The 57,671-nt window shown below is 44.8% G+C and carries 51 protein-coding genes and 1 tRNA gene (1 of these 52 running past the window's edge); 32 read left to right on the top strand and 20 right to left on the bottom strand.

Features of this window, described 5'->3' with window-relative positions:
• The 3 genes from B0I27_RS14540 to B0I27_RS14530 all read right to left on the bottom strand — a co-directional run.
• Positions 1 to 792 carry the 5' portion of a TolC family protein gene (locus B0I27_RS14540; RefSeq protein ID WP_106294637.1) on the bottom strand. 573 nt of this gene lie to the left of the window's left edge, so 792 of the gene's 1,365 nt are visible here — the first part of the coding sequence; its start codon is at positions 790 to 792; the stop codon falls past the left edge of the window.
• 54 nt (positions 793 to 846) lie between these two features.
• Complete coding sequence (locus B0I27_RS14535) at positions 847 to 1,482, bottom strand: TetR/AcrR family transcriptional regulator (RefSeq protein ID WP_181276794.1); 636 nt, start codon at positions 1,480 to 1,482, stop codon at positions 847 to 849.
• 82 nt (positions 1,483 to 1,564) lie between these two features.
• A complete protein-coding gene (locus tag B0I27_RS14530) occupies positions 1,565 to 2,191 on the bottom strand; it encodes a TetR/AcrR family transcriptional regulator (RefSeq protein WP_106294776.1) in 627 nt (208 codons plus the stop codon).
• A 116-nt stretch (positions 2,192 to 2,307) separates the two neighbouring features.
• Between B0I27_RS14530 and murB the strand changes: the two genes are divergently transcribed.
• From murB to B0I27_RS14515, 3 genes are all read left to right on the top strand, one after another.
• Positions 2,308 to 3,324 carry a UDP-N-acetylmuramate dehydrogenase gene (gene murB / locus B0I27_RS14525; protein ID WP_106294633.1) on the top strand — a complete coding sequence of 339 codons (1,017 nt, stop codon included), beginning with the start codon at positions 2,308 to 2,310 and terminating at the stop codon, positions 3,322 to 3,324.
• A gap of 129 nt (positions 3,325 to 3,453) precedes the next feature.
• Positions 3,454 to 3,993, top strand: coding sequence for a sigma-70 family RNA polymerase sigma factor (locus B0I27_RS14520; RefSeq protein ID WP_106294631.1), 540 nt, complete (start codon positions 3,454 to 3,456; stop codon positions 3,991 to 3,993).
• A gap of 179 nt (positions 3,994 to 4,172) precedes the next feature.
• A complete protein-coding gene (locus tag B0I27_RS14515) occupies positions 4,173 to 5,144 on the top strand; it encodes a polyprenyl synthetase family protein (protein WP_106294629.1) in 972 nt (323 codons plus the stop codon).
• Positions 5,145 to 5,147: 3 nt separating this feature from the next.
• On the opposite strand, the gene B0I27_RS14510 is transcribed toward B0I27_RS14515, so the two are convergent.
• Genes B0I27_RS14510 through recJ form a run of 3 tightly spaced genes read right to left on the bottom strand, consistent with a single transcriptional unit; the run spans position 5,148 to position 9,125 of the window.
• The gene (locus B0I27_RS14510; protein WP_106294627.1) at positions 5,148 to 6,665 is read right to left on the bottom strand and encodes a GH3 auxin-responsive promoter family protein; all 1,518 of its coding nucleotides are present in this window, start codon (positions 6,663 to 6,665) and stop codon (positions 5,148 to 5,150) included.
• Positions 6,662 to 7,414, bottom strand: coding sequence for an LPS export ABC transporter ATP-binding protein (gene lptB / locus B0I27_RS14505; protein WP_106294625.1), 753 nt, complete (start codon positions 7,412 to 7,414; stop codon positions 6,662 to 6,664). Before lptB ends, B0I27_RS14510 begins: the two co-directional genes overlap by 4 nt.
• 1 nt (position 7,415) lies before the next feature.
• Entirely contained in the window at positions 7,416 to 9,125 is a 1,710-nt protein-coding gene (gene recJ / locus B0I27_RS14500; RefSeq protein WP_106294623.1) for a single-stranded-DNA-specific exonuclease RecJ, read from the bottom strand.
• Positions 9,126 to 9,310: 185 nt separating this feature from the next.
• Here recJ and B0I27_RS14495 point away from each other — a divergent pair, with 185 nt between their 5' ends.
• On the top strand, positions 9,311 to 10,081 hold the full coding sequence (locus tag B0I27_RS14495) for an MBL fold metallo-hydrolase (RefSeq protein ID WP_106294621.1): 771 nt from the start codon (positions 9,311 to 9,313) through the stop codon (positions 10,079 to 10,081).
• Between the two features lie 21 nt (positions 10,082 to 10,102).
• Here B0I27_RS14495 and B0I27_RS14490 read toward each other — a convergent pair whose 3' ends face one another.
• The 3 genes from B0I27_RS14490 to B0I27_RS14480 all read right to left on the bottom strand — a co-directional run bounded on the left by B0I27_RS14490 (position 10,103) and on the right by B0I27_RS14480 (position 13,004).
• Complete coding sequence (locus B0I27_RS14490) at positions 10,103 to 10,741, bottom strand: NYN domain-containing protein (RefSeq protein ID WP_106294619.1); 639 nt, start codon at positions 10,739 to 10,741, stop codon at positions 10,103 to 10,105.
• A 304-nt stretch (positions 10,742 to 11,045) separates the two neighbouring features.
• Positions 11,046 to 11,639 carry a YceI family protein gene (locus B0I27_RS14485; RefSeq protein ID WP_342751879.1) on the bottom strand — a complete coding sequence of 198 codons (594 nt, stop codon included), beginning with the start codon at positions 11,637 to 11,639 and terminating at the stop codon, positions 11,046 to 11,048.
• Between the two features lie 120 nt (positions 11,640 to 11,759).
• Complete coding sequence (locus B0I27_RS14480) at positions 11,760 to 13,004, bottom strand: aspartyl protease family protein (protein WP_106294617.1); 1,245 nt, start codon at positions 13,002 to 13,004, stop codon at positions 11,760 to 11,762.
• 117 nt (positions 13,005 to 13,121) lie between these two features.
• Here B0I27_RS14480 and treF point away from each other — a divergent pair, with 117 nt between their 5' ends.
• Complete coding sequence (gene treF, locus B0I27_RS14475; protein ID WP_106294615.1) at positions 13,122 to 14,714, top strand: alpha,alpha-trehalase TreF; 1,593 nt, start codon at positions 13,122 to 13,124, stop codon at positions 14,712 to 14,714.
• 339 nt (positions 14,715 to 15,053) lie between these two features.
• On the opposite strand, the gene B0I27_RS14470 is transcribed toward treF, so the two are convergent.
• The gene (locus B0I27_RS14470; RefSeq protein WP_219905028.1) at positions 15,054 to 15,407 is read right to left on the bottom strand and encodes a phosphoribosylpyrophosphate synthetase; all 354 of its coding nucleotides are present in this window, start codon (positions 15,405 to 15,407) and stop codon (positions 15,054 to 15,056) included.
• Between the two features lie 107 nt (positions 15,408 to 15,514).
• Here B0I27_RS14470 and ric point away from each other — a divergent pair, with 107 nt between their 5' ends.
• From ric to B0I27_RS14445, 5 genes are all read left to right on the top strand, one after another.
• Positions 15,515 to 16,468 carry an iron-sulfur cluster repair di-iron protein gene (gene ric, locus B0I27_RS14465; RefSeq protein WP_106294613.1) on the top strand — a complete coding sequence of 318 codons (954 nt, stop codon included), beginning with the start codon at positions 15,515 to 15,517 and terminating at the stop codon, positions 16,466 to 16,468.
• A gap of 15 nt (positions 16,469 to 16,483) precedes the next feature.
• Positions 16,484 to 17,848: an NAD(P)/FAD-dependent oxidoreductase gene (locus B0I27_RS14460; protein WP_106294611.1), complete on the top strand. Its 1,365-nt coding sequence runs from the start codon at positions 16,484 to 16,486 to the stop codon at positions 17,846 to 17,848.
• Between the two features lie 20 nt (positions 17,849 to 17,868).
• The gene (locus B0I27_RS14455; RefSeq protein ID WP_106294609.1) at positions 17,869 to 18,156 is read left to right on the top strand and encodes a cupin domain-containing protein; all 288 of its coding nucleotides are present in this window, start codon (positions 17,869 to 17,871) and stop codon (positions 18,154 to 18,156) included.
• An 11-nt stretch (positions 18,157 to 18,167) separates the two neighbouring features.
• Positions 18,168 to 18,629: a hypothetical protein gene (locus B0I27_RS14450; RefSeq protein WP_106294607.1), complete on the top strand. Its 462-nt coding sequence runs from the start codon at positions 18,168 to 18,170 to the stop codon at positions 18,627 to 18,629.
• 129 nt (positions 18,630 to 18,758) lie between these two features.
• Positions 18,759 to 19,187 carry an RrF2 family transcriptional regulator gene (locus tag B0I27_RS14445; RefSeq protein WP_106294605.1) on the top strand — a complete coding sequence of 143 codons (429 nt, stop codon included), beginning with the start codon at positions 18,759 to 18,761 and terminating at the stop codon, positions 19,185 to 19,187.
• Between the two features lie 64 nt (positions 19,188 to 19,251).
• Here the strand turns inward: B0I27_RS14445 and pruA are convergent, their stop codons facing one another.
• Positions 19,252 to 20,883: an L-glutamate gamma-semialdehyde dehydrogenase gene (pruA, locus tag B0I27_RS14440; RefSeq protein WP_106294603.1), complete on the bottom strand. Its 1,632-nt coding sequence runs from the start codon at positions 20,881 to 20,883 to the stop codon at positions 19,252 to 19,254.
• Between the two features lie 104 nt (positions 20,884 to 20,987).
• On the opposite strand from pruA, the gene B0I27_RS14435 reads away from it, so the two are divergent.
• The 3 genes from B0I27_RS14435 (at position 20,988) to B0I27_RS14425 (ending at position 26,485) form a co-directional block, all read left to right on the top strand.
• Entirely contained in the window at positions 20,988 to 23,456 is a 2,469-nt protein-coding gene (locus tag B0I27_RS14435; RefSeq protein ID WP_106294601.1) for a helix-turn-helix domain-containing protein, read from the top strand.
• 5 nt (positions 23,457 to 23,461) lie between these two features.
• Positions 23,462 to 25,390 (top strand): ATP-binding protein, encoded by a 1,929-nt coding sequence (locus B0I27_RS14430; RefSeq protein ID WP_106294599.1) that lies wholly within the window; start codon positions 23,462 to 23,464, stop codon positions 25,388 to 25,390.
• A gap of 138 nt (positions 25,391 to 25,528) precedes the next feature.
• Positions 25,529 to 26,485, top strand: a complete 957-nt coding sequence (locus B0I27_RS14425; protein ID WP_106294597.1) for an acetyl-CoA carboxylase carboxyltransferase subunit alpha — start codon at positions 25,529 to 25,531, stop codon at positions 26,483 to 26,485.
• 77 nt (positions 26,486 to 26,562) lie between these two features.
• Here B0I27_RS14425 and B0I27_RS14420 read toward each other — a convergent pair whose 3' ends face one another.
• Positions 26,563 to 29,589, bottom strand: a complete 3,027-nt coding sequence (locus B0I27_RS14420) for a glycosyltransferase family 117 protein (protein ID WP_106294595.1) — start codon at positions 29,587 to 29,589, stop codon at positions 26,563 to 26,565.
• A gap of 292 nt (positions 29,590 to 29,881) precedes the next feature.
• On the opposite strand from B0I27_RS14420, the gene B0I27_RS14415 reads away from it, so the two are divergent.
• From B0I27_RS14415 to rpsJ, 10 genes are all read left to right on the top strand, one after another.
• A tRNA-Gln gene (locus tag B0I27_RS14415) sits at positions 29,882 to 29,952 on the top strand.
• A gap of 132 nt (positions 29,953 to 30,084) precedes the next feature.
• Complete coding sequence (locus tag B0I27_RS14410; RefSeq protein ID WP_106294593.1) at positions 30,085 to 31,050, top strand: ribose-phosphate pyrophosphokinase; 966 nt, start codon at positions 30,085 to 30,087, stop codon at positions 31,048 to 31,050.
• Positions 31,051 to 31,059: 9 nt separating this feature from the next.
• Complete coding sequence (locus tag B0I27_RS14405) at positions 31,060 to 31,641, top strand: 50S ribosomal protein L25/general stress protein Ctc (protein ID WP_106294591.1); 582 nt, start codon at positions 31,060 to 31,062, stop codon at positions 31,639 to 31,641.
• Positions 31,642 to 31,759: 118 nt separating this feature from the next.
• On the top strand, positions 31,760 to 32,323 hold the full coding sequence (gene pth, locus B0I27_RS14400) for an aminoacyl-tRNA hydrolase (RefSeq protein WP_106294589.1): 564 nt from the start codon (positions 31,760 to 31,762) through the stop codon (positions 32,321 to 32,323).
• A 2-nt stretch (positions 32,324 to 32,325) separates the two neighbouring features.
• Complete coding sequence (locus B0I27_RS14395) at positions 32,326 to 32,676, top strand: ArsC family reductase (RefSeq protein ID WP_106294587.1); 351 nt, start codon at positions 32,326 to 32,328, stop codon at positions 32,674 to 32,676.
• An 81-nt stretch (positions 32,677 to 32,757) separates the two neighbouring features.
• Positions 32,758 to 34,746: a M1 family metallopeptidase gene (locus tag B0I27_RS14390; protein WP_106294585.1), complete on the top strand. Its 1,989-nt coding sequence runs from the start codon at positions 32,758 to 32,760 to the stop codon at positions 34,744 to 34,746.
• A 108-nt stretch (positions 34,747 to 34,854) separates the two neighbouring features.
• A complete protein-coding gene (gene rpsL, locus B0I27_RS14385) occupies positions 34,855 to 35,268 on the top strand; it encodes a 30S ribosomal protein S12 (RefSeq protein WP_079717716.1) in 414 nt (137 codons plus the stop codon).
• An 18-nt stretch (positions 35,269 to 35,286) separates the two neighbouring features.
• A complete protein-coding gene (gene rpsG, locus B0I27_RS14380) occupies positions 35,287 to 35,754 on the top strand; it encodes a 30S ribosomal protein S7 (RefSeq protein ID WP_106294583.1) in 468 nt (155 codons plus the stop codon).
• A gap of 99 nt (positions 35,755 to 35,853) precedes the next feature.
• On the top strand, positions 35,854 to 37,965 hold the full coding sequence (fusA, locus tag B0I27_RS14375) for an elongation factor G (RefSeq protein ID WP_106294581.1): 2,112 nt from the start codon (positions 35,854 to 35,856) through the stop codon (positions 37,963 to 37,965).
• Positions 37,966 to 38,024: 59 nt separating this feature from the next.
• Complete coding sequence (gene rpsJ, locus B0I27_RS14370) at positions 38,025 to 38,330, top strand: 30S ribosomal protein S10 (protein WP_016197132.1); 306 nt, start codon at positions 38,025 to 38,027, stop codon at positions 38,328 to 38,330.
• A 60-nt stretch (positions 38,331 to 38,390) separates the two neighbouring features.
• Here rpsJ and B0I27_RS14365 read toward each other — a convergent pair whose 3' ends face one another.
• Positions 38,391 to 39,005: a hypothetical protein gene (locus tag B0I27_RS14365; RefSeq protein ID WP_106294579.1), complete on the bottom strand. Its 615-nt coding sequence runs from the start codon at positions 39,003 to 39,005 to the stop codon at positions 38,391 to 38,393.
• A gap of 117 nt (positions 39,006 to 39,122) precedes the next feature.
• On the opposite strand from B0I27_RS14365, the gene B0I27_RS14360 reads away from it, so the two are divergent.
• The 6 genes from B0I27_RS14360 to B0I27_RS14335 all read left to right on the top strand — a co-directional run bounded on the left by B0I27_RS14360 (position 39,123) and on the right by B0I27_RS14335 (position 47,267).
• Complete coding sequence (locus B0I27_RS14360; protein WP_106294577.1) at positions 39,123 to 40,379, top strand: prephenate dehydrogenase; 1,257 nt, start codon at positions 39,123 to 39,125, stop codon at positions 40,377 to 40,379.
• Positions 40,380 to 40,445: 66 nt separating this feature from the next.
• A complete protein-coding gene (locus tag B0I27_RS14355) occupies positions 40,446 to 41,750 on the top strand; it encodes a PQQ-dependent sugar dehydrogenase (protein WP_106294575.1) in 1,305 nt (434 codons plus the stop codon).
• Between the two features lie 5 nt (positions 41,751 to 41,755).
• Positions 41,756 to 43,798 (top strand): TonB-dependent receptor, encoded by a 2,043-nt coding sequence (locus B0I27_RS14350; RefSeq protein WP_106294573.1) that lies wholly within the window; start codon positions 41,756 to 41,758, stop codon positions 43,796 to 43,798.
• Positions 43,799 to 43,829: 31 nt separating this feature from the next.
• The gene (locus B0I27_RS14345) at positions 43,830 to 45,428 is read left to right on the top strand and encodes an ArnT family glycosyltransferase (RefSeq protein WP_106294571.1); all 1,599 of its coding nucleotides are present in this window, start codon (positions 43,830 to 43,832) and stop codon (positions 45,426 to 45,428) included.
• A complete protein-coding gene (locus B0I27_RS14340; protein WP_106294569.1) occupies positions 45,425 to 46,375 on the top strand; it encodes a glycosyltransferase family 2 protein in 951 nt (316 codons plus the stop codon). Before B0I27_RS14345 ends, B0I27_RS14340 begins: the two co-directional genes overlap by 4 nt.
• Positions 46,350 to 47,267, top strand: a complete 918-nt coding sequence (locus B0I27_RS14335) for a lysylphosphatidylglycerol synthase transmembrane domain-containing protein (RefSeq protein WP_106294567.1) — start codon at positions 46,350 to 46,352, stop codon at positions 47,265 to 47,267. The genes B0I27_RS14340 and B0I27_RS14335 overlap by 26 nt, the downstream gene beginning before the upstream one ends.
• Here B0I27_RS14335 and B0I27_RS14330 read toward each other — a convergent pair.
• Positions 47,264 to 48,220: a GDP-mannose 4,6-dehydratase gene (locus B0I27_RS14330; RefSeq protein WP_106294565.1), complete on the bottom strand. Its 957-nt coding sequence runs from the start codon at positions 48,218 to 48,220 to the stop codon at positions 47,264 to 47,266. The genes B0I27_RS14335 and B0I27_RS14330 overlap by 4 nt on opposite strands.
• A gap of 126 nt (positions 48,221 to 48,346) precedes the next feature.
• Between B0I27_RS14330 and B0I27_RS14325 the strand changes: the two genes are divergently transcribed.
• The 3 genes from B0I27_RS14325 to B0I27_RS14315 all read left to right on the top strand — a co-directional run bounded on the left by B0I27_RS14325 (position 48,347) and on the right by B0I27_RS14315 (position 50,037).
• Complete coding sequence (locus B0I27_RS14325; RefSeq protein ID WP_106294563.1) at positions 48,347 to 49,048, top strand: SDR family oxidoreductase; 702 nt, start codon at positions 48,347 to 48,349, stop codon at positions 49,046 to 49,048.
• A 48-nt stretch (positions 49,049 to 49,096) separates the two neighbouring features.
• The gene (locus B0I27_RS14320) at positions 49,097 to 49,555 is read left to right on the top strand and encodes a hypothetical protein (protein WP_106294561.1); all 459 of its coding nucleotides are present in this window, start codon (positions 49,097 to 49,099) and stop codon (positions 49,553 to 49,555) included.
• Positions 49,556 to 49,641: 86 nt separating this feature from the next.
• Positions 49,642 to 50,037, top strand: a complete 396-nt coding sequence (locus tag B0I27_RS14315) for a hypothetical protein (protein WP_146133140.1) — start codon at positions 49,642 to 49,644, stop codon at positions 50,035 to 50,037.
• 77 nt (positions 50,038 to 50,114) lie between these two features.
• Here B0I27_RS14315 and B0I27_RS14310 read toward each other — a convergent pair whose 3' ends face one another.
• The 6 genes from B0I27_RS14310 to B0I27_RS14285 all read right to left on the bottom strand — a co-directional run bounded on the left by B0I27_RS14310 (position 50,115) and on the right by B0I27_RS14285 (position 56,120).
• Positions 50,115 to 50,927, bottom strand: a complete 813-nt coding sequence (locus B0I27_RS14310) for an enoyl-ACP reductase FabI (RefSeq protein WP_106294557.1) — start codon at positions 50,925 to 50,927, stop codon at positions 50,115 to 50,117.
• An 81-nt stretch (positions 50,928 to 51,008) separates the two neighbouring features.
• Positions 51,009 to 52,682, bottom strand: a complete 1,674-nt coding sequence (gene recN / locus B0I27_RS14305; protein WP_106294555.1) for a DNA repair protein RecN — start codon at positions 52,680 to 52,682, stop codon at positions 51,009 to 51,011.
• A gap of 54 nt (positions 52,683 to 52,736) precedes the next feature.
• Complete coding sequence (porD, locus tag B0I27_RS14300) at positions 52,737 to 53,633, bottom strand: type IX secretion system protein PorD (RefSeq protein WP_106294553.1); 897 nt, start codon at positions 53,631 to 53,633, stop codon at positions 52,737 to 52,739.
• Complete coding sequence (coaBC, locus tag B0I27_RS14295) at positions 53,633 to 54,829, bottom strand: bifunctional phosphopantothenoylcysteine decarboxylase/phosphopantothenate--cysteine ligase CoaBC (RefSeq protein ID WP_106294551.1); 1,197 nt, start codon at positions 54,827 to 54,829, stop codon at positions 53,633 to 53,635. Before coaBC ends, porD begins: the two co-directional genes overlap by 1 nt.
• Before the next feature lie 60 nt (positions 54,830 to 54,889).
• A complete protein-coding gene (locus tag B0I27_RS14290; protein ID WP_106294549.1) occupies positions 54,890 to 55,219 on the bottom strand; it encodes a DNA-directed RNA polymerase subunit omega in 330 nt (109 codons plus the stop codon).
• 7 nt (positions 55,220 to 55,226) lie between these two features.
• The gene (locus tag B0I27_RS14285; RefSeq protein WP_106294547.1) at positions 55,227 to 56,120 is read right to left on the bottom strand and encodes an outer membrane protein assembly factor BamD; all 894 of its coding nucleotides are present in this window, start codon (positions 56,118 to 56,120) and stop codon (positions 55,227 to 55,229) included.
• Between the last annotated feature and the right edge of the window lie 1,551 nt (positions 56,121 to 57,671).

Below are 57,671 nucleotides of genomic sequence, written 5' to 3'. Positions count from 1 at the left end.
GGATACATTTACCGTATCAGCCAGACTATTCGCCCCTTCCACAATTTGGTTAAGTTCGGCCTCGGGTAATTCCACGCTGACACCTATAGGCATGCCGATATAATATTTCAACGTGTTTTCCTGCTGTACAGCAGCTTTCGCAAGCTCATCTCGTTGCGTCTGCAGGTTTGTCAAACTCACCTTCACCCGGTCAACGTCGATCCGTGTAGCCAGGCCATTTTTGTACTGGTCGCTTAGTATTTTTTCAGTCCGCTGTAAAGAGGATATGTTGGCATCTATTGCTTCAATCTTTTCGCGACTCACCAATACCTGGTAGTACGCAGAAGAAACCATTTGTAATACATTTTCTTCACTCAAATCGACGTTAAGCTGGTAATACTCTTCTCCCGCTCTCGCTGCTTTCAATCCTGTGAACACACTTTGATTAAAAAGCTGCTGACTAAGCTGCACATTCGCATTCGCCGTATACTTCTGCCCAAAAGCAACCAGTATCGTCTCGCCCGGTCTACCCAGTATCTCTCCTGGTAACGGACTCTTTTGTATCATTAAATTGTCGTTCAGGCTTCCTGAGGCCGTTATTTGCGGCAGGGCTTGCGACCTGACTTCCGCAGTAAGCTCTTTTCCTTTTTCTGCTTCCAGACGCGCCTTGCGGACGGATGCATTGTTCTTAAGGGCAAAGTTGAGCGCTTCTTTGAGAGATAGCTGCACAGTTTGTGCCTGGACTGATCCCACACCTAATGTGCATGCCATTATTAAGGCCGCAATCAGCGTGTTTATTCTCGGTCTATTCATCTTCTTTTTTATTCTCGTTGTTATAGATTATTTGATCAATAAGTAGTGTTCGTGTTACAATAATGTCTCGCTATCTGAACCAAACGACTTTAATCCCGACAGAAAAACTGCGCTAAGCTCTTTTTGCCTTTCGAAGATCAGATCAAACTCGTCTTCTCCTGGCGAGAACTTATTTTTAATCGGTATGAGCACAAACACGCTTAATCCGGTTATGGCGTCAAGATATAGTTTGCTCATTTTGTCTGCATCAACCGAGGCGACTTCTCCTATATGTATAGCCTTCGTTATTAACGAGGCAACTAAAGCAGACTCTCTCACTCTAGCGTGTTCCATCACTCCGTAACAGGCGTTCTGTATCTGACCGGCTTCGGGCGATGTTTCCGTCAGGTTCAGCATAAAATATCGCTTAATAAATTTCTTCCGACAGACCAGTAGCGCGATAAACTCCTCGCCCAAGTTGTTGAGGGTAGCTAGCTTGCCCTCCAGTTCCTCGAAATAGTCCGCCATGATCTTTTCAACCACCGCAATCACCAGACTCATCTTGTCTGGAAAATAGTGATAAAGTGAAGGTTGCGTAACCGATATGTCGTCAGCAATTTCATTCATCGTCGTCTTCTGAATACCGAAATGCGAGAAGCGCTTGATCGCGCTTTCTACAATTAATTCTCGTTTCCTATCTATATCGTTCAATTTATTCTTTGACTTTTTTAATAATTTAGTCAAAAGTACGGCAACAAAATGACTTATTCAAGTTTTTAGAGTCGTAAAAAAATTATGATATTTCGGAGACAGTTCTTACTTCCAGCCCTTTGAGGAATATTTCGCCTAGTTTTTTCTGACGGCTGAGGATGCTGTCAAACTGTTCTTTCTCTGGTAAAAAGCCTTTAGTGTGACGTTTTAATACAGTAAAATAGATGCCCGAGAGGGCGTCTTTTAACAGAGCGGCAGTTTCATCCAGATCGTCGACTTTGAACTCGCCCGCAGAAATGCCAATCTCCAGTACCGTCTTCAGAACCGTTAGCTCTGAATCCTTTGCTTTAACAAACATACACATCAGGTTACCGGGCAGTTCGGTGCCGGTGATTTTCGTGAAGTCCAGTAAATTATAGTACTTGGAGATGAACGCCTGTCTCTTGTCTAAGCATTTTTTAAGAGCGTCGTGACTGTTGGTCGCACTTCCAACATCTTTCCGCATTTCAGCATCCATCGTTTCAATGATGTTTTTGAGCACTGCCGAATAAAGCGAGATCTTATCAGGAAAATAGTAATAAAGGAGGGCTTTGGATAAAGAGAGGTCATTGGCAATTTCCGTCATTGTCGTTTTAGAAAGTCCGAAATGAGCAAACCGTTTAAGCGCAGCGTCAATAATTAAATCCTTTTTCCTGTCCTGATTTTCCACGTTACCAAAAATAACTATTATTCCTTTAGGAAAGTGATAATACACAAATAATGCTAAGGTTTTAATTTTTCAATTATTTGATATTTAATCCGAAATTCGGCCCAAATAGATTTAAGATGCTTGCTATCGCAGAACACGTTTCCCTTAAAAACCTGAATACTTTTAGAGTGGATGCTCATGCCCGTTGGTTCACAGAGATCCATAACGAAGGGGAGCTTCAAGAGCTTTTTGCCGAAGACAGATGGAGAGTTGCGGAGAGGTTTATTCTTGGAGGTGGTAGCAACGTACTATTTACCCGCGACTTCGGTGGTCTCATTATCAGGATGAGCATCCCGGGTATCGCCCACGAAATAAAAGGCGATGACGTCTATGTGACGGCTGGAGCCGGTGTTGTCTGGAACGACCTTGTAAAGTACTGTGTAGACAGGGGCTTTGCCGGAATAGAAAATCTCAGCCTTATCCCGGGTACGGTAGGAGCGTCCCCGGTTCAGAACATAGGCGCTTACGGCGTTGAGCTGAAAGATGTGTTTCATTCCTGTCGGGCGTACCATATCGATAGGGCTGAGGTAATAGCTTTTTCGCCGGCTGACTGTGAGTTTGATTATCGCGACAGCATATTCAAGCGTGCGCTTAAAAACCAGGTTTTGATTTCTTCAGTCACCTTTAAACTAAGTTTAGTCCCTCATATCAATATATCCTACGGTGCTATTCGCCAGGAGCTGGAGGCGCGTGGCATTACTCATCCAAATATCAAAGATGTATCCAGTGTGGTGTCCAGTATCCGTGTCGAGAAGTTACCCGATCCCTCAACCATCGGTAATGCGGGCAGCTTTTTCAAAAATCCCGTGATAGATGAACATGAATTTGTACAGCTGAAGTCTGCTTTTCCAGACATAGTACACTACTGTCTACCAAACAGTACAGTAAAGCTGGCCGCGGGCTGGATGATTGAAAAAAGTGGATGGAAAGGAAAACAAATTAAACAAACCGCAACCTGGAAAAACCAGGCATTGGTTATAGTGAACGCTGGAAACGCTTCAGGTTCAGAGATATATGGCTTTTCAGAGGCAATAATAAACGATGTTAAAGAAAAATTTAACATTACTCTGGAGCGCGAAGTCAACGTCCTTTAACCTCGTTATTATGTTAAATAACTATTAAATAGCTACAACATCAGGGACTTTTAAAGGTTTTCGTTCTTTTAGCATAGTGTTTGTATATATGATAGCGTAACTGTTAATCATCTATAAAAACTTTATAATATGACTAAGATCGAATTCAACACTATGGTAATGCACCAAGCCAGTTCTTTAAGAATGTATGCTTTACATTTCACTCATGATGCTGATGACGCTAATGATCTGGTGCAGGACACCCTGCTTAAAGCGATAACATATTATAATAAATTTAAAGAAGGTACGAACCTTAAGGGTTGGTTGTATACCATCATGAAGAACACCTTCATCAATAACTACCGTCGTTTTGTAAAGATCAGTTCATTCGTTACGAAATCTGATGAGATATCTTCAGCTAACCTGGTGTTTTCATCTACTAAAAACCAGGGTGAGTCTAAGTTCATTATGGATGATATTAAAAACGCTTTAGGTAAACTTCCCGAAGAATACTATGTACCATTTAGCATGTATTTCGAAGGTCACAAATACCATGAAATTGCCGACTATCTGGCTATTCCAATCGGTACAGTAAAAACTCGTATCCACGTAGCAAGAAAGCTTCTTAAAAAGAGCTTGAAACCTTACGACAATGGCGTTAAAAAGCCGATCTACGCGGAGGCAGAATAAACAAGCCCCTATTTTCTAAACTCAACTATAGAACCCCTGATATTTCAGGGGTTTTTTTATGGATTTTATTCTGTGATGGCAGGCTAATTAATCGTTTGAACACGGTATTATATATTATTTAGCTATGTTTGCAATCGACCTGTCTTGCCAAAAGCGGGGAATCATGTATTCAGTCGTTCATGTCAAAGTTAGACGAAATAAAAAAACCCATAGAGCAAGAGCTGGAAGCGTTCGAAGAGAAGTTTAAGTCTTCAATGAAAAGCACCGTTCCCTTGCTTGACCGGATCACACATTACATAGTTAAAAGAAAAGGTAAGCAGATAAGACCCATGTTTGTCTTTTTCTCTGCGAGCCTCTGCGGTGGAATTAACGAATCTACCCATCGTGGTGCCGCACTTGTAGAACTGCTTCATACGGCCACTCTTGTGCATGATGACGTGGTCGACAACTCGTATGAGCGTCGCGGTTTCTTTTCTGTCAATGCTCTTTGGAAAAATAAGATAGCAGTACTGGTAGGCGACTACCTCCTGGCCACAGGGTTGTTATTGTCTATTGATCACGACGACTTTCATCTTTTACGAATTGTTTCCTCCGCCGTTAAGCTCATGAGCGAAGGCGAATTGCTGCAAATTGAAAAGGCAAGAAGGCTCGATATCAGCGAAGAGATCTATTATGAGGTAATTCGCCAGAAAACCGCATCCCTGATCGCCTCCTGTTGTGCCTGCGGCGCAGCATCTGCCGGTGCCGATGTGGAAACCATAGAAAAAATGCGCTTGTTTGGCGAGAAGATCGGAATGGCTTTCCAGATTAAAGACGACCTTTTTGACTTCGGAACGGATGATGTGGGTAAACCCCTTGGTATAGACATCAAGGAAAAGAAAATGACGCTTCCGCTGATCTACTCCCTAAGCAAAGTAGACAAAAAGGAAAAACAGCGAATCATCAACCTGGTGAAGAATCATAATGAGGATAACGCCAAAGTCGAAGAAGTGATTTCTTTTGTCCGTAATAACGGAGGTCTCGCTTATGCTGAAATACAGATGCACCGGTATCAGGATGAAGCATTTCAAGTATTGCATACCTTCCCGGATCATACTGCACGCACTGCTCTTGAGCAGTTGGTACGCTTCACCACGGAACGAAAGAAATAAGCTCTATCGGCTGGAAATAAGCTCCAGAATCTGCTCCACATAGGTTCGCTCATTAGCTAACCTGGGAACCTTATGCTGACCGCCTAATTTACCGCGTGTCTTCAACCATTGATAGAAAGTACCCTCGGGAGCTACATGTACCAATGGCCGGCGCAAGGCCATGTCTTTGAACCGTTTTGCGTCGTAATCAGAATTTACTTCCCGTAAGGTGTTGTCCAGGATGTCGGTAAAGCGTTCTATGTCAGAAGGATGACTGTCAAATTCAATGATCCACTCATGGCCGCCGTTCTCGTTATCACTGAAATAAATCGGACAGGCAGTAAAGTCCCTCACTATTGCACCCGTTTGGGTACAGGCTTCAGTCAGCGCCCTTTCTGCGTTGTCAACGATCACTTCTTCCCCAAAAGCATTGATAAAATGCTTTGTTCTGCCGGTAATCTGAATTCTATACGGCGATATAGATGTAAACTTGATCGTATCACCGATCATATAGCGCCAAAGTCCGCCGTTCGTCGAAATGATCAGGGCATAATTCTTCCCTAGCTCCACCTCCGATAGGCTTTTTGTTGCCGGATTCTCTTCCCCGAAGTTCTCCATCGGAAGAAACTCGTAAAAAACGCCGTAGTCCAGCATAAGCAACATCTCTTCTGATCCAGGTAGATCCTGAATGCCGAAGAATCCTTCAGATGCATTGTAAGTTTCCAGGTAATACATGGACGAAGATGGAATCAGCTTTTTAAACTGCTCCCTGTAAGGCCCAAACTTTACGGCTCCATGAACATAAAGCTCCAGGTTCGGCCAGATCTCCAAAAGATCCTTTTTGCCGGTAATCTCCATCACACGCTTGGCCAATACAACCGTCCAGGTGGGTACCCCAGCCATAGAAGTCACATTGACGTCAATGGTCGCATGAGCCATCTTCTCAATCTTTTCTTCGTAATTGTCCATCAGGCTGATCGACATATCCGGAGTGCGGTGGAATTCCGCCCACATCGGTAAATTCTTGATCAATACAGCCGATATATCTCCATAGGAAATCTCGTCGTTAAACTGATTGACCTTATGACTGCCACCCAATACGAGCGATTTCCCCGTGAACATTTGTGTGTCGGGCTTATTATTACAATAGATCGAGATCATGTCTTTCCCGCCCTTGTAATGGCAATCCTCCAGAGACTCTGCACTTACCGGAATAAACTTACTCCGGTCATTGGTTGTGCCCGATGACTTAGCAAACCACTTCACCTCAGAACCCCAAAGAATGTTCTGCTCTCCCGTCATCATCCTTTCTATGTAAGGTTTCAGCGTTTCGTAGTTTTGCAGCGGTACACGTTGTTTAAATTGCTCCTGATTGAAGATCGAATCGTAGCCATACAACTTTCCCCACTCGGTTGACCTTGCCGAAGATATCAATGTGCGGAATACTTCATCCTGCACATCATGCGGATGATTCATAAACAGCTCTATCTGGTCCATTCGTTTTTTCATGAACCAGGTTACAATCGTATTTACAAGTGTCATAAGGGAGCGGGGTTGCTATTCTTCTTTTTACGCAATTCAAAGTGTTGACCAAGATAGAATTTTCTGGCCATTTCATTATTGGCAATCTCCTGTGGGGTGCCGGTAAGCATGATTTTTCCTTCGGTAAGCAAGTACGCGCGATCAGTTATCGATAGCGTCTCCTGAACGTTATGGTCGGTTATCAAAATGCCGATATTACGGTCTTTCAGCTTGGATACGATGGATTGAATCTCTTCCACCGCGATGGGGTCAACGCCGGCAAAGGGCTCATCCAGCAGAATGAAGTTCGGGTCGGCGGCAAGTGCTCTCGCAATCTCTGTACGTCTCCGCTCCCCTCCGGAAAGCAGGTCACCACGGTTCTTACGAACCCTGTGCAGGCTAAACTCCGAGAGAAGTTCCTCCAGCTTGTCTTTTTGCTGGGCTTTAGTCAGGTTGGTCATTTCCAACACCGCCATGACATTATCTTCTACACTAAGCTTCCTGAAAACAGAGGCCTCCTGTGCAAGATAACCTATCCCTTTCTGCGCCCTCCGGTACATGGGGTCGCTGGTGATATCTTCAGATTCGAGGTAGACATGCCCTTCGTTTGGTTTGATCAAACCAACGATCATATAGAATGAAGTAGTTTTCCCGGCACCGTTTGGCCCCAGAAGTCCCACTATCTCACCCTGTGCAACCTGGAAGGAAACGTCGTTCACCACCGTTCGCTGCTTATATTTCTTAACTAAGTTTTCTGCTCTGAGTATCATTTTAGTCGTGTTGAGGTGTTCGCCTTACACCTTTCAAATTTAATTGAATGGAACGTTTGTCTTTCCAAACATTTTCTTCAATTGTGTAACAAATATCAAAGGGAAGGCCGCCCTGCACGATATCTATATATTCACCCAGTCCAAATCCAATACAATCAAAAGCATGTGAACGCCCCTGCTTAACAGTCATTTTAAGGTGATTGTTTCCGACGGTTTGCGGACTGCCCAGGCATTGCACAGCATGACTGATAAACACAGGAGTGGTATTTAAAGGGCCATACGGCGCAAACTGACTCAAAACCCGGAAGAATTTGCCGTCAATCTTTTCCAGATCAAGGCTCGCGTCGATAACCTGTTCCTGTATCAGTAGCTCATCAGGTATCGTCTGAGAAACAATATTTTCAAATCTCTCCTGGAAAGCCAGCAGGTTCTCACTCTTCAAGGTAAGTCCCGCAGCATATTTATGTCCCCCGAACTGTTCAAACAGATCACTGCAGGAATTCAGCGCCTCGTACAGATCAAAGCCAATGACCGAACGGGCAGATCCGGAGACATGACCATTGGATTGCGTAAGCACAATCGTAGGGCGGTAGTATTTTTCCGTTAGCCTGGAGGCTACGATACCGATCACTCCCTTATGCCAGCTCTCGTTATAAACGACAGTTGTCTTCCGGTTCAAAAGTGCCGGGTCGGCAGCAATCATCGCCAGAGCCTGCTCCGTTATGGAGGTGTCATGCTCTTTTCGTTCCGTGTTTTTAATGTTGATCACATGACTGTGACTTCTCGCGATGTCCCTGTTCTCCGAAATCAAAAGGTTAACAGAATGCCGCGCATCATCTATTCTCCCGGAGGCATTAATACGCGGGCCGAGCGTAAACACCACATCCGATATGGTATACTGCTTTTTTCCCGCGATCTCAATCAGTGCCGCCATACCGTGGCAGGGCGCAGTATTAAGACGCTGCAAACCAAACTTTGCCAATACCCTGTTCTCCCCGGTTATGGGTACAATATCAGAAGCAATGCTCACCACCACGAGGTCGAGATAACATTCCAGATCTTCAAAGGCGATATTATTACGCATAGCAAAGGCCTGGATCAGCTTGAAGCCGATACCACAGCCCGAAAGCTCCTTGTAAGGGTAGGGGCAATCACTCTGCTTTGGGTCGAGCACTGCTACCGCTTCCGGAATGATGCTGCCCGGGGTGTGATGATCGCAGATAATGAAATCAATTCCCAGACTGTTCGCATAATCAACTTTGTCAACCGATTTAATACCGCAATCGAGCGCAATAATGAGCGTGATGCCATGCTCATGCGCATAATCTATACCCTGAGTCGATATTCCGTATCCTTCTTTATAACGGTCAGGGATATAATAATCAATATGGTAATGATATTTCCGTAAGAAGCCATAAACGAGCGCAACGGATGTAGTGCCGTCCACATCATAATCTCCGTAGATCAGTATCTTTTCTTTAGAAAGTAACGCGCGCTGTATCCGCTCTACTGCAACCTCCATTCCTTTCATTAGAAAAGGGTCGTGCAGATGACTCAATGAAGGACGGAAAAAATTCCGCGCATCCTCATAAGTCGTTATGTCACGGGCGACAAGCAGAGCAGCCAGAACTTCATCGATGTTAAGCTGATCTCGAAGTTCCTTAATAGCTTTCAGGTTCTTTAAGTCCTGTTCTGCCCACCTTTTTTGCATATCTTTGTTAGGTTGTGGGGTTAAATATACTATTTAATACGTTATTATCTACCCATGTCTTGCTAAGCAATTCATTATCAACTTATACATTTTTCCGATGAAATCGTCTTGAGCACAGCTGCTCAATAGCAATGGAAAATAGGCTTATGACCGCTTCATCACCATGAAAAAATAAAATATATCTGATGAAAGTATATTCTTTAAACGAAGGTTCTTACTCTGTAGACAGCTCTAAAAAATTCATACCCTTTAATCCGGAGACCGACAATGCGAAAGATCGTCCCGGGTCTTTATTTATCCACGTTCAACCGTTTTTGATAGAGCTGGATGGTAAGTTAATCGTTCTGGACACAGGCCTTGGCTACAAGAATGGCGCAGGCGAACTCGTCATTCATGAAAACATCCGCAAGGCCGGTTATGATCCAGAGGACGTAAGCATGGTACTGATGTCGCATCTTCATTACGATCACGCTGCCGGAATGATTTACGAGAAAGACGGCACAATGCAGCTGTCCTTTCCACATGCAGAGTATGTCATCAACCGCAACGAATGGGAAGTGGCCTACAGCGGAGCATCGTCCTCTTACCACACAGATATCTTTGACATCGTTCAGCGCAGCGGCAGTATTCATTTCATAGAGGGCGACGGAAAGCTAACGGATAAGATCAGTTACGAAGTGACAGGCGGACATTGCCAGTTCCATCAGGTGTTCCTGATAGATGACCAGGGCGATAAGTGCTTCTTTGGCGCAGATATCCTTCCTGAACCTGAACAGCTGCTTCGAAAGTTTAAGGCCAAATACGACTACGACGGCGCTAAATCCATGGAGCTGCGGGAACACTACGGTAAGTTGGCGGCCCAGGAAAACTGGCTATGTCTGTTCTATCATGCGAAGAGGGATTCGCTAGCCAGGGTAGAAGAGGTTGAGGGGGCGTTTAAGATCCTTAAAGAATAGGTAAACAGAGCGTTGCGGCTCTTAGACGTCTGCCTTCCACTCGTGTGGGATTTTTAATTTGTAACCTGTTTTACTTATCACTTCAGGATCGAACTGTGAATCTACGAGTTTTTTTCTACCTATGATTTGAGAACCTTTTGCAGCCACTGTCATCGAAGAGTTGTGTCGCTTAGGCGGAAATGAAATAAATATCCGTTTTTTGGGAAATAGGGCGTGGACTTCTCTAATAGGGGGTGTTAAGTCGCTATCCCCAGAAATGAGCATAGCCATATCGTATTCGTCTTTAAAAGCGTCAACGATAATGGCTGTAGCAATATTCACATCGGTCATTTTCTCTTTGGCGGTGCGCCAGATATGTCCACATCTTTTGCATTCTTGGGTGCCGTCCTGATAATTGCCATACACGATTTTGATCCCTGTGCTTTCTAACGCATCGATATATGTAGACTGGCGCTTTTGCTTGTCGGGGTTGTTGCTTACTCGACTTGTGAAATATTTTATTCCAGTTAATTCCTGATGTGGCTTCAATAAATTCACCACAAGGAGTTTTATATTTAACCACCTGCAGCTATCAAAGCCAGCTTCTCGCATTCCAAAATACAGGTTAAAACCATCTATGTACGCAACTACTCTTTCTTTTCTTTGAACTATTTCTTGCATTTTACGTTGTTATTACTGTATCTTTGTAGTCAAGAACTTCACTAAGGATAGTATCCTTAGTTCGACGCCTCCTTCTGGAGGCGTTTCTTTTTTCACAAGTATTTTCTTATTATACTTTTAGTTTGTCTTTCATTCTTTTTTCAACAAATATTTCTCTCTTTAGTCTTGGATCCTAACTTAGATTGAAAGTCAGGGTGTGATATTAGATATTTCAGACGAGATGTCCAAACTCTCCGTAAAAATAAAAGCCTGCTATCAAAATTATGATGCAGGCTTTGTATTTTCTACTTTAGATTTCTTCTTATTACTTCTTCGCTACCAGATTAAAGTCAAGTACGAAATCATCATAAATAGCTTTGTCTCCAATGCTTTCAAAGAAGCTCTTAGAGTTGTAACGGATATCGTATTTCGTTCTGTCTACTTTAACACCCTTCGCTACAGCAACAACTGCGTTATTCTGTCTTTTTACTGTCGCAGGGAAAGTAAGCGGCTTGGTAATCCCTTTGATAGTCAGGTCACCGGTGATATTTACCTGGCTTGCTCCGGCTGGAGTAACCTTAGTGATCTTAAAGGTAGAAGTTGGATATTTCGCAGTTCCGAAGAAATCATCAGCTTTCAGGTGACCTTCCAGTTTCTGAGCAGTTTCTCCCTGAACGTCAGTAGCAACGATGGAGTTCATATCTGCAGTGAATGAACCACCAGCTAACTTATTCCCGTTAAAATTCAAGCTGCCCGAAGACAAGTTGATCGTTCCGAAATGCTTGCCTGTTACTTTTTCACCTAACCACTTGATGGATGAGTTCTTTGTATCAACAGTAAAAGATTCTGTTTTTAAAGCTGGCTTGAACGCCGAAAATAAGCCGATTGCTGCAATGGCTAATACTGATGTTAATTTCATTTTCATATTCATTATGATACAAAAGTAAACATCTTTATTAAAAATAGATGTTGCAACACCTATTTCCTTAGAAAATGACAGTTTATTCACATTTCCAAGGTAGAAGAACCATCTCCTGCCTTAAATGCGTCGTTTTAATTTGAGCATGACAAATTTTCGCTCACCTTCATTGTCGATTACATAAAGGATAAAGGTCCTTTCGGCTCGGGAACTGAACATGCTATTGATTTCCTCCATACTTAGTTCCTTGACGGGTCGAAAGTTGATACTGATAATTTCTTCCCCCACACGAAGCCCCGCGCTGTCTGCCGCAGAATGCTGCTCAACCCGGTTAATCAGTATACGCTTGAAGTCCGGTGCCCTTGTCACCAGTTCCAGTCCGCTCATATCATGCTCAAAGGGCTCTTTAAATGAATGGGCAGGGCGGAGGTATATCTTATTCCTGCTATAGTCGAACATTACCCGAAACCTCTTGAGGACAGGATTTCCGAGATTACCGTTCCTCTCCGGAAATCCGCTTCTCTTGATCACTTCCTGAAACTCCGGAAAGGATGACACGACGTTTTGAAACAGATAACTTCCGATGGTAATGCTTTGTATCCTACCAATATGGCCATGAATAGGTCCGAGCAACCCGACTCCAAGATTGGCCTCAATATTTTTTTCAGGAGCATCAAACGACTTCTTATCATAGCTTTCCAGAGAAACAGCGTGCCCGGCGCCCGTGTCAACGATCATTTTCAACGCCTTGTAAACCTTGCCATCCAGTTCAACTGTACTCTCTATATACGGTTTTTTATCTTCAACGCTGATAGATACTTCCGTGCTCTTTTCAGGAATGTATTCGCTGGAGAAAGGGCGTAGCGTAATTCGCTGAGCGGAGTATCGGATCTCAACCATGAAACTGTTGAAGAAATCATATCCAATTAATCCATGAACAGGCATGCCAAGTGTTTCTGAAAGCTCCAGCAAATCTTCGTTCAGAATGATGACATTCATCGAATGCGCTACCGTCCTGCCGAGTCCTAGTGTTACACCCGAAGCCACCGATGCACTCAGCTCTTCGCCCTGCCCGAAGCCGGTAATCTTCATCTGCCGGAGACCAGTCAAATGAAGTGAATCAATGAGAGAGGGGTTCGTGATCAGGCAAACACCTATTCCTGTATCCAGAAGAAAATTAAAGGGACCCTTTCCGTTGATGGTCATCGGAACGACGATCAGGTTTTTTACGAGACGGAACGAAATAGAGTGCCGCTTCCGCTTGTCCTCGAACTGAAAACTCTGGGCAAAGCCTCCCGAACTGAGCAAGCTGAACGCAGCCAGCAGCATCAGCAACTTTCTGATATAGAGGAGGGATGGTGGCATACGGATTGGCTATGTATAAATTTACGTTATTTTATTGGTCCTTTCTGAAAAGGAAATCCGCTATAAATGAAACCTCTCTGTTGATGGTTTGTTAGCACAACTAAATCCTTCTGTGCTATGATTTTTAAGTCCGCCTCCTTTTTTATCGTCCTCTTGATCTTGAGCCTTTCCGCCTGCAAACAAAAAACCGAAACCAAACATCAGTCTCCCCGCGACCTCTTTCCGGGATTATTTGAGGCTGTGCAGGCCGGCCATGTGTTTGAAGACAGTAAAACTTTCACCGATTGTATGCCTAAGCGCGATCCGGAAGACATTCTCAAAACTTATCAGGAAGAGAAGAATAAGGCCGGCTTCAATCTGAAGGCCTTTGTGGACAAGAACTTCAGTTTGCCGGAAGAAGTTGCAAAAGACTACCAAACCAATATTCGCGCAGGCGTCGAACCGCATATTCGCTCTCTTTGGGATGTACTGACGCGCAGGCCCGACAAATACTACCAGTACAGCTCTCTTCTGGCGCTTCCGCAGCCATACGTGGTGCCGGGTGGCCGGTTCCGCGAAGTCTATTACTGGGATTCGTATTTCACGATGCTGGGGCTGGAGGAAAGCGGCCGCACCGACCTAATCGAAAGCATGGTGAACAACTTTGCCTACCTCATTCGTACTTACGGCTTCATCCCCAACGGTAACCGTACCTATTATCTTACCCGATCTCAGCCTCCATACTTTTCATTGATGGTAAAGCTGCTCATGGAGAACAAAAAGCTGAAAGGTGATTCCGTATTGAAAGCTAACCGCGATGCTCTGGAGAGAGAATACAGTTTCTGGATGAATAATAACGATGCGAAGAAGGGCGCTAACCTGCATGTCGTGTTTATGCCTGATGGCGAAAAGCTGAACCGCTATTTCGATTCGGGCGACTGGCCCCGGGAGGAAGCTTACTCGGAAGACGTTGCCATCGCGGCGAACAGCTCCGCCTCAAAACCTGAAGTTTACCGCCATCTTCGCTCCGGAGCGGAGTCGGGCTGGGACTACAGCAGTCGCTGGTTCAGCGATGGCAAGACCCTGAATACCATACAGACCACGGATATCATTCCTGTCGACCTCAACGCCCTCTTATATCATCTTGAAATCATGCTGGCTAAAGCCTACCAAATCGGCGGAGACGATAAAGCAAAAGACTTCATGACGCGCTCAGCGGAACAACGCAAAATAGCGATTATGAAATACTGCTGGGACAAAGAGGCAGGATGGTTTCGAGACTACAACTGGAAGTCGGAAATGGCGACTTCCTCTATGAGTCTGGCCGGTGTCTATCCCATGTATTTCAATATGATAGCTACAAGCCGTGCCGATACGATGGCAAATACCCTGCAGCAGAAGTTTCTCAAGCCGGGAGGTCTGGTTTCGACCCTGGCGACCACAGGGCAGCAATGGGACGCGCCTAATGGCTGGGCTCCGTTGCAATGGATGGCGATCGCCGGCTTGTCTACTTATAAAAAGGAGGAGTTGTCCCGCGAAGTGTCCCGCAGATGGAGCAGTTTGAACGTCAACGTTTTCAATAAGACGGGGAAGCTGATGGAAAAGTATAATGTGGTCGATACCGCGGTTTTTGCCGGGGGCGGCGAGTACCCGAACCAGGACGGCTTTGGCTGGACGAATGGCGTGTTGCTGAAGATTCTTGCGCGACAAAAGAACCAAAGTATTCAGTAAGCTTTATAATCCCCGAAGGGTAAGCTCGAAGGGACGGCCGTTTATTCCCTTTTGAATGCAGGCGTATATAAAGCGCCTTTTAGCCCACATAAGTCCGACTTACAGTATCGTAAGTCGGACTTATGTGGGTATTATCTCAGGCGATTATGGGCATCATATAACCGAGACTGAATAGAGAACGAGGAAATGGTAGAGCAGGTGCCGCCAATTACGGGGTTATAAATCGGGTCTTCTCTGCTACGCTGACTTAATATTGTTTATCCGTTATTACATGATCAATTCTTTTCAGAGGATATAAATAACAGTTCTCTCTGTCAATTCTGTTCATTAGTCGGGTTGTCATTGTCCCGTTGCAGGACCTTCCGAACTTAACGAGGTGATTAGCTTATCAGTCATTGGGTCGCTTGAGGGGCCGTATCCGTTTACCAGAACTCCTTTTATCTGATGCTTTTCTGACGAAATAGCGTAAACAATCGCTTCATCGGCTGGGTCGGTTATGCCTTCGAAACGATAATGCTTATCCACTACGAAGTCTTCAGGAAAGACTTGAAGAGCATTTCCATTGCAAATAAGGCAGTTGTCTTTCAGGTTAAAATCCATGCTGTAGCCATCCTTTTTTAACTTCGCCAGAACCTCTGAAAGCGTACTCATTGTGGCTGAGATGGTTTTGTTAGGATTAGTTGGGTTAGTCATAGTTATGTCGTTTTCTAGTATAACACAGACGGTGATAAAAAGTTTAAGGTATAAAAGTACTTTATTACTTTTATTTGGTTATCTTTGTTTTAAGAAATCAAAAAGACATGGAAACTATAGAGCAAAATTACATCAACGTACCCCTGATTGAACCTAAGTTAAAGCACCCAACCATCTTCCGCGTGTTCGATGGATTAGCAGGTGGGGAGAGCCTGACTATTCATAACGACCATGACCCAAAGCCGGTGTATTATCAACTGCTTGGTGAGCGTGGGGATGTTTTCATTTGGGAATACCTGGAGGAAGGTCCGGAGTGGTGGGACGTCAGGATCACGAAAAAAGGCGAGAACGACAAGGAGACGGTTGGAGAAATCGCTGCAAAGGATTTGCGAAAAGCTGAAGTATTCAAGAAATACGGAATTGACTTCTGCTGTGGAGGTAAGAAAACACTGGCGCAGGTTTGTAATGAAAAGAACATCGACGTTACCAAAGTAGAAACTGAGCTTCAGCAGGTGAATAGCGTGGCGAAGGCAAGTGCTGTATCTTACAACGATTGGAATATAGATTTTCTCGCGGATTACATCATCAATACGCATCACAGCTACGTTCGGAAGTATATACCCGAAATCAATTCCTACGCGCTGAAAGTGGCACAGGTTCATGGTGCAGAGCATCCGGAGCTAATCGAGATCAGCACGATAATAGGTACCATCAAAGACGAACTTCTGGACCATTGCGAAGATGAGGAAAAGGGAATTTTTAGTTACGTAAAAGAAATAGTTGCGGCTAAGAATCAACAGAAAACTCTGGTAACTCCGAGCAGAACACTGGCATCACAGATTGATGAGCTGGAGCATGAACACGATACTGTAGGCCGGCTTCTCGACAGGATCAGAGAACTGAGCCAGGGCTACGCCATTCCTGCTGACGCCTGCACAAGCTATAAGCTTTTATACAAAATGATACAGGAATTTGAAGATGATCTTCACATCCATATTCACCTGGAAAATAACATCCTTTTCCCGAAAGCAGCGGAAATGGAGAAGAGTTTAACCGCTTAACTAATATCAAATGTCATGGATATCCCACTCACCACAGGGAAACAGAGAAGGGTAGTAATTGTCGGGGCCGGTTTCGCAGGACTGAAGCTAGCCCGGACGCTCCCTCCTCAGCACTTTCAGGTCGTATTGCTTGACAGGAACAACTATCACCAATTTCAGCCTCTCCTTTATCAGGTCGCTACGGCGGGACTGGAGCCTAGCAGCATCAGCTTTCCCCTTAGAAAGATCTTTCAAAAAAGCAGCAATGTCTTTTTACGGGTAGCGGAGGTAATGGAAGTGATCGCTGACAAGCGGGAAATAGACACCTGTATAGGTAGGATATCTTATGACTATCTGGTCCTTGCGCATGGTGCAGAGACGAACTTCTTGGGCAATAGCAATTTGCAACATTATGGTTATCCTATGAAATCAGTTTCGGATGCTTTGCTAATCAGAAATACGCTCTTGCAGAATTACGAGCATGCCCTGACCTCAAAAAATGAAGAAGAGCGAAATGCCCTGCTTAATGTGGTGATTGTGGGAGGTGGACCAACGGGAGTAGAATTGGCGGGTGCGGTGGCTGAGATGAAGAATAAATTGCTCCCGAAGGACTACCCGGAGATCGACTTCGGCAGTATGAGAATATACTTGCTGGAAGCCGGAAAGAGAGTGCTCGGCGGATTGGGCAACCCGTCTTCCGATAAGGTAAAGATGTATCTCGGGAAGCTTGGAGTGGACGTAAAGACGGAAACTGTGGTGAAAGACTATGACGGACAAACGGTTTCGCTGGAAAACGGTACAGCCATTCAAAGCCGCTGCCTGATTTGGGCAGCAGGTGTAAAAGGAGTGGCAATGTCGGGGATTCCAAAGCAATCGGTACTTCCGAACAACAGGATATTGGTTGATGATTACAACCGTGTAAAGGATATGGATGGGGTGTTTGCCATCGGCGATATCGCTGCCATGGCTGCGATGGAATATCAGAAAGGCCATCCTCAGGTTGCTCCTGTGGCGATTCAACAAGCTACTCTTCTAGCCAAAAATCTCCTGAGCGGCCTCTTAAATAAACCTATGAAAGCCTTTGTTTATGAAGATAAGGGCAGCATGGCCACCGTGGGGAGAAATCTGGCTGTGGCCGAAATGGGCAGGATGCGTTTGAGTGGGTTTATTGCCTGGGTTGCCTGGATGCTCGTCCACCTGATGTCTGTGATCGGACTCAAAAATCGGGTATTCATTTTAATCAACTGGATGTGGCAGTATGTCACTTATGATCAGTCTTTACGGTTGATCATCAAACCGGCACAAAAAGCTCCGGCACAGCAGAAAAAAAGCAGTCAAGCTGAGGCGTTAGTGGTACCGGAAATGAGGGGCAGCCATTGTTATATGTCAGGTTTAAGGTAGAACTAACTTACAAACGTCAAATGGAAATAATAGAAGTAGACAGTAATGACCAATACAAGGTATTGAGTGTATCTTTACATGCTGGCGAAGGAATTCCCTTGCATCACGCCACTTCCGACGCGTTATTAATCGGAAGGAAGGGGACGGGCAAGATTATTTTTGCCGACAGACAGGTTACCATTTCACAAGGTGATAGCTTGCTGATAAAGGCGGATGAACCCCACAGACTGGATATCAATGAGGACTTTAGTTCTTACCTCGTTCTGGATTTAAATGGCGTTATAAAATTTAACAGAGCAACACATTAATTGAACCATCAATGAAAACTATTGTATTATTATTGGCAGTGAATGCCATCTTACTTTTTTCGTGCCAGCAAGGGAATACCAAAACCGAAGAAGCGACACATGAGCATACGTCGGCCCAGCATAAGGAACCACACACAGGGGAAGATGCTACTGAAACTAAAAAGTGGATGACCGATGAAAATACCAGAACGTATGTAGCGGAAATGGATACAAGGCTAAAGGAATTTAAGTTGAAGAACGACGGGGAACTTGCTTCTTTCAAAGCTTTAGGAGGGGGGTTATCAGATGATTTGAATAAGCTCATTGCGGGTTGCAAAATGAAGGGACCAGATCATGACGCATTACACGGTTGGTTAACACCGCTACTTGAGGAGGTGTCGGCGGTCAAAAAGTCTGAAACAATTGCACAAGGGCAACTTTCGGTTAAAAAGATTGAAGATATCGTGCTTGATTTTTACGAGCGGTTTGAATAGCGGGCGCTCGTTCTATCAGCCGATGACATCTTTTTACAGGTGTTGCGTGGGCAAGATTTGGTTAAATAGTACATTTGCAAACTCCGGTGTTGAGCAGGACTAGAAAATTAGTGTCTAAAAAGGTGCGGAATGTTGAGTTATACGTGTAAAACGGCAATCAAAGCTGTTATTTATTTAGCCTCGAGAAGTATGGAAGGCGGGAAGGCAGGCATTAAGGAAACGGCTGAACACATCAATGCCAGTGAACACACCGTAGGTAAGATATTGCAGACTCTGGCAAAGCGGGGGTTGATCAATAGTATTAAGGGGCCGTCTGGTGGGTTTCATGTTAATGAGGCCCAATTGGGTCAGCCTATCGGCGCGATCGTGGAAAGCATTGAGGGGAAAGATATTTTCAAAGAGTGCGGACTTGGTTTGACTAAATGCTCGGCTCTGCACCCTTGTCCTATTCATGATGAATATAAGATTGCGAGGGATTTGTTAGAGAAGTTGTTTGAGGAGAAAAAGGTAAAAGACCTTTGTGACCCTGTAAATAGCGGGTTGGCGCATCTTATTTGATAGTAAAATCTTCTTTCTGTTGAAATGAAAAGGCCTCCTCTGCTTAAGGAAGCCTTTTTGAGTTTTAATCTTCCTGAAGGAAGGGATATCGATAATCTCTGGCAGCGTCGAGCGTTTCCTTGATCGTGCGCGGAGATACCCAGCGCAGGAGGTTGATCATAGAACCGGCTTTGTCGTTTGTGCCCGAGCCTCTGGCTCCACCGAAGGGCTGCTGGCCTACCACGGCACCTGTACACTTATCGTTGATATAGAAATTCCCTGCAGCGTTGCGGAGGGCGACAGTTGCTTTCTCGATAATATAACGGTCTGAAGCAATAACGGCGCCGGTAAGGGCGTAGATCGATGTTTTGTCGATCAGCTCAAGTGTCTGATCCAGTTGATCATCTTCGTATACATAGATTGTGAGCACGGGACCGAACAGTTCTTCGCACATGGTTACCGATGAGGGGTTCTGACTGACGATAACGGTCGGGTCAATAAAGTAACCTTTAGACTTATCGTAGTTTCCGCCGGCAATGATTTCTGATTGGGGATCAGCGTTGGCTTTGTCTATGGCTGAAGCAAGCTTATCAAACGATTTCTCATCGATAACAGCATTCACGAAATTGCTGAAATCTTCTACGGGCCCTACCTTCAGGCTGGCGAGGTCGCGTACGATCATCTCTTTTAGCTCAGGCCAGATGGATTTAGCGATATAAACCCTGGAAGCTGCTGAACATTTTTGTCCCTGATATTCAAATGCGCCTCTTACGATGGCGGTATTGGCTACTTCTAAATTAGCCGACTGGTGCACCAGGATAAAGTCCTTTCCTCCGGTTTCACCCACAATACGCGGGTATGTTTTGTATTTATGGATGGAGTTACCAATCGTTTTCCAGATATCCTGAAATACGCCTGTCGATCCGGTGAAGTGAATTCCTGCGAAATCAGGATGCTGAAATATAACATCACCGGCATCAGGTCCGGATACGTAAATAAGATTGATAACGCCGGTTGGCAGGCCTGCTTCCCGGAGCACCTCCATGATGACCTGGGCTGAATAGATCTGAGTGTTGGCAGGTTTCCATACGACGACGTTCCCCATCAATGCTGCAGAGGTTGGAAGATTTCCGGCTATTGCGGTGAAGTTGAAGGGGGTTAATGCGAATACAAAGCCTTCAAGCGGGCGTTGTTCGACGCGGTTCCAGCTTCCTGGAGAGGATATGGGCTGCTGCGCATAGATCTCCGTCATGTATTGCACATTGAAACGCAGGAAGTCAATTAGCTCGCAGGCTGAATCGATCTCTGCCTGATAGGCGTTCTTTGACTGCCCAAGCATGGTAGCGGCATTGATTTTATACCGGTAGGGACCAGCAATCAGGTCTGCGGCCTTCAAGAATATCGCTGCACGTTGCTCCCAGGCCATTTTCTCCCAGTCTGCTTTAGCTGCAAGGGCCGCGTCGATGGCTTGCTGAACATGAGTCTTGTCGCCCTTATGATAGTGCCCGATTACAGTTTGGTGGTTATGAGGAGGTTTTATCTCAACCTTTTGTCCGGTTCTGACCTCCTGCCCTCCGATATACATCGGAATATCTTTCTGATCTGAATAAGCGTGGTTGATCGCTTCTTTCAAAAGAGACCTTTCCCGGCTACCCGGACTATAGTTCAACACGGGTTCGTTAACCGGTGCAGGTACAGTGAAAAACCCTTTAATCATAAATTCGAAATTAGGTTGCAAAGATACGGAACGCCTTGAATAAATTTTAAATTGCCTATATTGCGTGCTCTCAATTTCTTCCCGAGAATAAAAGTTGTTTTTATATGGAAAGCAATGTTCAATTGCAATTGGCGTCGGACTATGTACGCTTTACTGACAAAAATATTTTTCTAACAGGTAAGGCGGGAACAGGAAAAACAACATTCTTGCACCGTCTTAAAAAAGATTCGGTGAAACGTATGGCCGTTGTTGCGCCGACAGGAGTGGCAGCTATCAACGCGGGAGGGGTGACGATCCATTCTTTCTTTCAGCTTCCTTTTGGTCCCTTTATTCCGGGAGATGGCGATAATCCTCAAAAGAGGAACACGTCATTTAATGCGAACAGATTCCATAAGGAAAAGATCAATCTCATCAGAAGTCTGGATCTTCTTGTTATTGATGAGATCAGTATGGTTAGGGCAGATACGCTCGACGGGATAGATGAAGTACTGCGGAGATATAAAAATCATTCAAAGCCATTTGGAGGCATTCAGTTGCTGATGATTGGAGATCTCCACCAGCTTTCTCCGGTGGTAAAGCAAGAGGACTGGCAGATACTGAAAGATTATTATCCGAATTTATATTTCTTCAATAGCAAGGCTTTGCAGAAGACCTCGCCGGTAAGTATTGAGCTGAAACATATCTACCGCCAGTCGGATACCCATTTCATCAGTTTATTAAATAGTATCCGGGATAACCGGATCGACGCCTCGGTTCTCGATAAGCTGAACGAGCGGTACATACCTGACTTTAATCCATCGGATGAAGAGGGATATATCACGCTGACGACGCATAATAGTTCTGCACAGGATATCAACATCAGGAAGTTGCTTCAGATTGAGCAGAAAACGCAAAAGTTCGCTGCTGCGATAGACCGGGAGTTTCCGGAGTTTGCCTATCCTACTGAGGTTGATCTGGAGCTAAAAACGGGTGCCCAGGTGATGTTTGTGAAAAATGATACATCCCGGGATAAGCTGTTTTACAACGGAAAGATCGGGAAGATCGTTCGCATGACTGCGGAGCTGATCTATGTAAAATGTCCGGGTGATCTGGCCGAGATTCCTGTGCAAAAGGCCGAGTGGCAGAATATCAAATACACTCTAAATGCCGCGACCAAGGAGGTGGAAGAATCAGTAATCGGTACTTTTACACAGTTTCCTCTCAAGCTGGCCTGGGCAATTACCATACATAAGAGTCAGGGTCTGACATTTGAGCGGGCTATCATTGATGCAAATGCGGCGTTTGCACACGGTCAGGTCTATGTTGCTTTGAGTCGTTGCAAGAGCTTTGAAGGCATGGTACTCAGCTCGGCGATCTCTTACGGAAGTGTGAAAACGGATGGGGCCATTGCCGCTTATACCCGGGATGCGAGTAACAACGAGCCCGGTCAGGAACAGCTGAATCGTTCGAAGATCGCTTTTCAGCAAAGTCTGCTGTTTGATCTGTTCGACTTCAGGGAAATCAAGCAGGCGTTTTTTCAGTTGCAAAGAATCGTTCAGGAAAATGATCGTGTGCTGGTGCCGTCGCTTGCCGACGATGTGCTTGCCATGGGGCAGGCTCTTGAAAAGGACATATATAAGGTAGCAGAATCGTTTGAACGACAGCTCAGAACGCTTCTGCAGGAAGACAAGCTTCCGGAAGATTACCAGCAGCTGCAGGACAGGGTGAAAAAAGCCTGCGTCTATTTTGTGGACAAAGTGCGTTCGGTTCTTCAGGAGGAGCTTAAGAAGTTCGATCTGGAAACGGACAACAAGGCACTGAAAAAGAGCCTGACGGATGTGTTTGGAAGACTCCAGAAGGCTACCCATATTAAGGTGATGGTATTCAATTATGGCGTTGGCGGCTTTGATACTATCGGATATTTGAAAACCAAGGCGAACGCCGATATCGATTATGAGGCGGCATTAAAGGTTGTTCCGGCTACCCGAAAGACTCCGGCTGCAACAGGTACATTACATGCGGAGTTATACTCCAGCCTCTGGAAATGGCGCAATGAGCTTGCCGCTGATAAGCATGTTCCGGTGTATATCGTGCTGCCCCAGAAGTCGCTGATCGAACTGGTGGAGCGTCTGCCATCGACCCTCCAGGAGCTGGAAAGCATCAAGGGTATCGGAAAGACAAAGGTAAAAGCCTTTGGAAAAACGATTCTGGAGTTGATCGCCCGCTATTGCGACAAGAAGGGAATTGACCGGAATCCAATGGAAATGAAGTTAAAGGAACCTAAGCTTAAGCCTGATACCAAGGAAGTATCCTTGGGGATGCTTCGCGCAGGCAAGTCTGTTAGTCAGATTGCCTCAGAAAGAGGATTGACCGTTAATACCATAGAAGGGCATCTGATTCATTTCATAGGAAATGGCCGGGTCGAAATTAATGAAGTAGTAGGGGAGGGTAAGATAAAGCTGATCTCCGACTATATTTCGGAAAATAATCCGGAGTCGATGAATGATGTTAAGATGGCTCTGGGAGAAAAGGTATCTTTCACGGAAATAAAGGCCGTGATGATCCATCTGGAGTATACACACGTTGCAGGCTGATTGATATGGATATCAGATCGATCCTCCTTTATAGTATTTCGCTGTTGGCATTGCTTATCAGCAGTTGCGCCGGGGATATCCCCGACAAGTCTGCGGACTTGGGTAAAGTGGATGCGGGCATCTACCGCACGATTGACTCACTGAACGAGGTAGCTTTCCGGACGAAGAAGAATGATGTGATGAGGGCACTTGATGTTGTATACAAGGCCGCCTATCTCGCTGAGCTATATCATTATGACAAGGGGATGGCTGCGTCGTTACTGACTGAAGCGGGAATTTATCATCAGAATGGCTATCACAAAAGGGCGTTAACGCTGTACTATAAATCGCTCGATATCAGTACGAAAATTAAGGATTCTCTTCATATTGCCAAAGCTAATCAGCAGATAGGGAATGCGTTGATGGAAAGCGGGGACTACGCTGAGGCAGAGCGTTTATATACAATTGCTGTTGATTACTATAGCATACTGGGTCAGAGTGAGGATCTCGTCAATATCTGGAACAGCCTGGGTTCGGTTAAGCTGGCAGCCGGACGAATCGACTCGGCCACCAGTTATTTTATTGAGGCAAGAGAAGCTAGTCAGCGGTTGGGTTATACATATGGCACTAAGAAGTCGAATCATAACCTGGGGCTTCTGAATGCGAAGATAGGGAAGCTGGCAACCGCGAGAGACTATTTCAATACCTCCCTTGCGATTGATATCAAGGCCAAGGATGCATACGGGATTGCTCTTAACAGAAATGAACTTGCCCGGCTTGAAATCCGGGAAGGCGATTATGCGGATGCGGTTGATCTGCTGAAGTTGGCATTAAAATCTGCAGGTTCAATTTCTGCCGGGCAACTACAAATTGAGTCGCTCAAAAGCCTGTGTGAGGTTTACCGGAAAAAGCAAGATATGACGGAACTGGTAAAATACCAGGAAATGCTGATCGACAGGCAAAATGATCTTGCCGAGCGCGAGAAGTTTTATTCGATGAATTTTCTTGAGATTCTGAAAGCGAAGGAACAGGAAAGGTTTGTGTTTCAAAAGAAGATTGTGACTGCGCAACAGCGGGTAGCTTATTCAAATGTTGTTCTCGGTGTTGTATCTGCGGGACTGATTACCTTAATCCTGCTGACGATACTTTGGTATAAGAACTACAAGCGCGCAAAGTCGTACAGCAAAGAGCTGATGGACAAGAATGAAGTCATTCAGAAGCATGTGCTGGCACTTAACAAGTTGAACAGTGCCATAACCGATCAGAATGAGCGTTTGGAAGAGTCAAACCGCATGAAAGATAAGCTTTTGTCTATCGTAAGCCATGATCTTCGGACTCCTTTGACGAATACAAAAGGTATTTTGGATCTGGTGGAAGGGAATTATCTCAGTTCGGCTGAGCTTAACCAGTTATTGAAAGATCTGGATGCGCAATATGTTAAATCGCTGACCTTGCTTGATAATCTGCTATTCTGGATCAAGGGCCAGATGTCGGGTTCAGCCCTGGAATCTAAGGTGATCGATCTGAAGCCATTGATTGACAGCCTTTGCCATGAGTTGGAGATATCCGCCGCAAAGAAAGACATCCTGTTGATTAATGATATCAAGGCCGGGCTGTCTATTTCAGGCGACCGAGAGATGATAAAAGTTGTATTCAGGAACCTGCTCACGAACGCGCTTAAGTTTACCGAGAAAGGCTATGTGAGGATTTATGCGACCGTGGACGATGGCATAACCGTTCATGTGGAGGATAATGGAATCGGCATGAGTGAAGAAGTGCTGAAAAAGGTGTTGAGCAGGAGTTATTTTACCACCAAGGGCACACATAAAGAGTCGGGTACTGGATTTGGGCTGCTCATTTGCAAGGATCTTATCGAAAAACATGGAGCTTCTCTGTCTGTTAAAAGTGAAGTTGGGCAAGGTGCTGTTTTTTCAGTGAGGTTCGGCGCGAAGTAGTTTTGTTTTCTTGTTGTGCCTGCATTTTCCTACCTTAGCCGGATTATTTGTTTAATGAAAAACGTTACTTTCTGTTGGACCGAACATGAGCTCATGAACGATTCAGCACCATTAAGAAACAAATTATTCTGTTGAAAAATGACTACATCCTTTGATTTTGAAAAACCTATAGCTGATCTTCAGCAGCAGATAGAGAAAGTTAAGCAAATTGCCGAGAAGACGAAAGTGGATATGAGCGGAACGCTGACGGAGTTGGATCAACAGTTGGCGGCTGCGAAAGAGCAGATCTATTCTAATCTGACGGGTTGGCAAAAGGTTCAGATTTCCAGACATCCTGAGAGACCTTATACGTTGCAGTATATCGAGATGATGTGCGAAAACTTTGTTGAGCTGCATGGCGACCGTACAGTAAAAGATGATAAAGCGATTGTCGGAGGTTTTGCCTCGATTGGCGGTCAGACGGTGATGGTGATTGGTCACCAAAAAGGTACAAATACGAAACTGCGTCAGTACCGGAACTTTGGTATGGCAAATCCGGAAGGTTACCGTAAAGCTCTGCGGCTGATGAAACTGGCGGAAAAATTCAACAAGCCGGTGGTGACGCTGATCGATACCCCCGGGGCTTTCCCAGGTCTGGAAGCGGAGGAGCGCGGCCAGGGTGAGGCCATCGCGAGAAATTTGCTGGAAATGTCAGTTTTACGTGTGCCGGTAATCTGTGTAGTGATCGGAGAGGGGGCATCAGGCGGCGCATTGGGCATTGGGATCGGCGATAAGGTGCTGATGCTGGAGCATTCCTGGTATTCTGTTATATCGCCGGAGAATTGTTCGGCTATTTTATGGCGTACCTGGGACTATAAAGAACGGGCCGCGGAATGTTTGAAGCTTACCGGCGACGATATGTTGAAGAATGGATTAATAGATGGTATTATCCCGGAACCGATGGGAGGTGCACATCAGGATCCTGTATGGATGGCTGAAACGTTGAAGAACAGAATCCTTGGGGATTTGAAAGAGCTTAAGGCTAAAGATATTGATACCGTTGTAAATGAGCGGATAGAGAAGTTCTGTGCGATGGGTGTCGTTGTGGAGGGCTAGTATCTCAATGCAGCAGTTAAAAAGAAAGGCCTGAAAATTTAATTTTCAGGCCTTTCTTTTTTAACGATTGTCTGTCTTTATTCGTAATTGAGAGACAATGAACCCTGCAGGCTCGTAAATTGCTTTTGCAGTTCAGCATGCAGCGCGGTTTGCTTGTTCGCTTCTGTGATCTTGAGCAACTCATTGAGAACGGAAACACCTAACTGGATGTCGTTCATGGCGAAACGCTGGCGACTGCCTGAAAGACCTCCGACATAGGCCAGCTCATCTGAGATGAATTTGCTGGTGTGTTTAACCAGTGTGTTTGCTTTCTCTGTTTCGCCTACTTTGTACAGTAAATCTGCTGTGTAGTATCTGTGAAGGATATAGTAGAAAAGGTAATTTTTCTCCGGAACAACTTCAAGAGACTTGTTCAATGCTTTTTTCGCTTCCTCAACACGACCTTCTTCGTATAACTTGCCTGCTAGTGTATTGAAGCTTTTCATGATGGTTGCGATCATGCGGGTCGTTTCAGGATCGAGGTACTTCGCACCTTTCATATTTCCCCACACAAACTTGTTAAGCATGTTATCATACATGCGGTCGGCGTTGATAAGCTCAGGTTCCTGTGCTGTTGAGTCTGCCACCGGTTTTTTCAGCGGAAGTAGTCTGTAGGCGAACCCTTCATTATACAGGTATTTGTCCAGACCAATATAGTTGCTTGAGGGAACGGTAACGGCGAAGTAAATAGGCCTTTTCCAGTCGTTATGTGCAAGGATATCGAACATCGCCAGCTCTGTTTTGGTTACATAGTTTTTGTTATAGGTCCAGTCCATAGTAGCGGCGATGCTGTCTTTCATCGACTCACTTACTGTCTTTGTAGCGAGCACTTGCGTCGGGTCGACGGTGATTCTAAAGTTCTTCGTTGGAAGGATGTTTTCCTTGGTACCATCCTGCATAGGAACTTTATCGTTGTCGTTGTCTGATGTTAGTACTTCAAACAGGCTTTTCATCTCGAGAGGTTCCGCGAATTTGTAATCGTAGTAACGGATTACGTCACGCACTCCCTGAACGAATTTTTCATTCCCCATGGTTAATGGAAGCGGATCTGCCTGGTTGATCTTGTCTTTCATCTGGCGGATGTACCAGTCGGTACCCAATAAGCTCAGGTTGACGATGCGCACATCCGGACGTACGCCTTCAACTTCCTGTACGTACCAAAGTGGGTAGGTGTCGTTATCTCCGTAGGTGAAAAGGATGGCATTGGGTGCACATGATTCCAGATAGTCTATGGCAAAATCGCGTGTAGTAAACTTTTCTGAGCGGTCATGATCATCCCATTCTTGGGAGGCCATCAGCACCGGGGCTGCAAACAAACAAAGGACCGTTGCAGCGATTCCTGCTGTCTTGGGTGACATTTTTTTACTGAGGAAGCTGGCAATTCCGGCAACACCCAGTCCGATCCAGATACCGAAGGCATAGAACGAACCTGCGTACGCGTAATCACGTTCCCTTGGCTGAAGGGGATTTTGATTCAGGTATAATACAATGGCTACGCCGGTAAAGAAGAACAGCAAGCCAACTACTCCTGCATCTTTCTGGTTGTATTTGAAATGCCAGAAAGCACCAATCAAACCAATGATAAGAGGTAGGAAGAAGAGGGTATTATGAGCTTTGTTATCCTTTATGCTTGGAGGGAGATTATCCTGAGGCCCCAATAGTATGGCGTCAAGAGGTTTAATACCGCTAATCCAGTTTCCTGAGGTATAGTTCCCATGTCCCTGATCGTCGTTCTGTCTGCCTGCGAAGTTCCAAAGGAAGTAGCGGGCGTACATGAAGCCTGTCTGGTAAGAGAAAAGAAATCCGAGATTGTCTGAGAAAGTTGGAGATTCGGTTTCGCCGAGTTTCATCCAGTCACGATAATATCCTACGTGCTGAGGATCGTCACTGTACATACGTGGCAGTAAGGTATTGCGATCGTATTCTGTTGAGAATTTTCTTCCGGCAACTTCATACTTTTCATCTCCCTTGCGGTAGATATTATCTCCTTGTTTGTAATCGATAGGTTGTGAGTCGAAATACTGGCCGTATAAAAGGGGACGGTCGCCATATTGTTCGCGGTTGAGGTAACTCAGGAAAGCGAAAGCGTTATCGGGATCACTATTATTTAGTGCCGGGTTGGCTTTTGCACGTACGACGATCATGGCGTAGGAGCTGTATCCGAATACGATAAATGCAAAGGAGATCAGGATGAGATTAAGTGTGGGCTTTACCTTTTTGATCGAGTAGATGATGCCGTAGGTAAGAGCAGCAACTACAAGAAGAACAAAGACCAGAACGCCGCTTCCGAAGCCCATTCCCAATGTATTTACGAAGAATAAGTCGAAGTAAGCCGCAAATTTTACCAGGTACTGTATGATTCCATATTGTACTATGGCAAGCACGACGATACCTGCCAGCAATGAAAGCAGAGCTCCTTTAGCGGTAGGGTTTTTATATCTTCTGAAATAATAGACCAGTGCTATTGCAGGGATTACCAATAGGTTTAACAAGTGAACGCCGATGGATAGTCCCATAACGTAGGCAATAAATACAAGCCATCTATCTGCTCCCGGCTCATCCGCATGATAATCCCACTTGAGGATTGCCCAGAATACGATTGCCGTACATAGCGACGACATGGCATATACTTCAGACTCGACGGCTGAAAACCAGAACGTGTCTGAGAATGCATAGGCAAGCGCTCCTACTAATCCGGAGCCAATAATGGTGATGAGGGTTGCTGGTTTCAGCCCCTCGCCGTACTTCCATAAGGTCTTTTTCGCCAGGGCCGTGATGGTCCAGAATAAAAAGAGGATGGTGGCACCACTCGAAACTGCTGAGCCAATATTCATCCAATAGGCAACTCTGGTTACATCTGAGCCTGCCAGAAGGGAGAATATCTTTTGAAGGATCAGGAATAAAGGTGCACCGGGTTGGTGTACGATCTGTAATTTGTATGCTGCGGCGATGAATTCACCACAGTCCCAAAAACTCGCTGTTGGCTCTGCGGTCATGACATAAGTCGCCGTGGCGATTATAAAACATAGCCAACCGAAGAGATTGTTAATTTTGTTGTAATTCATATATAAGATACCAGTATCGATATGGAGCCCGAAATTAACGAATAGAATTTAATTACCAAGTCTGATGCCCCAGGTTTATGGATTTATGTACCATCTGAGACCCTGAGTTAGGTGTGAAGACAGTGAGATGGTGGGAGACGCTTGCAGGGGACTAAACTTTTTCATGTGATTTTCAGAGAGTTGTTTCGGAATTCGTGCTTAGAGGCTCAAAAAGCAAAAAATGTTTTGGATATCTCTTTAATCACGCTATATTTGCATTCCATTTCGCAGCAAGCGTTACGGAATGGAAGATTGCCCGATAGTATAAAGGTAGTACGACGGTTTTTGGTACCGTTTGTCTAGGTTCGAATCCTGGTCGGGCAACATAAAAATTCGGATTCTCTGATATTTTTCTTGGAAATACATTTAATTCGAAGTCCGGATTTTTTCTACCACTAATGATCAGAGACAGAATTCTTTATTGTACTCAAAAGTTTCGAAATCCGAACGAAAAAAATGCCATTCCAACCCAATCACGTTAAGTTATTTGCCGGCTCAGGCTCTACATTGTTAGCAGCGAAGATAGCCAGCTCATATGGAAGAGATCTAGGTGATGTTGTTACAGCTCGTTTTAGCGACGGAGAATTTCAACCTTCTTTCAACGAATCTGTCCGAGGTTGCGATGTTTTTCTGATACAGTCTACCAATCAGCCTTACGATAATCTGATGGAGCTCTTATTGCTGATCGATGCAGCGAAAAGGGCTTCTGCGCATTATATAACGGTTGTTATTCCCTACTTCGGGATGGCCAGGCAAGACAGGAAAGATAAGCCGCGTGTAGCTATAGGAGCAAAGTTGATTGCCAATCTGCTTACAGCCGCCGGAGCACATCGTATCATGACTATGGATCTTCATGCAGCCCAGATTCAGGGTTTCTTTGATATTCCGGTGGATCATCTGGATGCGTCTGTGATTTTCGTTCCCTACATCAAGAGTCTTGGTTTGAAGAACCTGACGATCGCATCACCGGATATGGGTGGTTCGTATCGTGCCCGTACTTTCGCCAAATTCTTCAATGCAGAGGTGGTGATATGTGATAAGCGACGTAAGCGTGCGAACGAGATTGAATCGATGTCCATCATTGGAGATGTTACCGGTCAGGATATTGTTTTGATGGATGATATCTGCGATACGGCGGGAACACTGGCAAAAGCTGCTGCTCTGATTATGGAGAACGGTGCGAATAGTGTTAGAGCGGTATGTTCACATCCTGTTCTTTCGGGTCACGCTTATGAAACGGTAGAGAACTCGGCTCTTACTGAGCTGATCGTTACGGATACGATTCCTTTAAAGCGTCCGTCTGACAAGATACGTGTACTTTCGACAGCTGATCTGTTTGCTAAAGCTATTTCTATTGTTCATGAGCACGGCTCAATAAGCGGCTTGTTTAACGTGGAGCAAAATTTGAATACAAATAACTAAATATATAATATGAAAACTATCGCTATTAGCGGTTCCCTTAGAGGGAACGTAGGGAAACGCGACGCAAAGGAACTGCGTTACGAAGGTAAAGTGCCTGCAGTTCTTTATGGTGGAGAAGGTCAGAAGCATTTCGCAGTGGAAGCAAGTGAGTTAAGAGCATTGATTTACAGCGCAGACGTGAGCTTCGTAGACATCCAGATTGACGGTACATCAACTCAGGCTATTATTCAGGATGCACAATTTCATCCTTTGACTGAGCAGGTTATACATGTTGACTTTTTGCAACTTCATGCTGACAAGCCTTTGGTTATGCAGATCCCTGTTAAATTAACCGGAACTTCTCCGGGTGTGAAAATGGGTGGTAAGCTGGTACAAAAGCTGCGTAAGCTTCGTGTTAAAGCTTTGCCAAGTGCAATGCCTCAGTACGTTGAAGTAAGCATCGAGCCATTAGAAGTTGGAAAGTCTGTTCGTGTTCGTGACCTTAAATTCGAAGGTTTCGACATCACTAACACTCCTGAGGATACTATCGTATCTGTAACAACTTCACGTGCGTTGAGACAAGCGGAACAAGAAGCAGCAAAGGGTAAATAATCTCTTTCTTCTTTGAATTTATAAAAGAGGTTACCTATTTAGGTGACCTCTTTTGCTTTTTATAGGAGTTTTGCTATATTTTTGTCGGCAAACACCACTGGATTAAAAGTAAATATTGATGAAATACCTGATTGTAGGTCTTGGAAATATTGGCCACGAATATGCAGATACGCGCCATAATATTGGTTTTATGATCGCAGATGCTCTTGCCAAGAAAGCGGAAGTGAGTTTTATGAATCTCCGCCTGGCTTATTATACCGAATTCGGGTTCAAAGGAAGGAAGGTCGCTGTGATTAAACCTACAACCTACATGAACCTGAGCGGAAAAGCCCTTAATTACTGGATGCAGGAGCTGAAAGTTCCGATTGAGAATGTGCTGGTGCTGGTTGATGATCTGGCTATACCGTTTGGCAAGGTGAGAATCAAACCGAAAGGGAGCAGCGCGGGTCATAACGGATTAAAGAGTATTGAGTCGGTGCTGGGAGGTTCTAATAATTATGCGCGACTCCGCTTCGGGATTTCGGACAATTACCCAAAGGGTCGGCAGGTTGACTATGTGCTGAGTGGCTTTGATGATGATGAAACGCCTGCACTACCGGAGCTGATTGATCGTTCTATAGAGATGATAGAAAGTTTTGTGACGGTAGGGGCTGAATTAACAATGACTCGTTTTAATAAATAAATATGGTTAAGGTATATGGTATAAAGAATTGCAGTACGGTAAAAAAAGCGTTGGATTGGCTGGATAGGCACCATGTTTCTTATGAGTTTCATGATTTTAAAAAATGGGGCGTTACGGAAGAAAAACTGCTTGCATGGTCGGATGCAGTTGGTTGGGAGTCGCTTGTTAATAAGAGGGGGACAACCTGGAAGCAGCTCGATCAGCAGGTTCAGGCTGGCGTTATTGATGCAAAATCGGCCTTCACGGTTCTGACGGAAAAGACGAGTATCATCAAACGGCCGGTTGTAGAAACAGGCGATAAGGTTCTCCTGGGTTTTGATGAGGGCAGATATGCTGAGGTCTTCAGTGTGTAAATTTTTATTCTGTTCATTACTGATATCTGTTTCATCAGGGTTTGTTTGTTGTTGGCTTAAGATGTCAGAAGTATATATTCTATGTATTTAAAAAGTTTTCTAGTTTCTTTTTCTCTTCTTTGGTGTTCATTTGTTGCTGACGCCCAGCAGTCGGAAAGTTATTTTGACGGCGATAAAAGTCCTGGCAGCTACAATTACACCGAGACCTTTGGCGGATCGGTCTATACGCGTACAGGGAATCAATATCGGTCGGCTTCGGGCAAGCCCGGACATGCTTACTGGCAAAATCGCGCTGATTACCATATTGATGTGGCCTTGGATGAGAAGCTTAAGACCGTTAGCGGGACGGAGTTGCTGACGTATACCAATAACAGTCCGGATGACCTGGAGTTTCTCTGGCTTCAGCTAGATCAGAACCTTTACAAGCAGGGGTCGCGGGGACTTAACACGGTTCCGTTGACGGGAAGCAGAAGTGGGAATAAAGGTCAGCAATTTGATGGCGGATATGCGATCAAGTTCGCGAAGCTGGTTGATGAAAGCGGGAAAGAGACGGAGCTTAATTGCATGATTGACGATACGCGCATGCAACTGATGCTTCCGGAACCGTTGAAGGCCGGCGGCGGTAGTCTGAAGCTGAAGATTGAGTTCTCTTTTACGATACCTGATTACGGGTCCGACAGGATGGGTATTCTGGAAACTTTGAACGGAAAAGTGTTTTCTATTGCGCAGTGGTATCCGCGCATGTGTGTCTATGATGATATTTTGGGATGGAATACCACGCCTTATCTGGGGCCCGCCGAGTTCTATCTCGAGTACGGAAACTTTAATATGAATATTACTGTCCCTGCCAATCACGTTGTTGTCTGCTCGGGAGAGTTGCTGAATCCGGAGGAAGTTTATTCTCCGGATCAGCAGAAAGCATGGGCAGCGGCGAAGCGTAGTGATGAGACTGTTGTGATCCGCTCAGAAAAGGATGCAAGGAATGCGTCGCGGCCGGTAGAGGGGACAAAAACCTGGCGGTTCAAGATGGAGAATACGCGGGATGTGGCCTGGGCATCATCATCATCATTTTTGATTGATGCAGCAAGGATAAATCTTCAGGAAGGGAGGACGTCGATGGCGATATCTGCTTATCCGGCAGAGTCGGCAGGTAAGTTAGCCTGGGGACGTTCTACAGAATACATAAAAGCTTCTATTGAATACTATTCAGCAAAATGGACTGAATATCCCTATCCGACGGCTATTAATGTCGCCAGCAATGTTGGTGGGATGGAATATCCAGGCATCGTTTTTTGTGGAAGCAATGCCAGGGGGAGTGCCTTATGGGGAGTTACGGATCATGAATTCGGGCATATCTGGTTCCCTATGATAGTAGGATCAAATGAACGCCTTCATCCCTGGATGGATGAAGGGCTGAATACCTTTATCAACGAGCTGTCGACCGCGGCGTTTAACAAAGGCGAGTACGACAAGGGGACACGGAATATGAGAAAGTGGACGTCACTGATCATGGATCCTTCTATGGAGGCGGTAGCAACCACCGCGGATAATATGAAAGAAAGAAATACCGCTTATTTGTCTTACTATAAACCAGCTATCGCACTATCCTTACTTCGGGAGAATGTGTTAGGCCCTGAGCGCTTCGATCGGGCTTTCAAAGCCTATATAGAACGTTGGGCGTATAAGCATCCGACACCAGATGATTTCTTCAGGACAATGGAAAATGTGAGCGGCGAGGACCTTTCCTGGTTCTGGCGCGGGTGGTTTTTTAACAACTGGAAGCTGGATCAGGCGGTTACCGGAGTTAGTTACGTAAAAAATGATCCGGCGAACGGCGTGCTGATCACAGTGGCGAATCTGCAAAAGATGGTCATGCCGGTTGTTGTTGACATCAAGTTAAAAAGCGGTAGTGTTTCCAGAGTGCAGCTTCCCGTGGAGATATGGAAGCGGAACAAAAGCTGGACTTTTCAATATCCCACAAATGAAGACGTAGCATCAGTCACCATAGACCCTGATCAGAGTTTGCCGGATGTAAATACCGATAATAATGTTTGGAAGGTTAAGAATTAGGTTGAATTTCTATTCTCAACCCCTTGATAATCAAAAAAACTTACTACCTTTGCATTCCTTTTTAGGAGAAAAGAGTAAAGCAAATTAATTTAAAAACAAAAAACGTAAATGCCTACTATTCAACAATTAGTTAGGAAAGGTAGAGTAGCTCTGGAGGATAAGAGTAAATCCCCAGCGTTGGACAGCTGTCCACAGCGAAGAGGCGTGTGTACCCGTGTATACACTACTACCCCTAAAAAACCAAACTCAGCAATGCGTAAAGTTGCGCGTGTTCGCTTAACAAATGGAAAAGAAGTGAATGCTTACATTCCAGGAGAAGGACACAACTTGCAGGAGCACTCTATCGTATTGATCAGAGGAGGTCGTGTTAAAGATTTACCAGGTGTACGTTATCACATCATCCGTGGAGCACTTGATACTTCAGGTGTAGCCGGAAGAAATCAGCGTCGTTCTAAATATGGTACTAAGCGTCCAAAGCCAGGACAGGCAGCGGCAGCACCAGCAAAGGGTAAAAAGAAATAAGCAAAGGAGGATATATAAATGAGAAAGTCAAAACCAAAAAAGAGAATTATCCTGCCTGATCCGAAGTTTAATGACGTGATGGTAACCCGTTTCGTAAATAACATGATGTACGACGGAAAGAAATCAGTTGCTTATTCTATCTTTTACGATGCTGTTGAGTTAGTTGAAAAAAGAACGAATGAAAGTGGTCTTGAAGCATGGAAAAAAGCTTTGAATAATGTAATGCCTGCTGTAGAGGTTAAATCTCGCCGTGTAGGTGGTGCTAACTTCCAGGTTCCTACAGAAGTTCGTGCTGAACGTAAGATTGCTTTAGGAATGAAGTGGTTAATCCTTTACTCTCGTCGTCGTGGTGAAAAGACCATGATGGAGAAATTAGCAGGAGAGATCATCTCTGCTTCTAAAGGTGAAGGTGCTGCAGTGAAGAAGAAAGAAGATACGCACAAAATGGCTGAGGCTAACAAGGCGTTTTCACACTTCCGTTTCTAATATAAAGATTACATAGATTTAAAGAAGATTACATTGAGGGATACGAGTTTTGAAATCAATGTAATCTTTTTTGGGTCATAGAGAATCACAAACAATAAAATGGCAAGAGATTTAAAATACACAAGAAATATAGGTATTGCTGCCCATATTGACGCCGGTAAAACAACTACTACTGAGCGTATCCTTTACTATTCAGGGGTTAACCACAAGTTGGGAGAGACTCACGAAGGGTCGGCTACCACTGACTGGATGGCACAGGAGCAGGAGCGTGGTATCACGATCACTTCTGCAGCGGTGACTGTTGACTGGGCTTACAGAGGTCAGAAGTATCATATGAACATCATTGATACACCGGGACACGTTGACTTTACCGTAGAGGTAAATCGTTCATTACGAGTACTTGATGGGTTGGTGTTTTTGTTTTCTGCGGTTGATGGTGTTGAGCCTCAATCTGAGACAAACTGGCGTTTAGCTAACAACTACCATGTACCACGTATTGGATTCGTCAACAAGATGGACCGTTCAGGTGCTGATTTCCTAAAGGTTGTTAAGCAGGTAAGAGAAATGTTAGGCAGCCACGCAGTTCCATTGCAGTTACCTATCGGATCAGAAGATGCATTTACTGGAGTAGTTGATTTGATCAACAACAGAGGTATTGTATGGAATGAGCATGATAAAGGTATGACCTTTACAGAAGTTCCTATTCCGGAAAGCATGGAAGAGGAAGTTGCTGAATGGAGAGAAAAATTGTTGGAAGCTGTTGCTGAATACGATGAGTCTCTAATGGAGAAATTCTTCGATGCTCCTGAAACAATCACTGAGCGCGAAGTATTAGACGCCCTGCGTAAGGCTACTTTGGATGCTAAGATCGTTCCTATGGTTTGCGGTTCGTCTTTCAAAAATAAAGGTGTTCAGACCATGCTGGATTATGTGATGGAATTGCTTCCTTCACCTATGGACGTTGAAGGTATCACAGGAACAAACCCTGACACAGAGCAGGAGATTGTTCGTAAGCCAGATGTTACAGAGCCGTTTGCTGCTCTTGCATTTAAGATTGCGACAGATCCATTCGTAGGTCGTTTATGTTTTATCCGTGTTTATTCAGGTAACCTGGATGCCGGATCTTATGTTTACAACACCCGTTCACAAAATAAGGAACGTATTTCACGTATCTTCCAAATGCACGCTAATAAGCAGAATCCTATCCCTAATGTGGGTGCGGGTGATATTGCTGCGGTAGTTGGTTTTAAGGATATCAAAACGGGAGATACACTTTGCGACGAAAAGAATCCAATCATTCTTGAGTCTATGGACTTCCCTGAGCCTGTAATTGGTTTGGCGATTGAGCCGAAGACTCAGGCAGATATTGACAAGTTGGGTATGGCTCTTGGTAAATTAGCTGAGGAAGATCCTACGTTCCATGTAAAGACCGACGAAGAGACCGGCCAAACTGTAATTTCAGGAATGGGCGAGCTTCACTTAGACATCCTGATGGATCGTTTAAAGCGTGAGTTCAAGGTAGAAGTTAATCAGGGAGCTCCTCAGGTTGCTTACAAAGAGGCGATTACAGGTACTACTCAACACCGTGAGACATATAAAAAACAAACTGGTGGTCGTGGTAAGTTCGCTGACATTCAGGTGGTAATTTCTCCTATCGATGCTGATTTCGAAAAAGGCGGACTTCAGTTCGTTAACGAAATCTCCGGTGGTTCAATTCCACGTGAATTTATTCCTTCAGTTGAGAAAGGTTTTGCTGCAGCCATGTCTAATGGTGTGTTAGCTGGATACCCTCTTCCTGATATGAAAGTTCGCTTGATCGATGGATCTTTCCACGCAGTCGATTCAGATGCTTTGTCTTTTGAAATTTGTGCTCGTTCAGCATTCCGTGAGGCATTGCCGAAGTGTAAGCCCGTTTTGATGGAGCCAATCATGAAGGTTGAGATCCTTACTCCAGAAGAGAATATGGGTGATGTTATTGGTGATATGAACCGTCGTCGTGGCCAGCTTTTAGGTATGGACTCACGTGCCGGATCTCAAGTTATCAAAGCGCATGTTCCTTTGTCTGAGATGTTCGGTTATGTAACACAGTTACGTACGATCACTTCAGGACGTGCAACGTCTACCATGGAGTTCGATCACTATGCGGAAGCTCCACGTAATGTTCAGGAAGAAGTTATTGCCAAAGTAAAGGGCGCTAAAAATAACGGTTAATAAAATAAAATCGCCCTGCTTAACCAATAGCTCTTAAGCAGGGCTTTAACACAAATAAGATGAGCCAAAGAATTAGAATTAAATTAAAATCTTACGATTACAATCTCGTTGACAAATCAGCTGAGAAAATCGTTAAAACTGTAAAGCCGACTGGCGCAGTAGTTAGTGGTCCGATTCCTCTTCCAACAGAAAAGAGAATCTTCACAGTGTTGCGTTCACCGCACGTGAACAAGAAAGCTCGTGAGCAGTTTGAATTATGTGCTTACAAGAGACTTCTTGACATTTACAGTTCTAATTCAAAGACTGTAGACGCTTTAATGAAACTTGAATTGCCAAGTGGAGTTGAAGTTGAGATCAAAGTTTAAGTACAAACAGTACCCAAACAAGAAAGGCGGTTAGTTATACTATCCGCCTTTTTTATTTTATTATCCTCTGTAGCCGAGTTCGTCGAGCTTATTCCGCTCATCTTGTAATTCCCGTGCCAGCTTCTTTTCTCGTTCGTTAGCTTTCACTTTGTAGGTTTGGAACTCTGCAGAAAGCTCTTCAAAAAGTTTCACCCTATATCGGGCTTCCATTCTCGCTCTGGTTGATTGAATAATGCAAATGGTAAGCGCAATTGCCAGGACTATTACTGTTCCCCACATAACCAGATTATATGTTCCTTTTTCCATCGGAAATCCGAGGAAACTTACTTGATTAAGCCTTGCATTTGATTCGGTGAGTTGCTGTTCACTGGACGATAGTGTGCTTTTTAGCCCTTCAAGCGATGTGCTTAGGGTGCTAACCTTTGCTCGCGCCTCGGCGAGACTTCTTCTTTCCTTCTTTAAGGTATCGGCTGTGCTTTTCCAGAAGGAGGAGAGTCGGTTTGGATTCACCAACTTGTATCCGTCCAGGTTACGCGACTTTCTCAGTATCTCCGTATACTGCATATTTAAGGTTTGGTTCACTGCTTTGGTGGTATCCTGTGCATTTGTTTGACTAAAAGCTCCACATAGTAGCAGGCCTGTTAGTGATAAACTAATAAAAAAGGATTTTTTCATGGTATTCGTGTTTAAGTGAAATTGTGTTGGTACGAAATCATACGGTATATTGGCAATAATAGGCTAAAGTTCTTACTTGTAAAAATAAGATCTGAAATCAATGCATATATTTACCCTATGAATATAGGTATCATCGGCTTAGGGGATATGGGCTCAGTATGCGCCAGAAAGTGGGCTTCCAGCGGCTTCACAGTTTACGGTTGCGATCTCCCTGAGCGCTACGAAATACTTAAAGAGCAATTTAGCGATACATCCGTTGTCGTACTTCAAACAAGTAATGATGTTGCCCGCGTCGCTGATTTTCTCCTGTTTTCGGTAGAAGCGTCCAATATAGGAAAGGTGGTTGCTCAGACGGCAAGCTCGGTAAAATATGGGTCGATCATTTCTGGTCAGACTTCCGTGAAGACGCCCGAGATCGCTGCTTTTGAAAAGTACCTCCCCGAAGACGTTCATATTGTGACCTGCCATTCACTGCATGGTCCGGCTTTTTCCACGGAAGGACAGAAGCTTATCGTAGTTAATCATCGCTCAACTGAGGAGGCATACCGTCGTGCATATGAGGTTTTTCAGGCCTTGGAGTCGCAGATCATTGAAGTGGCCGACTATCAGCAGCATGATCAGATTATGGCAGATACGCAAGCAGTAACGCATATGGGTTTTGAAAGTATGGGAACCGCATGGAAAAATGCCGGTTTTTATCCCTGGGATCACGGCGCTTATTCTAACGGAATTGATAACGTAAAGATCCTGACAACCCTGCGCATATTCAGCTATAAGGCACACGTGTATGCCGGGCTTGCCATACTCAATCCCTTTGCCCGCAAGCAGGTCAGGCAGTATGCCAAGTCTGAGTCGGAGCTGTTTAAGATGATGATCTGTGAGCAGGAGGATCTGTTCCGCGAACGCATACAAGCTGCCAGTAGGTTTGTCTTTCATGGGGAGCGAGACTTTATAACGCTGGATCCCGAGGTAATGAAGGATTTTAAGATGGCTGAAAAGGCTGATGACTATATGCCAAACTCGCACTTAAGCTTACTGGCTATGGTTGACGCTTGGTATCAAATAGGTGTAAACCCTTATGAAAATCTAATTTGTCAGACTCCTCCCTTTCGTCTTCGTCTAGGTATTGCAGAGTATCTGTTTAAAAATGCAGATCTTTTGGAAGAAACCATACAAACGGCTTTATATGACAAGAGTATCCGTGCAGACGATTTGGAATTTCATTCAGCCGTACGAGAATGGGCCTCAATTATTGAATATGGAGATATGAGTGGTTATCTGTCTCACTTCGACCAGGTGAAAGATTTTTTTTCCGACAGGTTACAGGAGGGTGCGCAACAGAGCTCCAAGTTGATTGCCAAGCTGACTTCTTAGTCGGATTCTCACAAGGCTCCAAACAAAGAGTTGTGTTAAGTGGTTCAAAAGTAAAGACGATACCCTATGATAATTAGAAAGCTACTCTTCCTTGGCCTGGGCTGTTCGCTAACATTAGGAGCTTGTAGTTCCGGTAGCAGCCGTGCTGGAACGGATGGAGATACAAACCTCGTTACCACCGATAGCGGAAATCTTCCGCAACCTGGCGAATCTAAGAACAAATTTAGTAAGGTTGTTGGTTGGCCAAATGGCAGAACCCCGGTGGCTCCTTCTGGCTTTTCTGTGAGTAAGTTTGCTGGAGATCTAACGAATCCGCGATGGATATATGTCGCACCGAATGGAGATATCTTCGTTGCTCAGGCGACGACTGAAGGGAAGAAAGTATCTGATGTTGTATCTGGCCGCGCGCAATCACAGAATATGAACGAAAGTTCTAACTCTATCCTGATTTTCAGAGACGCTAATCATGACGGGAAACCTGAAATAGGTAAGGTGTTTTTGTCGGGACTTAATCAGCCTTTCGGGATGCTGATCATCGGAAATTCGTTTTATGTTGCCAACACCGATGGCCTTTGGATGTATCCATATAAGGAGGGTCAACAGGAAATGACGTCTCCGGGAAAGAGGATTGTCGAGCTTCCAGCGGGCGGGTACAATAATCACTGGACCCGAAATATCATTTCCAGTAAGGACAAATCAAAAATCTATGTATCTGTAGGCTCGGGAAGCAACGTTGGAGAGAATGGAATGGAGCATGAAGTCCGGAGAGCGAATATTCTTGAAATTAATCCCGACGGCAGCGGAGAGCGCATTTATGCTGCCGGGCTGCGTAATCCAGTAGGCATGGACTGGAATCCGGAGAGTAAGAAATTATGGACCGCGGTGAATGAGCGGGACGAATTAGGGGATGAGCTCGTGCCTGATTATATCACCAGCGTTAAGGATGGAGCTTTCTACGGTTGGCCATACGCCTATTTTGGTCCGAATGAAGACCCCAGAAGAAAGGGAGAAAAACCTGATCTGGTGAAGAAAACTATAGCTCCTGATCTATCAGTAGGCGCTCATACTGCCTCACTTGGTTTCACGTTCTACACCGCTGAATCGTTTCCTGAAAAATATAAGAACGGAGCTTTTATCGGTCAGCATGGCTCCTGGAACCGCTCGGAGTTTTCCGGTTACAAAGTCGCCTTTGTGCCTTTTGAAAACGGCAAGCCCTCAGGGAAGCAGGAGGATTTTTTGACTGGATTTATAGTTGAGGGTGGAGACAAGGACGTTTATGGAAGGCCGGTTGGCGTTGCGGTAGCCAAAGACGGCTCTCTGCTGGTTGCTGATGATGCTGGAAATACTATTTGGCGCGTTTCTTTTAAATAGATACAATGCACTTAAGATTATCGGTTCTGCTGGTATTACTGTGTGTCAAGGTAAAGGGACAACAGGCAGATACTGCCAGTTTGCTGCATACGGTCGAAGTGAAGGCCTATTTTACGAAGCAACCCGTGCTAAGCCTGCCTGCATCTGTCAGCGTGCTTAGCGCTGGTATGCTCGCTGAGCAGCAACCGTTTTCGCTGGTTCCTGCAATGAATTCCGTTCCGGGAATGCGTATGGAAGAGCGCTCGCCGGGCAGTTACCGACTTTCAATTCGCGGCAGTTTATTGCGCTCCCCCTTTGGTATCAGAAACGTGAAGATGTATATGGACGATTTCCTGCTTACTGATGCAGGAGGAAATACATATCTGAATGCTATTGATGCAAGTGCTGCTTCTGAGATAGCAATTCTGAAGGGCCCGGAGGGCAGTGTCTATGGGGCGAATACAGGTGGCGTTGTCTTGATTAACACTGAAGCTGCAGGTTCGGAAACTGTCGAAGCTGCTATTAATGGTGGATCTTATGGCCTGTTATATCAGAACGCCTCCATTCAAAAGAAGTGGAACGATGTCAGCCTGAGTGTCTACCAAGCTTATCAACGTTCGGACGGATACCGGGAGAACAGCGCAATGAACAGAAAGTATATACAAGCACTACCACAATGGAGCTATTCTTCTAATGGCTCACTAAAGGCGCTGCTTGTATATTCGGATATGCACTATGAGACACCTGGAGGCTTAACTGCGGGGCAGATGGAAAGCAATCCAAGATCTGCGCGGCCCGCGGCAGGACCCAACCCCGGAGCCAGGGAACAGCAAGCAGGCATCTATAATAAGACCTTCCTGGGCGGTCTCATGCATGAAGTTACCTTCAAGCCATCCTTCAAACACGTACTCGCCATCACTGGCTCACTTACAGATTTCCGCAATCCCTTTATTACAAATTATGAGGTTAGAGAAGAAAGAACGGCAGGATTGCGGACGTATTTCCAATACACCGGAACCGCGGTACCTCTAACCTGGCAACTCGGCTATGAAGGACAACGCACTCTTTCTGATATTAGTAATTATGATAATAATGGCGGCATCCGGGGTAACACACAATCGGCCGATCAACTGAATGCAAATCAACAATTCGTCTTCTCTCGCCTAAGTATCCAGGCCAGTTCCAGGTTGCTTCTCGAGGCAGCCGCCAGTATCAACTTCAACGGTTATAAATACGGAGCAATAGATGCAGCCAGATCTGCTCTGAACGATAAAGCGTTTGACGCTCAGGTTATGCCTCGCATTGCGGCATCATACAAGTTGTCTGAGGAGCTTGCCGTCAGGGCCTCCACGAGTCGCGGTTTCTCATCGCCCACAATAGCAGAGGTTCGTGCCTCCGATCAGGTAATCAATACGGAACTTCAGCCCGAGTCTGGCTGGAACTACGAAGCAGGCTTGAGAATGTCACTTGCTAATAACCGCTTGTACTGGGATGCTGTGGTTTTCAGATATGATTTAAAAAACGCAATCGTGAGACGCGTTAACGAGGATGATGCGGAATACTTCGTTAATGCAGGAGGAACTAACCAGTCGGGACTGGAGTCTCAATTACTCTATTGGCTGGTTCCGCCGAGGAAGCAGGGGTTCCTGAGAAGTACGCAGCTGAGGAATAGCTATACCTATAGCGACTTTTCATTTGATAATTATCAGAGCGGTTCCGAAGATTACACCGGAAACCGGCTGACCGGAATTCCTAAGCATGTTCTGGTAAGCTCCGTTAACCTTGGTTTCGCTAAACAATACAGCTTGTTCCTGCAGCACAATTATACATCAGACATTACATTAAACGATGCCAGCTCTGTTTATGCGGAGAAGTATCATCTGCTACAGGCAAAGGCAAGCCGTAAATTTACAACAGCGGGAGGACTTGGCATATCCTTTTATATAGGCGCAGACAACTTACTTGATGAGACATACAGCCTGGGTAATGATCTGAACGCATTTGGCAACCGCTATTTCAACCCTGCTGCCCGACGAAATTTCTTTGCCGGATTGAGCGTAGAATTATAGTTCTATCCTTCTATCTTTGCAGCTGAATATCATGAAGCAGATAGAAGACTATATAGATCAGTATCCCGGTAGAACATTTCTTTTTTTAATCGCCCTGTCAATACCGGCTTTTCTCTTCAACCTCGGTCTGCTTCCTCTATTTGCAGATGAATCGACGCGGTCCAACGTAGCGTTGGAAATGATCGTTAGCGGCAACTATTCGGTTCCTACAATTGCCGGGGAGTATTATTACAATAAGCCACCACTTTATAACTGGATTCTGGCTGGTCTGTACCTGCTCACGGGAAGTTATTCTGAGTTCATTACGCGTCTCCCCGCGGCGGTGCCTATGTTTCTTTATGCACTGACTATCTACATAGCTGTTCGGACCTTCCTTACAGATAAGCGTATAGCCCTTATGAGCGCATTCTTTTTCCTGGTAAACGGGCGAATGTTGCTGTATGATTCCATGCTGGGGCATATTGACATCTTCTACTCATGGCTCACGTTCATTTCTTTCATGAGCATCTTCTATTTTTACCAAAAGAAGCAATGGTTCTTCCTGTTTTTAATATCCTATCTGATCACATCTGTCACCTTTCTAAGTAAGGGATTGCCGTCAGTAGTATTTCAGGGCTTTACTTTAATTGCATTCCTTGCTGTCACAAAGAACTTTAAGAAGCTTTTCAGTTGGCAGCACATCATTTCAGGTTCAATATGTCTGCTGATTATCGGCTTGTATTTTTATAATTACTCATTATATAACCCTGACCTGGGAGGCTATTTCTCCACTATCTGGGATCAGAGCAGTCAGCGTACAGCCGTTCGAACAGGGCTCTGGAGCAGTATCCAGCATCTGGTAACCTTTCCGTTTGAGCATGTCGCGCACATGTTGCCGACCAGTTTACTGGTGATATTTTGCTTCCATAAAAAGTTCTTAAAAGAGCTCCGTCACAATGAATTCTTGTTCTTTTGCGCCATTACGTTCCTCGCCAACATTTGGGTATACTGGTTATCGCCTGAAACCAGGCCACGGTATCTGCTGATGCTTTACCCTTTGCTGTTTATTATCTGGAGTCACGCATATTACAGCTATAGAGAAGAGTTTCCGAGGCTTAGCAGAATATTCAACACCATACTACTGGTGCTGGGTTTCCTGGTATCGCTCGCGATGCTAGCCCCGTTATTTCTGGACCTCGAGCAATACGTGGACTTCCTAGTATTAAAAGTGGGCATCGTATTCTTGGGCGCAGCTTTCTTCACATGGTTGATTTATAAATTTCAACGGCATAAACTTGTAGCGTTTCTGGGAGTACTTATCGCCGTGAGGCTGGCCTTTAGTTTCTTTGTTTTGCCGCATCGTGCCGCACATAATGAGAGCGGTTATTTCAAAGCCGCGTCCATAGAAATGGCCAGGATCAGTAAAGGAGAAAGTATATACTTCTACCATTTTAATCCCCCGGTTCTGGAGATTCCTTTTTACCACCGCCTCATTTTCTATATCGAAAGAGAACGTATGGAAATTATGCAGACTACGAAGGATGACACGAAGCCCGGCTATTATCTTACCTTTGACAGGGATTTGAGCAATCCGCAGGCGGTTTTGGTTAAATCCTATAACAACAATCTCAAACTATTTAAAGTTAAATGAAAGACCTTTCCGTAGTTATCACAGTCCTCAACGAGAGAGAAAATATACAGCCTCTGCTGGAGGCCATACGCAAAGCATTAGGGACCCTTAATTACGAAGTGGTTTTTGTCGATGACGGATCCTCTGACGGGACGCAGAAAGAGATAAGGAAATATGCTGATGAGCGCATTACCCTCATCGAACTGAGAAGGAACTATGGACAAAGTACCGCCATGACAGCCGGTATCGAGCACTCCAAAGGACGATATGTTGCACTACTTGATGGAGACCTGCAGAATGACCCAAGTGATATCCCGATGATGCTGGAGAAGCTGATTGACGAAGACTGGGACGTTGTAGCGGGCAATCGCAAGAACCGACAGGATGGCGTCTTCTTAAGGAAAGTACCCTCTAAAATTGCCAACAATATTATCCGTCGTATGACCGGTGTATATATAAAAGATTACGGCTGCACCCTAAAAGTGTTTAAGCGCGAAATAGCAGAAGATCTCGGCATCTATGGAGAACTTCATCGCTTTATCCCAGTCCTGGCTAAGCTGCAGGGCGCTAATATAACGCAGGTGGATGTGAAGCATCATGCGCGTATTCATGGTCAGTCCAAGTACGGACTCAACCGTACCTTCAAAGTAATGGCCGATTTAATGACCATGGTATTCTTCAGAAAGTATATCCAAAACCCCATGCACCTGTTCGGAACCATCGGCTTTATTTCATTCGGTTTGGGTTTACTCATTAACTTTTATCTTCTCATCCTGAAGGTGCTGGGTAATGACATTGGAGGAAAACCATTGCTGATATTAGGACTTATCCTTTTGCTGGGAGGCATCCAATTAATCACCATTGGCATCATTGCCGAAATCAGCATCAGAAACTATTTCGAAGGTACAAACAGGAAAACATACCAGGTTAGGAGAATATTTAATGGACAAGAAGAAACTCTGGAATAAAGTTAAAATCCCCCTGAAGGTTATAGTAACGGGCCTGCTGATTTATTACGTCTTCCAGAAAATAGACTTTAATCAGGTCAAGCAACTGTTTCTTACCAGCAACATGTGGTTTATCCTGCTGGCTTTTTGCTCCTATTTTTTATCGCAAGTCGTTTCCTCCTGGAGGCTGCTCAGCTTTTTAAAGGCAATAGGTTTGGAATTCAACTTCTGGTATAACTTCCGGCTTTACCTGCTGGGGATGTTTTATAACGTTTTCCTCCCGGGAGGGATAGGAGGCGATGGATATAAAGTTTATCTGCTAAGGAAGAAATTTAAGCTGCCTACGAAGCGTCTGCTATTGGCGTTCTTTTTTGACCGCCTGAGTGGTCTTTGGGCAGTCGGCTTTATCTCTGTGGTACTGATCATCTTTATCCCCCAGATTGAGATACCTGCCACATGGCCGATAACGGCTCTATTACTCGGTACGTTAATTTACTTTCTGGTATTGCGGCGCTTCTTTACCGATTTTTCCAGACACTTCATCCGTAATCATATTAAAGCAGGGATGGTGCAGTCGCTTCAGATCCTGGCCGTTATATGTATTCTGCTGTCTCAGGACTTCGATGGCAAGTTCTCGCCCTACCTGTTCAGCTTTTTAATGTCGTCTATTGTTGCTTTGATCAATATTGGAGTGGCAGGCCTGGGAGTCAGAGACGTATTCATGGCTCATGCTTCCGACGTGTTTGATATCGATCAAACCCTTGCGGTATTCCTTACGTTTACGTTCTGGATGATCAATGTATTGGCATCCTTACCCGGACTCTGGTTTGTATACCGGTCCAAAGAATTTGAGCCTCTTCCTTCAGAAGAAGAGGTTGCCCATTTGAAAGAAGAGGAGCCTAACAATCCTTAGGCTTCTTCCGAATAAAATTCCTTAAACCACTTATAGAAGACATCCAAGCCCTCTTCCAAAGAAGTGGAAGGGTCATATCCCAGGTATTCCTGAGCCTTGGAAATCTCGGCGTATGTTTGAGAAACATCGCCCGGTTGTTCAGGGTGGCGGTCAATGATCGCTTTCTTGCCAACGGTATCTTCTATAGCCTCAATCAGGCTGCCTAAGGTAATCGTCCGGTGGTTGCCCAGGTTTATGATTTCAAAATCAGAGCGGGTGTAGTCCAGCGCTGCAACAATCCCCCGTACGGTATCGTCCACAAAAGTATAGTCCCGACTAGTCGAACCGTCACCAAAAACGGGGATAGGCTGGTCATTGGAGATCGCCTTAAAGAACTTGTGTATAGCCAGGTCCGGCCTTTGTCCAGGGCCATAAACCGTGAAGAAACGTAACGCAACGAACCTGATGCCATAAAGATGGCTATAAACATGACCAAGCATTTCGCCGGCTACTTTCGACGAGGCGTATGGGCTAATGGGGAGCAAAGGATCTTCTTCAATCCATGGCACATTTTCATTTATACCGTAGACACTACTTGATGACGCAAACAGAAACTGTTTGATCCCGTTTTCGCGGGCGTAGTCAAGAAGAATCCTGGTGCCATTTATATTCACGTCCAGGTACAAGCCAGGGTTCTCAATGCTCGGCCTGACGCCGGCTTTTGCTGCCAGATGGATTATGGCGTCGACATTTTGAGCTTTCTGCAGATCTTCAGGATTGCGAATATCCCCCTGTATTAAAGAAAAGTTTGGATTCTGGTCGAAGTCCTTAATATTCCATTCCTTCTGTGCAATCGGATAGAAATCGTCGAAGTTGTCAATACACGTTACCTTGTACTCCCCGCTTAATAATAATGTAGTTATCAGGTTACTACCAATAAAACCAGCCCCGCCAGTTACCAGAATGTGTTTCATATTTCGCTAAAGCGCAAAGCTACGTTTTTTCGACTTGCGGAACTAATGGAAACTATAATCCCTGTATGCACGTTTCAGATATAGCGGATCTTTTTCCCTAATTTCGTATTTTAAAGATATTGTACGATGAAGATTTTAATAACAGGTGTCAGCAGTGGAGTAGGGTTTGAGGCGGTGCTGGATATGATTCAGAACGGTGATCATGAAATTATTGCACTGGCACGCTCCGAAGATAAATTAAAGAGATTGTACGAGATAGCATTAGGCCTAAATCCGGACTGCAAACTTTACCCAGCCAAGTTTGACATTGTGCATGATGACTATACCTCCCTGGTCAATTTTGTTAAGCAGAAGGTAGGAACCCTGGACGTTCTCATTAATAATGCCGGACAGCTAATCCAAAAGCCTTTCGGAGAAATCTCACAGATAGACTTTGCTGCAATGTTGCAAAGCAATCTAATGGGGCATATTAAGATGATCCAGAATATGCTTCCGGTGCTGAACGACAATGCACATGTTGTTAATATAGGAAGTATGGCAGGCTTCACGGGTAGCGTTAAGTTTCCGGGGATGGCGGCATACGCGGCTAGCAAGGCTGCACTACATGCGTTAACGGAATGTTTGGCAGTAGAATATACAGAGCGTAATATCCACTTCAATTGTCTGGCATTGGGTTCTGCACAGACGGAAATGCTTGAAGAAGCGTTCCCTGGCTATCAGTCTCCGGTTATGGCTTTTGAGATGGGCAAATACATTGCCGACTTTGCTCTTAATGCACATAAGTTCTTCAACGGTAAGGTCCTTCCTGTTGCGGTTACTACACCTTAACGATTCAATTACCAGGTTATGAAATACGGCCGTTTCCTTTTGATATGTATGATCTTTTTAGCCGCTTGTACAAGAGATGAGAAACGGTCGTCATCTGACACCGCTGATACACTCATTACCGATTCCTTGCAGCAGGAGGGAAAGTTAGATTCGCTCCCCTGGAATACCACCTATAATGAAACTACACAACGTTTGCAGCTGGACCATACAGCAGGAAGTATGGCAGGGGTGGGACATGAAGAGATCATTCGCGTGTTAAACCAAAAGTATCCGGGGATCAAAATGAAATACCTGCGCATGCAGGGTGATACAATTGTCACTCGAATTGACGACGCCATGCAACTCACCCAAAGTATCGGCACATCCGGTGCGGAGTCTTATCTGGCAGAAGCGACTTTTTCCTTAACGGAGATCCCTGCGGTTAAAGCAGTAAAGATTGAGTTTGAGGAAGGGGATCATGCCATGCCGGGTACTTTCACCAGGGCTAGTTTCAAAGACTTTAACTAGGAGCACTCTGCCGCCGTTTCCCAAAAGTTTAGTCCTTGATGAAACCATCGGGCGTATCTTTCGTCTATATAGGAAACACGCCAGATATGAAATATTTACTAACGCTAATTATGCCACTGATGCTGTTCGTAACAGCATGTGAGAAAACCGAATACGTTGTCCCCAACAGAACAGTGATAGTGGACCTGGAAGCTCGTGATTGGGAGCCGTTTGACAATGGAAGAACATATGAGGCCTCAATCGATTTGCCTGAATATGATAGTTACACCAACCAACAGGGAGCTATTTTAATCTACATTTCCTTTGATGGCGGACGCAATTATGAACAAATTCCAGAGGTCTACGAAGGAATATCGTATGGTTATGTAGTAACAGCGGGAAGTCTTCTGCTTGAAATCAAGCGTTTAGATGGAGGAGTGATAACTAACTTGCCAGCCTCTATGCGCATAAAGATTGTGCTTATCGATTCTTCCGAATACTAACATAATGTCCTATGAACAGAAAAGGGGCCGCAGATTAATTATCCGCGGCCCCTTTTTTAATATCTCAAGAAGAGTGCTTACTTTTCCATTTGATCGATAACAGCATGGCTGATACCTGTGTTGGAGAAGCCTCCGTCATGGAATAAGTTTTGCATAGTTACCATCTTCGTTAGGTCGGAGAACAAGGTAACGGTGTAGTCTGCACATTGGTCTGCTGATGCATTACCAAGAGGTGATTGTTTTTCAGCAAAAAGAATAAATCCTTCAAAGCCCTTAACGCCTGAGCCTGCAGTAGTGCGGGTTGGCGACTGAGAAATCGTATTTACCCTCACGTGCTTTTTAACAGCGTACTGGTAACCAAAGTTACGTGCAATACTCTCCAAAATTGCTTTAGCATCCGCCATATCATTGTAATCAGGGAATACACGTTGAGCAGCGATGTAAGAAAGAGCTACAACAGATCCCCATTCATTGATGGCATCCAGTTTCATAGCTGTTTGCAACACTCTGTGGAAGCTGATTGCAGAGATATCCATGCTCTTGTGCATGAATTCGTAGTTCGTATCAGTATAGTGATTCCCCTTGCGCAGGTTCATACTCATGCCTACTGAATGCAGAACGAAGTCGACACCCCCTCCGAAATGTTCCATAGACTTAGTGAACAGGTTCTCGATGTCTTCGAGGCTGGTAACGTCAGCAGGAATAACAGGAGCATTACACAGTTCGGCCAGTTTATTGATCTCACCCATACGCATCGCGATTGGAGCGTTTGTAAGCACTATTTCAGCGCCTTCTTCAACGCAGCGTAAGGCTGTTTTCCAAGCGATTGACTTTTCATCAAGAGCTCCGAAGATTATACCCTTTTTGCCTTTTAGTAAATTATAAGCCATTATTAACCAATTTGGCGTCTAAAATAAGGATTCTTATCAGTTAAAACGAAATCAATTACGATCAATTTATAAATCAGTTTATTACGATTTCGCAGCTTCAATCAGCTCCCTTGCATGCTGTAAGGCAAATTCACCGGGATTCTCGCCACTGAGCATCTTTGCAATCTCCACAACGCGTTCATCACTGCTAAGCAAAGTGATATCCGTATGGGTGATATCGTCCCTTTCATCCTTGAAAACGAAATAATGAGCATCTCCCTTGCTGGCGATCTGCGGAAGGTGAGTAATCGCTATCACTTGCATGCCTTCCGACAATTTCTCCATGATACCCCCCACCTTTAACGCTACTTCACCAGAAATTCCGGTGTCTATCTCATCAAATATAATGGTAGGCAGGGCAATGTGGTTAGACATGAGCGACTTGATGCTTAGCATCAGTCTGGAAAGCTCTCCGCCGGAAGCGACCTTGTTCATCGGCGCCGGGTCTTGTCCCTTATTAGCCGAAAACAAAAACTGAATCCTGTTTCTGCCCCTTGGCCCTAAGGCGTCTTCGTCGAGCAGTTCATTTACGATTTTAAGCACCGCATTAGGCATCCCGACCTCCGTCAGCATCTCTCTGACACGCCTCTCAATGGTTGGTATGATTTCGTTCCGGCTGGCCGATAGCGTGTCAGACAAAATAACCAGTTCATCTTTCAGCGCGGCACTTTCTTTTTTTAGTTTTTCAATCTCCTCGTCAGTAGTGGATGCTGAGTCAAGCTTTTCCGCAATGCCTTCACGGATTTTTATTAAGTCCTGAATGGATGTAACCCGATGCTTCTTTTGAAGGTTGTATATAGTGCTAAGGCGTTCATTAACAACGTCTGCCCGCGACTCGTCTATTAACGTGCTGCTCTCGAGTATTTCCACTTCTGCCGCAATATCGCGGATTTCTATCAACGCGCTATTGAGCCTTTCGCTCAATTCATGCACTTCCGGAAGGTACTTCTCTGCATGCTGAAGTTGCAAAAGCGCTTCTTTTAGCAGTATAACGGTTGATTGCTCGTCTTCGGTAAGGGCACTCCCGACCGTTAAAAGACTTTTTTTAATTTCCTCCGCATGTGTAAGCGCATTCAGCTCCTGCTCAAGAGCCTCCTGCTCAAACTCGTCGTGCAGCGATGCCTCATCCAGTTCGTTGTACTGAAATTGATAGTAGTCTGCGTCTGCCTTTGCCTGATGGGAGCGTTCTTCCAGTATTTTCAATTTCTGGGTTATCGACTTATACTGACGGTAGTTCTCCTGATAATTTTTAAGCAGAAGATCGTTTGCAGCGATAGAATCTACCACGAGCAGTTGGAAACTCTCGTTATTTATCTCCAACGTAGCATGCTGGGAGTGAATGTCGATAAGAAGCTCACCCAGCTCTCGCAATACCGTTAGGTTAACGGGTGTGTCGTTAATAAATGCCCGTGATTTGCCATCTGCGGAAATTTCCCTGCGCAGGACCGTCGATGATTCATAGTCCAGATCTTTATCCTCGAAAAAGGCAGCGATTTGGTAGGCGCCTATTTCAAAGTGACCCTCTATGACGCATTTTTTCTGCTGATTGAAGAAATATCTTCCTTCAATACGCTGACCCAGGATTAGTGATAGCGCTCCCAGAATGATGGATTTCCCAGCGCCTGTCTCACCGGTGATAATGTTTAATTTCCCTGAAAATGCAATATCGAGGTCTTCAATAAGTGCATAATTGCGTATTATTAAGCGACTTAGCATAATGGTATATGAACTGAGCTTTTGTTTTAAAGGTACATCAAATATACAATAGCACTATTGATTACTCTTTAACAAATCATATTTGCGGATGTTCACCGGATCGACAGAACTTAATATGGAATATGCGCGGAGTCTGTCCTGTTCGGGCGCAGGTCTCAGAACATGCACGATCTCATCTGACTTCGCCGTAAACACAATCTGACTTAACATATTTCCCTGGCGGGCCCTGTCCGTTTTTTGCAGGCCGGGAAGAATAGAAACTAAAGTCTTCCTCGCTCGCTCTGATTTAGACTCCAGAATATCCAGGCAATCGCGATGATATTCGTAGATAAAATTTCGGAGATCGTTATACTGTTGGTTGTTCAGATTTTCAGAAAGCCAATAGCGGTTTGTCTGGCTTTCGACTGCTCTCCATCCCACAAAAGGAACATTCTGCGCATTGTTAACAATTTGTCGGGCCTGTTCAAAATAGCGTGCGCCAGCATATCGCGAGAAGCTGTCTGCATCAAAGCCCACAATGATGTAGGCGTAATAGGCGAGAAGCGAAGCGATATTAGACTGGAACTGCTGCTCCGAGAAATCGAGAGCCTGCCCTTCAATATAGCTGAAATCAAAATGCTTGTCGCTGATGTTGATAAGTGGCGAGTTATACGTCGTTCCGAATACTGGCCGGCTTGATTGGATCTGAGCCTCTGCCTTGAAACTTGATGATCCGTCCCATTCACTGATGTTGATCAGAAAATTGCAATCAATTCTTTCCTGCGGACGAGAAGCAAGACCCGTCCATCTGCGGCCGTTCAGGAAGTCGCGTATCGCCGACTCCAATTGAATGAGCGCACGTTTGTTATTGTTCTGTACCCGTGGAGATATTACCTGCACTTGCGCATTCAAATCCTGTGCTTTTGCATTCAGGGCAAATACGAGCAGGAGAATGAGGGCAATGATTCTCATTACAGGTAGTCGGCTATTTTACTGCAAATATCCTTTGCTACCTCTTCCTTAGATTTAAGAGGAAACGTTTCTTTCCGGAGATGACGATCGATAATGGTAATCTTGTTAGTATCCCCCTGAAAACCGGCCCCCTCATCTTTTAATGAGTTCAGCACGATGAAATCAAGGTTCTTCTTGTTAAGCTTCGCGATGGCATGCTCTTCTTCATTATTGGTCTCCAGAGCGAAGCCAACCAGAATCTGATCATCCCTTTTCATTTCACCAAGTGAAGACAATATGTCTTTCGTTTTTACCAGCTCGATAACAAACTCAGAAGGACTCTTTTTGATCTTTTCTGGCGCTACCTGTTTGGGTCGATAATCGGCCACCGCAGCATTCATGATCATGATATCGTTTTCAGGGAACTCCTGGTGAACCGAATGGTACATTTCTTCTGCTGAACTTACGTCGATCCGCCTGATAGATGGCGCGCGCAGTACTTGAGAGGAGGGACCACTAATGAGGGTCACCTGCGCCCCTCTGCGAGCGAACTCCTCCGCAATTGCAAAACCCATCTTGCCGGATGAATGATTGCCTATAAACCTTACGGGATCAATTGATTCATATGTGGGACCTGCCGTTATCAATACCCGTTTCCCCTTCAGAGGAAGATCGGTGCCCAACGCTTGCTGAAGATAAGCGAGGATTTCCTCAGGTTCAGCCATTCGGCCTTCACCGACGAGTCCGCTGGCAAGTTCGCCATAGGCGGGTTTAATCTGCTTGTTTTTATAAGATTCCAGTAATGAAACGTTACGCTGTACCGCCGGATGAAGCCACATATCAAGATCCATTGCAGGCGCAAAGAAGACAGGGCATTTAGCAGAAAGATAAACCGCAGACAGCAGGTTATCACAATGGCCGTTAGCTAGTTTGGCGATAGTGTTAGCGGTTATAGGGGCAATGAGCATGAAGTCAGCCCAAAGAGCGAGTTCAACATGGTTGTTCCACTCACCCGAATCCGCCTTGAAATAAGTGCTGAAAACCGGGTTTTTTGATAGAGTAGAGAACGTAAGAGGGGTAACAAAATGCGTAGCATCCTGTGTCATGATTACTTTGACGTCTGCACCAGCTTTCACCAGTAAACGGGTTAAAATAGCAGATTTGTAACTGGCTATACTGCCGCAAACGCCTAGTAATATCTTTTTTCCTTCAAGCATATCACATCAAGTAATGAACCTGGATGACTAATATGCTATCCAGACTTCCGGAAGAACAAATTAACCCTGTTGTTCTTTAGAAGGGTTACGATAATAAACCTTATCGTGTAAAAACTCGTCTATCGCAATCAGCGTAGGCTTCGGCATACGCTCATAATGCTTGGATATTTCAATCTGCTCGCGGTTTTCAAATACCTCTTCCAGATTGTCATTTGAAGAAGCGAATTCAGAAAGCTTTCCCTGAAGTTCTTCTTTGATGTTGTTCGATATTTGGTTTGCTCTCTTAGCAATAACAACTAAAGACTCATATACATTATCTGTAGTTGTGTCCAACTGACGCAGATCTCTTGTTATTGTGCTTGAAGCAACTGTAGTTTTCGTATTACTCATCTTTACCTTATTTATTTTCCGCAGTGGATTTTTCTTCTTTTACTTCTTCTTTATCTTTCTCAGGTGCTGGTGGCTGAGACTGCGCCAACAACTTTTGCACCTGAACGATGCCCTGTTCAGCGCGTTTCCTGTAGTCTTGTACATTTTTCAGAAACTTGCTTTCAGGGAATTCTTCGCTGAAAGTATTCGCCATCTCTACAACCTGAGTGTAACGTTCTTCCTGACGGATTTCCAGACTGTTCGCTGCATAAAGGTATTGAGCCTCCACGCTTAACGCTTCCATCTCTTCGGCATATTTGGTATCAGGGTAGTCTCTCAAAGCATTTTCGAATGCGAAGATTGCCGATTTGTAGTCTCCTATATCCAAATACAGACGGGCATTTGCCATTGCCTTTTTCTCCAGCTTATCACGAAGATCCGCAATCAGGCTACTCGCCTCAACAACACGGTCGCTCTTTGGATAAAGGTTAATGAAAAGCTGCAGAGATTCGATTGCACGATACGTGTTCTCCTGATCGAGCGTAAAATTGGGTGAGTCCAGATAGTAGCAGTAAGCCGACATAAATCTGCACTCTTCCGCTCTCGCACTGTTTGGATAGGTATCTGCAAATACCTTAAACTGATAGCGTGCAGTAGTGTAATCTCTCAGTCTGTAATTCGTATAGGCGAAATAATAAGCAAGATCTTCCGCTTCACCCCGACCTTTATATTTTTGGTTTAACCCGTCAAACAGGAGCAACGCTTTGCTGTAATCTTTTTTATTATATAAACGAATGGCTTCCTGGTACTTTTTACCAGTATCGTTGCTAGCAACTAACTTTTCAAATTTGCTCTTACAGCTGGTCACAAGAGCAACAGCCAGCAATAAGCACCACGTTAATAAACGCTTGTTTTTAAACATCCTGCAAAGATACATTAAATCAAAATAATAGTCAATTCAATTAATTCGTTCGAAGTTAGGTTTTTTTACGGCCTGTGAGATGATTTTAACAAAACTTAACAACACGACTGATGATCGGGATTATGTAGCAAAAGCAGACCTGGTCAGATGTCTCAATCAAGTGGTGTATGGTGGAATTATAATGTGCCACGTGGAGCAATCTCATTGGGATGCTCTTGCTAGAACGCCGGCTGCTTAATTATTATAGGTATGTTTTTGAATATCTATAGCGATGCTCTTTAACAGGGGTGGTTTTGGTAGGGGATGCTGGTTGTTTTGAATAGCTTTTTATCGGGTGCTCCCGAAATCGACTGCAGGGATCTTTCTCTAGCCGGAGTATGCATTGGGGTATTGGTTAATACTATATAGGTAGTTGTTTCCGGACGTCTTCCTGAAATCATCTATATAAAGGTGTAATTTAATAGGACTGTTTGTCGTGCGGCTTGAAACACAACTTGTCTTTGATGTCATTCGCGCCCGGGTCACTAGTTATAGGATACACCAGCATCGCGGAAGGTTGACAAAAAGATCGAATGCTGTGAAGATTTTAAGAAGGTCCTGATCTGGTGACATTCAAAGGTTGTATAGTTATAATAGGACGGGCGATGAAAGATGTATAGCCTCGACAGGACGATGCTACCATATTCCTGAATCAAAAAGAAGCAATAAGCTTCATTGGTGCGTCGAAGATGATAGCTGGAACAGATGAGTGAATCGACCTGAAATCATTTTTCAAAATCAGAGAAACTATGCGATCGATTATGGAATGTAAGAGGAGACAAGTTTGGTAAGCCTCGCTTCTTGCCCGGGTTTCCTTTGTAGCATCATTCTTGAGTCAAGGCCCTGTCAGCTCCGAACCAAAGTCGTACCAGCGTCGTACCAGCTTCGATAAAATGCGAAGAAAAGCCGAAGTTGGTAGGGAGTTTAAGGGAGGTTGATTCGACTTTGTGCAAGGCTTTCCAAACAGCCTTACCTGCTTCGCCCCAGACAGGCATCTATATGAAGCTCTTCCTTATTGAAAGGATATTATTGGATAGACAAGATGAATGATCCAATTCGTTTACACCTTTTACTAATATTGAAAGCGGTATAGACATTCGCCTGTAGCATACAGGCGACATTATACCTCATTATGCAATTTATATCATCCCGCACACCTGGTATATCCTGAACCTTCCGGGGCCAGGCTCAGATTTTGGTTTTCCTCTTGGCCCGGAGCCTGCTCCCTGCCTATGCTCCCTGCATATATGTCCGATCCGGATCCTCAAACCCTATCCACTCACTCTTTTGACCCCCTTTACAAACACCCCCTAAAAATTGTTTGATCAAATTTCACTTTATAATCTTCTGATTTCAAAGCCGCTGTCCTCTCTGCTGCCCGGAAAAGCCCCTGTAGATAAAAATAAAAGCCTTAAAGACTTGCAGGGAATACAAAAAGTTCCCATCTTTGCAGTCCCAAAACGAACAAGGGAAAGCGAGGCGCAAGGCTAAGTGAGAGATTGAAAAGAGGAA

Source organism: Arcticibacter pallidicorallinus, from assembly GCF_003002875.1.
In the GTDB taxonomy this organism is placed as follows: domain Bacteria; phylum Bacteroidota; class Bacteroidia; order Sphingobacteriales; family Sphingobacteriaceae; genus Arcticibacter; species Arcticibacter pallidicorallinus.
Note: the sequence above shows the minus strand (reverse complement) of the source record. Positions and strands in the feature narration are given on the sequence as shown.

Coding starts and splice junctions, on each gene's coding strand:
- murB (WP_106294633.1), top strand. CDS start 2,308: ATGCTTGCTATCGCAGAACACGTTTCCCTTAAAAACCTGAATACTTTT.
- B0I27_RS14520 (WP_106294631.1), top strand. CDS start 3,454: ATGACTAAGATCGAATTCAACACTATGGTAATGCACCAAGCCAGTTCT.
- B0I27_RS14515 (WP_106294629.1), top strand. CDS start 4,173: ATGTCAAAGTTAGACGAAATAAAAAAACCCATAGAGCAAGAGCTGGAA.
- B0I27_RS14510 (WP_106294627.1), bottom strand. CDS start 6,665: ATGACACTTGTAAATACGATTGTAACCTGGTTCATGAAAAAACGAATG.
- lptB (WP_106294625.1), bottom strand. CDS start 7,414: ATGATACTCAGAGCAGAAAACTTAGTTAAGAAATATAAGCAGCGAACG.
- recJ (WP_106294623.1), bottom strand. CDS start 9,125: ATGCAAAAAAGGTGGGCAGAACAGGACTTAAAGAACCTGAAAGCTATT.
- B0I27_RS14495 (WP_106294621.1), top strand. CDS start 9,311: ATGAAAGTATATTCTTTAAACGAAGGTTCTTACTCTGTAGACAGCTCT.
- B0I27_RS14490 (WP_106294619.1), bottom strand. CDS start 10,741: ATGCAAGAAATAGTTCAAAGAAAAGAAAGAGTAGTTGCGTACATAGAT.
- B0I27_RS14485 (WP_342751879.1), bottom strand. CDS start 11,639: ATGAAATTAACATCAGTATTAGCCATTGCAGCAATCGGCTTATTTTCG.
- B0I27_RS14480 (WP_106294617.1), bottom strand. CDS start 13,004: ATGCCACCATCCCTCCTCTATATCAGAAAGTTGCTGATGCTGCTGGCT.
- treF (WP_106294615.1), top strand. CDS start 13,122: ATGATTTTTAAGTCCGCCTCCTTTTTTATCGTCCTCTTGATCTTGAGC.
- B0I27_RS14470 (WP_219905028.1), bottom strand. CDS start 15,407: ATGACTAACCCAACTAATCCTAACAAAACCATCTCAGCCACAATGAGT.
- ric (WP_106294613.1), top strand. CDS start 15,515: ATGGAAACTATAGAGCAAAATTACATCAACGTACCCCTGATTGAACCT.
- B0I27_RS14460 (WP_106294611.1), top strand. CDS start 16,484: ATGGATATCCCACTCACCACAGGGAAACAGAGAAGGGTAGTAATTGTC.
- B0I27_RS14455 (WP_106294609.1), top strand. CDS start 17,869: ATGGAAATAATAGAAGTAGACAGTAATGACCAATACAAGGTATTGAGT.
- B0I27_RS14450 (WP_106294607.1), top strand. CDS start 18,168: ATGAAAACTATTGTATTATTATTGGCAGTGAATGCCATCTTACTTTTT.
- B0I27_RS14445 (WP_106294605.1), top strand. CDS start 18,759: ATGTTGAGTTATACGTGTAAAACGGCAATCAAAGCTGTTATTTATTTA.
- pruA (WP_106294603.1), bottom strand. CDS start 20,883: ATGATTAAAGGGTTTTTCACTGTACCTGCACCGGTTAACGAACCCGTG.
- B0I27_RS14435 (WP_106294601.1), top strand. CDS start 20,988: ATGGAAAGCAATGTTCAATTGCAATTGGCGTCGGACTATGTACGCTTT.
- B0I27_RS14430 (WP_106294599.1), top strand. CDS start 23,462: ATGGATATCAGATCGATCCTCCTTTATAGTATTTCGCTGTTGGCATTG.
- B0I27_RS14425 (WP_106294597.1), top strand. CDS start 25,529: ATGACTACATCCTTTGATTTTGAAAAACCTATAGCTGATCTTCAGCAG.
- B0I27_RS14420 (WP_106294595.1), bottom strand. CDS start 29,589: ATGAATTACAACAAAATTAACAATCTCTTCGGTTGGCTATGTTTTATA.
- B0I27_RS14410 (WP_106294593.1), top strand. CDS start 30,085: ATGCCATTCCAACCCAATCACGTTAAGTTATTTGCCGGCTCAGGCTCT.
- B0I27_RS14405 (WP_106294591.1), top strand. CDS start 31,060: ATGAAAACTATCGCTATTAGCGGTTCCCTTAGAGGGAACGTAGGGAAA.
- pth (WP_106294589.1), top strand. CDS start 31,760: ATGAAATACCTGATTGTAGGTCTTGGAAATATTGGCCACGAATATGCA.
- B0I27_RS14395 (WP_106294587.1), top strand. CDS start 32,326: ATGGTTAAGGTATATGGTATAAAGAATTGCAGTACGGTAAAAAAAGCG.
- B0I27_RS14390 (WP_106294585.1), top strand. CDS start 32,758: ATGTATTTAAAAAGTTTTCTAGTTTCTTTTTCTCTTCTTTGGTGTTCA.
- rpsL (WP_079717716.1), top strand. CDS start 34,855: ATGCCTACTATTCAACAATTAGTTAGGAAAGGTAGAGTAGCTCTGGAG.
- rpsG (WP_106294583.1), top strand. CDS start 35,287: ATGAGAAAGTCAAAACCAAAAAAGAGAATTATCCTGCCTGATCCGAAG.
- fusA (WP_106294581.1), top strand. CDS start 35,854: ATGGCAAGAGATTTAAAATACACAAGAAATATAGGTATTGCTGCCCAT.
- rpsJ (WP_016197132.1), top strand. CDS start 38,025: ATGAGCCAAAGAATTAGAATTAAATTAAAATCTTACGATTACAATCTC.
- B0I27_RS14365 (WP_106294579.1), bottom strand. CDS start 39,005: ATGAAAAAATCCTTTTTTATTAGTTTATCACTAACAGGCCTGCTACTA.
- B0I27_RS14360 (WP_106294577.1), top strand. CDS start 39,123: ATGAATATAGGTATCATCGGCTTAGGGGATATGGGCTCAGTATGCGCC.
- B0I27_RS14355 (WP_106294575.1), top strand. CDS start 40,446: ATGATAATTAGAAAGCTACTCTTCCTTGGCCTGGGCTGTTCGCTAACA.
- B0I27_RS14350 (WP_106294573.1), top strand. CDS start 41,756: ATGCACTTAAGATTATCGGTTCTGCTGGTATTACTGTGTGTCAAGGTA.
- B0I27_RS14345 (WP_106294571.1), top strand. CDS start 43,830: ATGAAGCAGATAGAAGACTATATAGATCAGTATCCCGGTAGAACATTT.
- B0I27_RS14340 (WP_106294569.1), top strand. CDS start 45,425: ATGAAAGACCTTTCCGTAGTTATCACAGTCCTCAACGAGAGAGAAAAT.
- B0I27_RS14335 (WP_106294567.1), top strand. CDS start 46,350: ATGGACAAGAAGAAACTCTGGAATAAAGTTAAAATCCCCCTGAAGGTT.
- B0I27_RS14330 (WP_106294565.1), bottom strand. CDS start 48,220: ATGAAACACATTCTGGTAACTGGCGGGGCTGGTTTTATTGGTAGTAAC.
- B0I27_RS14325 (WP_106294563.1), top strand. CDS start 48,347: ATGAAGATTTTAATAACAGGTGTCAGCAGTGGAGTAGGGTTTGAGGCG.
- B0I27_RS14320 (WP_106294561.1), top strand. CDS start 49,097: ATGATCTTTTTAGCCGCTTGTACAAGAGATGAGAAACGGTCGTCATCT.
- B0I27_RS14315 (WP_146133140.1), top strand. CDS start 49,642: ATGAAATATTTACTAACGCTAATTATGCCACTGATGCTGTTCGTAACA.
- B0I27_RS14310 (WP_106294557.1), bottom strand. CDS start 50,927: ATGGCTTATAATTTACTAAAAGGCAAAAAGGGTATAATCTTCGGAGCT.
- recN (WP_106294555.1), bottom strand. CDS start 52,682: ATGCTAAGTCGCTTAATAATACGCAATTATGCACTTATTGAAGACCTC.
- porD (WP_106294553.1), bottom strand. CDS start 53,633: ATGAGAATCATTGCCCTCATTCTCCTGCTCGTATTTGCCCTGAATGCA.
- coaBC (WP_106294551.1), bottom strand. CDS start 54,829: ATGCTTGAAGGAAAAAAGATATTACTAGGCGTTTGCGGCAGTATAGCC.
- B0I27_RS14290 (WP_106294549.1), bottom strand. CDS start 55,219: ATGAGTAATACGAAAACTACAGTTGCTTCAAGCACAATAACAAGAGAT.
- B0I27_RS14285 (WP_106294547.1), bottom strand. CDS start 56,120: ATGTTTAAAAACAAGCGTTTATTAACGTGGTGCTTATTGCTGGCTGTT.